General features: G+C 69.3%; 51 protein-coding genes and 1 pseudogene. 26 read left to right on the top strand and 26 right to left on the bottom strand.

The genetic code is table 11. The annotated features are described in order from the left end of the window. The 3 genes from AB0I51_RS33685 to glgB all read left to right on the top strand — a co-directional run. On the top strand, window positions 1-906 hold a 906-nt coding region (locus AB0I51_RS33685; RefSeq protein ID WP_362981781.1), incomplete at its 5' end, for an alpha-glucosidase C-terminal domain-containing protein. Between the two features lie 96 nt (window positions 907-1,002). Then, entirely contained in the window at window positions 1,003-2,376 is a 1,374-nt protein-coding gene (locus AB0I51_RS33690; RefSeq protein WP_362981782.1) for a phosphotransferase, read from the top strand. 26 nt (window positions 2,377-2,402) lie between these two features. Beyond that, a complete protein-coding gene (gene glgB / locus AB0I51_RS33695) occupies window positions 2,403-4,850 on the top strand; it encodes a 1,4-alpha-glucan branching enzyme (protein ID WP_362981784.1) in 2,448 nt (815 codons plus the stop codon). Here the strand turns inward: glgB and AB0I51_RS33700 are convergent. From AB0I51_RS33700 to AB0I51_RS33725, 6 genes are all read right to left on the bottom strand, one after another. Beyond that, window positions 4,847-7,084, bottom strand: coding sequence for a UvrD-helicase domain-containing protein (locus tag AB0I51_RS33700; RefSeq protein WP_362981948.1), 2,238 nt, complete (start codon window positions 7,082-7,084; stop codon window positions 4,847-4,849). The genes glgB and AB0I51_RS33700 overlap by 4 nt on opposite strands. A gap of 156 nt (window positions 7,085-7,240) precedes the next feature. Beyond that, window positions 7,241-7,555: a thioredoxin domain-containing protein gene (locus tag AB0I51_RS33705; RefSeq protein WP_362981950.1), complete on the bottom strand. Its 315-nt coding sequence runs from the start codon at window positions 7,553-7,555 to the stop codon at window positions 7,241-7,243. A gap of 14 nt (window positions 7,556-7,569) precedes the next feature. Next, a complete protein-coding gene (locus AB0I51_RS33710; RefSeq protein ID WP_362981786.1) occupies window positions 7,570-7,956 on the bottom strand; it encodes a MerR family transcriptional regulator in 387 nt (128 codons plus the stop codon). A 57-nt stretch (window positions 7,957-8,013) separates the two neighbouring features. Next, window positions 8,014-9,507 (bottom strand): ATP-binding protein, encoded by a 1,494-nt coding sequence (locus tag AB0I51_RS33715; RefSeq protein WP_362981788.1) that lies wholly within the window; start codon window positions 9,505-9,507, stop codon window positions 8,014-8,016. Window positions 9,508-9,640: 133 nt separating this feature from the next. Further along, window positions 9,641-10,405: a DUF2127 domain-containing protein gene (locus tag AB0I51_RS33720; RefSeq protein ID WP_362981790.1), complete on the bottom strand. Its 765-nt coding sequence runs from the start codon at window positions 10,403-10,405 to the stop codon at window positions 9,641-9,643. 229 nt (window positions 10,406-10,634) lie between these two features. After that, on the bottom strand, window positions 10,635-12,047 hold the full coding sequence (locus tag AB0I51_RS33725; RefSeq protein ID WP_362981792.1) for a cation:dicarboxylase symporter family transporter: 1,413 nt from the start codon (window positions 12,045-12,047) through the stop codon (window positions 10,635-10,637). Window positions 12,048-12,214: 167 nt separating this feature from the next. On the opposite strand from AB0I51_RS33725, the gene AB0I51_RS33730 reads away from it, so the two are divergent. Continuing rightward, on the top strand, window positions 12,215-13,915 hold the full coding sequence (locus tag AB0I51_RS33730; RefSeq protein WP_362981794.1) for a sensor histidine kinase: 1,701 nt from the start codon (window positions 12,215-12,217) through the stop codon (window positions 13,913-13,915). Then, window positions 13,912-14,595: a response regulator gene (locus tag AB0I51_RS33735; protein WP_362981796.1), complete on the top strand. Its 684-nt coding sequence runs from the start codon at window positions 13,912-13,914 to the stop codon at window positions 14,593-14,595. Before AB0I51_RS33730 ends, AB0I51_RS33735 begins: the two co-directional genes overlap by 4 nt. Here AB0I51_RS33735 and AB0I51_RS33740 read toward each other — a convergent pair. Then, window positions 14,585-15,139, bottom strand: a complete 555-nt coding sequence (locus AB0I51_RS33740; RefSeq protein ID WP_362981798.1) for a hypothetical protein — start codon at window positions 15,137-15,139, stop codon at window positions 14,585-14,587. The genes AB0I51_RS33735 and AB0I51_RS33740 overlap by 11 nt on opposite strands. A gap of 64 nt (window positions 15,140-15,203) precedes the next feature. On the opposite strand from AB0I51_RS33740, the gene AB0I51_RS33745 reads away from it, so the two are divergent. Then, window positions 15,204-16,067 (top strand): 5'-methylthioadenosine/S-adenosylhomocysteine nucleosidase, encoded by an 864-nt coding sequence (locus AB0I51_RS33745; protein WP_362981800.1) that lies wholly within the window; start codon window positions 15,204-15,206, stop codon window positions 16,065-16,067. A 521-nt stretch (window positions 16,068-16,588) separates the two neighbouring features. Further along, window positions 16,589-16,822, top strand: coding sequence for a hypothetical protein (locus tag AB0I51_RS33750; RefSeq protein ID WP_362981802.1), 234 nt, complete (start codon window positions 16,589-16,591; stop codon window positions 16,820-16,822). A 4-nt stretch (window positions 16,823-16,826) separates the two neighbouring features. Here the strand turns inward: AB0I51_RS33750 and AB0I51_RS33755 are convergent, their stop codons facing one another. Together AB0I51_RS33755 and AB0I51_RS33760 are read right to left on the bottom strand one after the other, a co-directional pair. Then, window positions 16,827-17,477, bottom strand: coding sequence for a response regulator transcription factor (locus AB0I51_RS33755; protein WP_362981804.1), 651 nt, complete (start codon window positions 17,475-17,477; stop codon window positions 16,827-16,829). Next, the gene (locus AB0I51_RS33760) at window positions 17,465-18,670 is read right to left on the bottom strand and encodes a histidine kinase (RefSeq protein WP_362981806.1); all 1,206 of its coding nucleotides are present in this window, start codon (window positions 18,668-18,670) and stop codon (window positions 17,465-17,467) included. The genes AB0I51_RS33755 and AB0I51_RS33760 overlap by 13 nt, the downstream gene beginning before the upstream one ends. A gap of 191 nt (window positions 18,671-18,861) precedes the next feature. Between AB0I51_RS33760 and AB0I51_RS33765 the strand changes: the two genes are divergently transcribed. The 5 genes from AB0I51_RS33765 to AB0I51_RS33785 all read left to right on the top strand — a co-directional run bounded on the left by AB0I51_RS33765 (window position 18,862) and on the right by AB0I51_RS33785 (window position 23,793). Beyond that, window positions 18,862-19,776, top strand: coding sequence for a hypothetical protein (locus AB0I51_RS33765; protein WP_362981808.1), 915 nt, complete (start codon window positions 18,862-18,864; stop codon window positions 19,774-19,776). A 356-nt stretch (window positions 19,777-20,132) separates the two neighbouring features. Then, the gene (locus AB0I51_RS33770; RefSeq protein WP_362981810.1) at window positions 20,133-20,528 is read left to right on the top strand and encodes a hypothetical protein; all 396 of its coding nucleotides are present in this window, start codon (window positions 20,133-20,135) and stop codon (window positions 20,526-20,528) included. Between the two features lie 83 nt (window positions 20,529-20,611). Then, complete coding sequence (locus AB0I51_RS33775; protein ID WP_362981812.1) at window positions 20,612-21,982, top strand: extracellular solute-binding protein; 1,371 nt, start codon at window positions 20,612-20,614, stop codon at window positions 21,980-21,982. Window positions 21,983-22,134: 152 nt separating this feature from the next. After that, complete coding sequence (locus tag AB0I51_RS33780) at window positions 22,135-22,950, top strand: sugar ABC transporter permease (RefSeq protein WP_362981952.1); 816 nt, start codon at window positions 22,135-22,137, stop codon at window positions 22,948-22,950. A 3-nt stretch (window positions 22,951-22,953) separates the two neighbouring features. Then, window positions 22,954-23,793 (top strand): carbohydrate ABC transporter permease, encoded by an 840-nt coding sequence (locus AB0I51_RS33785; RefSeq protein ID WP_362981814.1) that lies wholly within the window; start codon window positions 22,954-22,956, stop codon window positions 23,791-23,793. On the opposite strand, the gene AB0I51_RS33790 is transcribed toward AB0I51_RS33785, so the two are convergent. Continuing rightward, window positions 23,783-25,897, bottom strand: a complete 2,115-nt coding sequence (locus tag AB0I51_RS33790) for a tetratricopeptide repeat protein (protein WP_362981816.1) — start codon at window positions 25,895-25,897, stop codon at window positions 23,783-23,785. The two genes, AB0I51_RS33785 and AB0I51_RS33790, sit on opposite strands and share 11 nt — an antisense overlap. 107 nt (window positions 25,898-26,004) lie before the next feature. Between AB0I51_RS33790 and AB0I51_RS33795 the strand changes: the two genes are divergently transcribed. Further along, complete coding sequence (locus tag AB0I51_RS33795; RefSeq protein WP_362981818.1) at window positions 26,005-26,325, top strand: tetratricopeptide repeat protein; 321 nt, start codon at window positions 26,005-26,007, stop codon at window positions 26,323-26,325. 127 nt (window positions 26,326-26,452) lie between these two features. Here AB0I51_RS33795 and AB0I51_RS33800 read toward each other — a convergent pair whose 3' ends face one another. Then, a complete protein-coding gene (locus tag AB0I51_RS33800; protein WP_362981820.1) occupies window positions 26,453-27,106 on the bottom strand; it encodes a class I SAM-dependent methyltransferase in 654 nt (217 codons plus the stop codon). A 214-nt stretch (window positions 27,107-27,320) separates the two neighbouring features. On the opposite strand from AB0I51_RS33800, the pseudogene AB0I51_RS33805 reads away from it, so the two are divergent. Together AB0I51_RS33805 and AB0I51_RS33810 are read left to right on the top strand one after the other, a co-directional pair. Next, window positions 27,321-27,695 (top strand): annotated as a pseudogene (locus tag AB0I51_RS33805) (flavoprotein); the annotation flags it as partial. A 488-nt stretch (window positions 27,696-28,183) separates the two neighbouring features. Then, window positions 28,184-28,813 carry a helix-turn-helix transcriptional regulator gene (locus AB0I51_RS33810; RefSeq protein WP_362981954.1) on the top strand — a complete coding sequence of 210 codons (630 nt, stop codon included), beginning with the start codon at window positions 28,184-28,186 and terminating at the stop codon, window positions 28,811-28,813. A gap of 32 nt (window positions 28,814-28,845) precedes the next feature. Here AB0I51_RS33810 and AB0I51_RS33815 read toward each other — a convergent pair whose 3' ends face one another. Both AB0I51_RS33815 and AB0I51_RS33820 read right to left on the bottom strand, forming a co-directional pair. Beyond that, window positions 28,846-29,793 carry a phosphotransferase gene (locus tag AB0I51_RS33815; RefSeq protein WP_362981822.1) on the bottom strand — a complete coding sequence of 316 codons (948 nt, stop codon included), beginning with the start codon at window positions 29,791-29,793 and terminating at the stop codon, window positions 28,846-28,848. A gap of 54 nt (window positions 29,794-29,847) precedes the next feature. Continuing rightward, the gene (locus AB0I51_RS33820) at window positions 29,848-30,873 is read right to left on the bottom strand and encodes an ATP-dependent 6-phosphofructokinase (RefSeq protein WP_019073126.1); all 1,026 of its coding nucleotides are present in this window, start codon (window positions 30,871-30,873) and stop codon (window positions 29,848-29,850) included. 215 nt (window positions 30,874-31,088) lie between these two features. Here AB0I51_RS33820 and pta point away from each other — a divergent pair, with 215 nt between their 5' ends. The 3 genes from pta to pyk all read left to right on the top strand — a co-directional run bounded on the left by pta (window position 31,089) and on the right by pyk (window position 35,933). Next, on the top strand, window positions 31,089-33,221 hold the full coding sequence (pta, locus tag AB0I51_RS33825) for a phosphate acetyltransferase (RefSeq protein WP_362981824.1): 2,133 nt from the start codon (window positions 31,089-31,091) through the stop codon (window positions 33,219-33,221). Next, on the top strand, window positions 33,218-34,429 hold the full coding sequence (locus AB0I51_RS33830) for an acetate kinase (RefSeq protein WP_362981826.1): 1,212 nt from the start codon (window positions 33,218-33,220) through the stop codon (window positions 34,427-34,429). Before pta ends, AB0I51_RS33830 begins: the two co-directional genes overlap by 4 nt. Before the next feature lie 73 nt (window positions 34,430-34,502). Continuing rightward, window positions 34,503-35,933 carry a pyruvate kinase gene (pyk, locus tag AB0I51_RS33835; RefSeq protein WP_362981828.1) on the top strand — a complete coding sequence of 477 codons (1,431 nt, stop codon included), beginning with the start codon at window positions 34,503-34,505 and terminating at the stop codon, window positions 35,931-35,933. Between the two features lie 98 nt (window positions 35,934-36,031). On the opposite strand, the gene AB0I51_RS33840 is transcribed toward pyk, so the two are convergent. From AB0I51_RS33840 to AB0I51_RS33855, 4 genes are all read right to left on the bottom strand, one after another. Continuing rightward, window positions 36,032-37,348 (bottom strand): hypothetical protein, encoded by a 1,317-nt coding sequence (locus tag AB0I51_RS33840; RefSeq protein WP_362981830.1) that lies wholly within the window; start codon window positions 37,346-37,348, stop codon window positions 36,032-36,034. Continuing rightward, entirely contained in the window at window positions 37,338-37,952 is a 615-nt protein-coding gene (locus tag AB0I51_RS33845; protein WP_362981832.1) for a DUF6114 domain-containing protein, read from the bottom strand. The genes AB0I51_RS33840 and AB0I51_RS33845 overlap by 11 nt, the downstream gene beginning before the upstream one ends. 117 nt (window positions 37,953-38,069) lie before the next feature. Further along, a complete protein-coding gene (locus AB0I51_RS33850) occupies window positions 38,070-38,705 on the bottom strand; it encodes a DUF6230 family protein (RefSeq protein WP_362981834.1) in 636 nt (211 codons plus the stop codon). 647 nt (window positions 38,706-39,352) lie between these two features. Beyond that, the gene (locus AB0I51_RS33855; RefSeq protein ID WP_362981836.1) at window positions 39,353-40,330 is read right to left on the bottom strand and encodes a tetratricopeptide repeat protein; all 978 of its coding nucleotides are present in this window, start codon (window positions 40,328-40,330) and stop codon (window positions 39,353-39,355) included. A gap of 202 nt (window positions 40,331-40,532) precedes the next feature. Between AB0I51_RS33855 and AB0I51_RS33860 the strand changes: the two genes are divergently transcribed. After that, window positions 40,533-41,174 (top strand): TetR/AcrR family transcriptional regulator, encoded by a 642-nt coding sequence (locus tag AB0I51_RS33860; protein ID WP_362981838.1) that lies wholly within the window; start codon window positions 40,533-40,535, stop codon window positions 41,172-41,174. Here AB0I51_RS33860 and AB0I51_RS33865 read toward each other — a convergent pair. The 4 genes from AB0I51_RS33865 to AB0I51_RS33880 form a co-directional block, all read right to left on the bottom strand. Then, entirely contained in the window at window positions 41,171-42,871 is a 1,701-nt protein-coding gene (locus tag AB0I51_RS33865; protein ID WP_362981840.1) for a methylmalonyl-CoA mutase family protein, read from the bottom strand. The genes AB0I51_RS33860 and AB0I51_RS33865 overlap by 4 nt on opposite strands. Before the next feature lie 84 nt (window positions 42,872-42,955). Then, the gene (locus AB0I51_RS33870; RefSeq protein ID WP_317880791.1) at window positions 42,956-43,294 is read right to left on the bottom strand and encodes a DUF3817 domain-containing protein; all 339 of its coding nucleotides are present in this window, start codon (window positions 43,292-43,294) and stop codon (window positions 42,956-42,958) included. 43 nt (window positions 43,295-43,337) lie between these two features. Continuing rightward, window positions 43,338-43,847 carry a MarR family transcriptional regulator gene (locus AB0I51_RS33875; RefSeq protein WP_362981843.1) on the bottom strand — a complete coding sequence of 170 codons (510 nt, stop codon included), beginning with the start codon at window positions 43,845-43,847 and terminating at the stop codon, window positions 43,338-43,340. An 11-nt stretch (window positions 43,848-43,858) separates the two neighbouring features. Next, window positions 43,859-45,136: an MFS transporter gene (locus AB0I51_RS33880; RefSeq protein ID WP_362981845.1), complete on the bottom strand. Its 1,278-nt coding sequence runs from the start codon at window positions 45,134-45,136 to the stop codon at window positions 43,859-43,861. 82 nt (window positions 45,137-45,218) lie between these two features. Between AB0I51_RS33880 and AB0I51_RS33885 the strand changes: the two genes are divergently transcribed. Then, a complete protein-coding gene (locus tag AB0I51_RS33885) occupies window positions 45,219-46,202 on the top strand; it encodes a DUF5937 family protein (RefSeq protein WP_362981847.1) in 984 nt (327 codons plus the stop codon). A gap of 87 nt (window positions 46,203-46,289) precedes the next feature. After that, window positions 46,290-47,282 (top strand): glycoside hydrolase family 6 protein, encoded by a 993-nt coding sequence (locus AB0I51_RS33890; RefSeq protein ID WP_362981849.1) that lies wholly within the window; start codon window positions 46,290-46,292, stop codon window positions 47,280-47,282. Between the two features lie 29 nt (window positions 47,283-47,311). Here AB0I51_RS33890 and AB0I51_RS33895 read toward each other — a convergent pair whose 3' ends face one another. Further along, window positions 47,312-49,267, bottom strand: coding sequence for a kelch motif-containing protein (locus AB0I51_RS33895; RefSeq protein ID WP_362981851.1), 1,956 nt, complete (start codon window positions 49,265-49,267; stop codon window positions 47,312-47,314). 3 nt (window positions 49,268-49,270) lie between these two features. Next, window positions 49,271-51,055, bottom strand: coding sequence for a cellulose synthase catalytic subunit (locus AB0I51_RS33900; protein WP_362981853.1), 1,785 nt, complete (start codon window positions 51,053-51,055; stop codon window positions 49,271-49,273). A 221-nt stretch (window positions 51,056-51,276) separates the two neighbouring features. Between AB0I51_RS33900 and AB0I51_RS33905 the strand changes: the two genes are divergently transcribed. Continuing rightward, complete coding sequence (locus AB0I51_RS33905; RefSeq protein WP_362981855.1) at window positions 51,277-52,242, top strand: aminoglycoside phosphotransferase family protein; 966 nt, start codon at window positions 51,277-51,279, stop codon at window positions 52,240-52,242. Between the two features lie 8 nt (window positions 52,243-52,250). Here AB0I51_RS33905 and AB0I51_RS33910 read toward each other — a convergent pair whose 3' ends face one another. Then, entirely contained in the window at window positions 52,251-52,544 is a 294-nt protein-coding gene (locus tag AB0I51_RS33910) for an MTH1187 family thiamine-binding protein (protein ID WP_362981857.1), read from the bottom strand. Next, window positions 52,541-52,891 carry a DUF3817 domain-containing protein gene (locus AB0I51_RS33915; RefSeq protein WP_362981859.1) on the bottom strand — a complete coding sequence of 117 codons (351 nt, stop codon included), beginning with the start codon at window positions 52,889-52,891 and terminating at the stop codon, window positions 52,541-52,543. The genes AB0I51_RS33910 and AB0I51_RS33915 overlap by 4 nt, the downstream gene beginning before the upstream one ends. A gap of 372 nt (window positions 52,892-53,263) precedes the next feature. On the opposite strand from AB0I51_RS33915, the gene AB0I51_RS33920 reads away from it, so the two are divergent. The 4 genes from AB0I51_RS33920 to AB0I51_RS33935 all read left to right on the top strand — a co-directional run bounded on the left by AB0I51_RS33920 (window position 53,264) and on the right by AB0I51_RS33935 (window position 55,911). Then, entirely contained in the window at window positions 53,264-53,896 is a 633-nt protein-coding gene (locus tag AB0I51_RS33920; RefSeq protein WP_317880806.1) for an AIM24 family protein, read from the top strand. A 1-nt stretch (window position 53,897) separates the two neighbouring features. Then, complete coding sequence (locus tag AB0I51_RS33925; protein ID WP_019073147.1) at window positions 53,898-54,548, top strand: AIM24 family protein; 651 nt, start codon at window positions 53,898-53,900, stop codon at window positions 54,546-54,548. Then, complete coding sequence (locus AB0I51_RS33930) at window positions 54,545-55,342, top strand: AIM24 family protein (protein ID WP_362981862.1); 798 nt, start codon at window positions 54,545-54,547, stop codon at window positions 55,340-55,342. Before AB0I51_RS33925 ends, AB0I51_RS33930 begins: the two co-directional genes overlap by 4 nt. Window positions 55,343-55,434: 92 nt before the next feature. Continuing rightward, a complete protein-coding gene (locus tag AB0I51_RS33935; RefSeq protein WP_362981864.1) occupies window positions 55,435-55,911 on the top strand; it encodes a MarR family transcriptional regulator in 477 nt (158 codons plus the stop codon). A 67-nt stretch (window positions 55,912-55,978) separates the two neighbouring features. Here AB0I51_RS33935 and AB0I51_RS33940 read toward each other — a convergent pair whose 3' ends face one another. Beyond that, window positions 55,979-57,223 (bottom strand): MFS transporter, encoded by a 1,245-nt coding sequence (locus AB0I51_RS33940; RefSeq protein ID WP_362981866.1) that lies wholly within the window; start codon window positions 57,221-57,223, stop codon window positions 55,979-55,981. Window positions 57,224-57,281: the final 58 nt, after the last annotated feature.

A 57,281-nucleotide genomic window follows, 5' to 3' on the forward strand; every position in this document is an offset into this window, starting at 1 on the left:
GAGGACGTCGTCGACTACTTCGGCGACTTCCAGAACGGCGGCGACGAGTGCCACATGGCGTTCCACTTCCCCGTCATGCCACGGATCTTCATGGCGGTACGCCGGGAGTCCCGCTACCCGGTGTCGGAAATCCTCGCCAAGACCCCCGCGATTCCCTCCGGTTGCCAGTGGGGCATCTTCCTGCGCAACCACGACGAGCTGACCCTGGAGATGGTCACCGACGAGGAACGCGACTACATGTGGGCCGAGTACGCCAAGGACCCCCGCATGCGCGCCAACATCGGCATCAGGCGCAGGCTCGCCCCGCTCCTGGACAACGACCGCAACCAGATCGAGCTGTTCACCGCCCTGCTGCTCTCCCTCCCCGGCTCGCCGATCCTCTACTACGGCGACGAGATCGGCATGGGCGACAACATCTGGCTCGGCGACCGCGACGCCGTCCGCACCCCGATGCAGTGGACACCTGATCGCAACGCAGGTTTTTCGTCCTGTGACCCCGGCCGGCTGTCGCTGCCGACCATCATGGACCCCGTCTACGGCTACCAGGTCACCAACGTCGAGGCGTCGATGTCGTCGCCCTCCTCGCTGCTGCACTGGACGCGCCGAATGATCGAGATCCGCAAGCAGAACCTGGCGTTCGGCCTCGGCTCGTACCGGGAACTGCCGTCGTCGAATCCCGCGGTGATCGCCTTCCTGCGCGAGTACGAGGACGACCTCGTCCTGTGCGTGAACAACTTCTCCCGGTTCGCGCAGCCGACGGAACTCGACCTGCGGGCGTTCAATGGAAGGCATCCGGTCGAACTGTTCGGCGGGGTGCGCTTTCCGGCCGTAGGAGAGCTGCCGTACCTGCTGACCTTGGCAGGACACGGCTTCTACTGGTTCCGGCTCCGCAAGGAAGCCGCCTAGCCACCCCTGGGGCGGGGTGGATCCGGTTTCCCCCGCCCCGCCCGGGGCACGCAACAGTGACACCCCGACCACCCCCGGGGAAAGGAACGTGACGCTATGGCGGAAACTGTCACACTTTCCGGCCGGACCAGTCCCGGTCCCGGCCTCCTCTCGTCCCTCGACCCCCTCCTGCGGGAGTGGCTGCCGAGGCAGCGGTGGTTCGCGGGCAAAGGCCGTCCCGTCACCGGATTCTCGCTGGTGGCCGCCACCGAACTCCTCCCCGCGGACGGCACCCTCGGCCTCTACCACCTGCTGGTCCGCGCCCATCAGGCCCCCGCTCCGGGCGACTGCTACCAGCTCCTCATAGGGGTGCGCGAGGCGCTGCCGCCCCGGCTCGCGCCCGCGCTGATCGGACATGTGGAGGAGGGCCCGCTCGCCGGACGCACGGTGTACGAGGCCCTGTACGACCCCCGGCCCGCCGAGGTGCTCCTGGAGGCGTTGCGCACCCAGGCCCACATCGGCGGGCTGCGCTTCGAACGGGACCCGGGCCAGGAGATCGCGACCGGTCTTGCCCCCCGCCTGATGACCGCCGAGCAGTCCAACTCGTCCGTCGTCTACGGCGATACGTTCATCCTGAAACTGCTGCGCCGGATCGTCCCCGGCACCAACCCCGACCTGGAACTCCCGCTGGCCCTCGCCCTGGAGGGCTGCTCCCGGGTGCCGGCGCCGACGGCGTGGCTGCGGGCCGAGTTCGCCGAGGAGCCGTACGTCCTCGGGGTGCTCCAGCCGTTCGTGCGGGGCGCGACCGACGGCTGGGAGCTGGCGCTGCGCGAGCTGCGGAAGGGCGAGGACTTCGGCGCGGAGGCGCGGGCGCTGGGGCGGGCCACGGCCGAGGTGCATGTGGCACTGGCCCGGGCACTGCCGACCACGACCCTGGGCCGCGTACAGCTGGACCAGCTGGTCACGGGCATGACCGAGCGGCTCGACACGGCGGCACAGGCGGTGCCCGCGCTCCGGCCGTACGCGCCCGGACTGCGTACGGCGTTCTCGGCGCTGGCCGACCTCGCGGCCGAGGGCCACACCTGGACCGCCCAGCGCATCCACGGCGACCTGCACCTCGGCCAGTGCCTGCGCTCGCCGTCCGGGGAGTGGTCACTGATCGACTTCGAGGGCGAGCCGTCCCGGCCGCTGGCGGAACGCCGGCTGCCCCAGCCGCCGGTGCGGGACATCGCGGGGATGCTGCGGTCCTTCGACTACGCGGCCCACTCCGCCGACCCGCCGGCCCCGGGCTGGGCGAACAGGTGCCGGGCCGCCTACTGCTCCGGGTACACGGAGATCAGCGGCGCGGATCCGCGCACCGACCCCGTCCTGCTGCGCGCGTACGAGACGGACAAGGCGGTCTACGAGGTCGTCTACGAGGCCCGGCACCGCCCCGACTGGCTCCCGGTCCCGCTCTCCGCCGTACGCCGCCTCGCCAACCCCACCACCTGACCCACCCCGCCCAGGAGGCCCCGCCCGTGACCCCGCGCCCCCCGTCCAACGGTCCGGACCCGAAGAAGGCCGCCGCGAAGAAGGCGACGGCCAAGAAGGGGGCCGGGAAGAAGAGCTCAGCGAAGAAGAGCTCGACGAAGAAGAACTCGCTGAAGAAGGCCTCCATGAAGAAGGGTTCGGCCCAGAAGACGAGCGCCGCCGACAAGAAGGCCACGCGCGTGACGGTGACGGCCGACACCGGCACCGGCACCGGCACGACCACACCCACCCCCGCACCCGCACCCGCACCCGCACCGGAGATCGCCATATCCCCTGCCCTCGATGCCATGGACCGCGACCGCCTCCTCCACGGCACCCACCACGCCCCCCACTCCGTACTCGGCGCCCACCCGGTCCCCGGCGGCGTCGCGTTCCGGGTGTTCCGGCCGTTCGCACTCGGAGTGACCGTCATGACGGGCGCGTCGACGACCGAACTGCACGACGACGGGGACGGCTTCTTCTCCGGGCTGCTCCCGCTCCCGGACGTACCGGAGTACCGGCTGCTCGTGGCCTACGACGGCACCGTGCAGGACACCGAGGACGCGTACCGTTTCCTGCCCGCGCTCGGTGACCTGGACCTGCACCTGATCGGCGAGGGCCGGCACGAGCAGCTGTGGCGGGCGCTCGGCGCGGAGCCGATGACGCACCAAGGGGTCACCGGCACCCGCTTCACGGTGTGGGCGCCGAACGCCCAGGGCGTACGGGTGGCCGGCACCTTCAACTTCTGGGACGGCACGGGCGCCCCGATGCGCTCGCTCGGCGGCACCGGCGTCTGGGAACTGTTCATGCCGGGCATCGGCGAGGGCGAGCTGTACAAGTTCGAGATCACCAGGCCCGACGGTTCCAAGACGCTGCGCGCCGACCCGATGGCCCGCCGCACCGAGGTGCCGCCCGCCACGTCGTCGATCGTGACCGCCTCGCACCACGAGTGGGGCGACGAGGAGTGGCTCGCGGGGCGCACCGAAGTCCCCGCCCACGAGGCGCCGTTCTCCGTGTACGAGATCCACCTCGCGTCCTGGCGCCCGGGCCTGACGTACCGCCAGCTCGCCGAACAACTCCCCTCCTACGTCAAGGACTTGGGGTTCACCCACGTCGAGCTGATGCCGGTCGCCGAGCATCCCTTCGGCGGTTCCTGGGGCTACCAGGTCACCGGCTTCTACGCCCCGACCGCCCGTCTCGGCACCCCTGACGACTTCAAGTTCCTGGTCGACGCCCTGCACCAGGCGGGTATCGGCGTCCTGATGGACTGGGTGCCGGCCCACTTCCCGCGCGACGACTGGGCGTTGGCCGAGTTCGACGGACGGCCCCTGTACGAGCACGAGGATCCGCTGCGGGCCGCGCACCCCGACTGGGGCACCCTGGAGTTCGACTTCGGCCGCCGCGAGGTGCGCAACTTCCTGGTGGCGAACGCCGTCTACTGGTGCCAGGAGTTCCACATCGACGGCCTGCGCGTGGACGCGGTCGCCTCGATGCTCTACCTCGACTACTCGCGCGAGCCGGGCCAGTGGACCCCGAACGAGCACGGCGGCCGGGAGAACCTGGACGCGGTCGCCTTCCTCCAGGAGATGAACGCGACCGTGTACCGCCGGGTGCCGGGTGTCGTGACGATCGCCGAGGAGTCCACCGCCTGGGACGGGGTCACCCGCGCCACCGACACCGGGGGCCTCGGCTTCGGGTTCAAGTGGAACATGGGCTGGATGCACGACTCGCTCGACTACATGACGCACGACCCGGTCCACCGCCGGCACCACCACGGCGAGATGACCTTCTCCATGGTGTACGCGTACAGCGAGAACTACGTCCTTCCGATCTCCCACGACGAAGTCGTCCACGGCAAGCGCTCGTTGGTGTCGAAGATGCCCGGCGACTGGTGGCAGCAGCGCGCCAACCTCCGCGCCTACCTCGCCTTCATGTGGGCCCATCCCGGCAAGCAACTCCTCTTCATGGGCCAGGAGTTCGCCCAGGGCGCCGAGTGGTCCGAGACCCACGGCCCCGACTGGTGGCTCCTCGACCCGGCCTACGGCGCCGAAGCCGACCACCGGGGCGTCCGCGACCTGGTCCGCGACCTCAACACGGTCTACCGCCACACCCCCGCCCTCTGGCAGCTCGACACCACCCCCGCCGGCTTCCAGTGGATAACCGGCGACGCCGCCGAGGACAACGTCTTCGCCTTCCTGCGCCACGACACCGACGGCTCCCCCCTCCTCGCCGTCAGCAACTTCTCCCCCGTGGTCCGCCACGACTACCGCCTGGGCGTCCCGGACGACACCCCCGCCTGGCACGAAACCGTCAACACCGACACCGCCGTCTACGGCGGCAGCGACGTCACCAACCCGGACCCCGTCAAGCCGGAACCGACCCCCTGGCACGGCCGCCCGGCGAGCATCCGACTGACACTGCCACCACTGGCGACGATCTGGCTGCGGCCGGCCTAGGACAACTCCCGTACATCGGCGAGCGCGCGGGGCAGCGCCCCCGTGTGCAGCACCCCCAGCCGCTGAGTGGCCCGGGTCAACGCCACGTACAGGTCACTCGTGCCGTACCGCCCCGGCTCGACGACAAGTACGGAGTCGAACTCCAGGCCCTTGGCCTGCCGTGGGGTGAGGAGTACGACGCTCTGTGTCAGGTCCGGCTCCGCGCCCGCCGTCACTCCGTCGAGTCGCGCGGCCAGCCGCCGGTGCAGGTCGCGCGGGGCGATGACGGCCAACCGGCCCTCCGCGGGGGTGAGTTCACCGACGGCCTTGGCCACCGCACCCGGCAGATCGTCGGTGGCGCGCACCCATGGCCGTACACCCGTGGACCGCACCGAACTCGGCGGTTCGAAGCCGGGGTTCTCGGCGCGGACGACGGCCGCCGCGAGGTCCATGATCTCGGCGGGGGTGCGGTAGTTGACGCCGAGGCGGGTGTGGGTGAAGCGGTCCTCGACGTAGGGGGCGAGGATCTCCGACCAGGAGCCGACGCCCGCCGCCTCCGCCGTCTGGGCCGGGTCGCCGACCAGGGTCATGGAGCGGGTCGGGCTGCGCCGCATGAGCAACCGCCAGGCCATCGGGGAGAGTTCCTGCGCCTCGTCGACGATAATGTGCCCGAACGCCCAGGTGCGGTCGGCCGCCGCGCGCTCGGCGGCGCTGCGGTGGTCCTCCTCCTCGTGCCGCTCGGCGAAGCGTTCGGCGTCGATGATGTCGTGCGCGGACAGCACCTCGGAGCCCTCGGGGTCGCCCTCCTCCTTGTCCTCGAACTCGAAGGTCCGGGAGGCGAAGGACACGTCCAACACACCCTGTGCGAACGACACTTGGGACTCGCGTTCACGTTCGGCGCGCGCCCGTGCCACCCGGTCGTCGCGGCCGAGGAGTTCGGCGGCCTCGTCGAGCAGCGGTACGTCCGCCACGGTCCACGCCCGGGTCACCGGGCGGCGGATGGCGTCCGCGTCGTCGTCGGAGACATAGCCGACGGGGTCGGCGAGGAAGTCCGCGACGAGGTACTGCGGGGTCAGCCGCGGCCACAACTGGTCGATGGCGGCCCAGACTTCGGGGTTCTCGGCGAGTTCGTCGCGGATCTGGGTGATGTCGCTCGGGTCGAGCAGGTTGCTGCCGTCGAAGGGGTCGGTGCCGATGCGTTCGGCGACCATCTCGGTGAGCGTGTTGAGGATGTGCCCCTCGAAGTGCTCCCGGGCCGCGTTGTGCGGGAGCCGCGCCTCGCGGGTGCGGTCGCGGGCCACCCGGACCAGGCCGTCGTCGAGCATGAGGATCTCGCGGTCGTGCTCGATCGCGATCACCGGATCGGGCAGGGCCTGCCAGTCGCGTACGACCCTGGCGAGGACGTCCGCCATGTCGGCACGGCCCTTCACCGCTGCCGCCGCCCGGCTGTCGGCGGCCGTGGCACTCACGCCGGGGAACAACTCGCCGACGGTCGCCAGCAGTACGCCGGTCTCGCCGAGGGAGGGCAGCACCTCGCCGATGTAGCCGAGGAAGGCGGGGTTCGGGCCGACGATGAGGACGGCGCGCTTGGCGAGCAACTCCCGGTGCTCGTAGAGGAGATACGCGGCCCGGTGCAGCGCGACGGCGGTCTTGCCGGTGCCGGGTCCGCCCTCGACGACGAGCACCCCGCGATGCGGCGCCCGGATGATCTCGTCCTGTTCGGCCTGGATGGTCTGCACGATGTCGCTCATCCGCCCGGTGCGCGCGGAGTTGAGCGCGGCCAGCAGCACCGCGTCGCCGCTCGGGTCCTCGTGGCCGGTGCGGGTGGCGTCCCCGAGGTCGAGGATCTCGTCGTGCAGGGCGGTGACGCGGCGGCCGTCGGTGGTGAGGTGCCGGCGGCGGCGCAGGCCCATCGGGGTGTGCCCGGTGGCGAGGTAGAAGGGGCGGGCGACGTCGGCGCGCCAGTCGATCAGGATCGGGGTGAGGTCGGCGTCGTCGGCGCGGATACCGATACGGCCGATGTGGTGCCGGACCCCGGAGGTCAGGTCGATCCGGCCGAAGCAGAGCGAGCCGTCCACGGCGTTCAGCGCGGCGAGCAGCCCCGAGCGCTCGGCGACCAGGATGTCCCGCTCCAGCCGGGCCTGCATGGGCGTGTTGCCCTGCCCGAGCGCGTCCGTGACGGAGTCCTCGGTGGCGCCGCGCAGCGCGTCCACGCGTGCGTACAGACCGTCGATGAATTCCTGCTCGCCGTGAATTTCATCGCTGTTTGACAATTCCACTCCCGGACCTATATACTGTGCTCACTGAGCCTCTTTGCGACCTAATTCCCGTGAAGTCGCGAACCATTGAATATACGCAAAAGAATCCCCCGAGCGCAATTGCTCAGGGGATTTTTTCGTGCCCGGGGGGGCTCAGATCACGTCGGCCAGTTCCTCCAGCAGTCGCCGCTTGGGCCGGGCTCCCACCATGGCCTTCACCGGCTCACCGCCCCGGAAGACCATGAACGTGGGCATCGAGAGAACCTTGTACGCGTTCGTGGTCTCCGGATTCTGGTCCACGTTCAGCTGCACCACCTTCAACCGCTCGCCCTCCTCCGCGGCGAGGGCGCGCAGCACCGGCCCCATCTGCCGGCACGGAGGACACCAGTCCGCGGTGAACTCCACCAGCACCGGCAACTCGGCCCCGATCACCTCCGCAGCGAAACTCTCATCCGTCACGTCGATCACGTGTGTCACGTCGATCACGGTTCACGCCCTCCCAGTTCGCACAACGGTGGTGGCTCCTCGACCGACGCCAGCCGCACCCCGATCTCCGCCCGCACGGCCTGCAACTCCCCGATCAGGGAATCCAGTTCGGCCAGCTTGCGCCGGTAGACCGCGAGCGACGCCGGGCACGAGTCGCCCTCCGGGTGCCCGGCCCGCAGACACTCCACGAAGGGCCGCGTCTCCTCCAGGTCGAACCCGAAGTCCTGCAGCGTCCTGATCTGCCGCAGCAGCTTCAGATCGGCCTCGTCGTACGTCCGGTACCCGTTGCCGCCACGCCGCGCGGGCAACAGCCCCCGCGACTCGTAGTACCTGAGAGTCCGCGTCGTGGTCCCGGCCCGTGCGGCCAGCTCGCCGATTCGCATGCCTACGACCGTAATCCTTGACGTCGGCGTCAGGGCAACAGGGAAACCGCGGCGACCTCAGTAGCCGTCCGCGTCCTCGTCGCCGTCCTCCGGCCCCCGCACCCCCAGTAGCCGCCGTGTCAACTGGTCGCGGTCGGAGAGAAGTTCGTCGAGGGCGGTACGCAGGTCGGACGGTTCCGTGCGCGGGGACTCGCGTTCGGCCGCGATCAGTACGGACCGTCGTACGAGTTCCTTCGTGAAGGACGCCGTCGTGCCCTCCGTGCGGGACACCATCTCGTCCGCGACTTCCTTGCCCAGGTCGAGCCCGGCGCCGTAGAGGGCGAGGAGCCGGGCGCGGCCCTCGGCGTCCGGGAGGGGAATCTCCACGGCCAGGTCGACGCGGCCGGGGCGCTGGATCAGGGCCGGTTCGAGGAGGTCGGCGCGGTTGGTGGTGAGGAGGAAGGCCACGTCGGCGTCGTCACCGAGGCCGTCCATCTCGTTCAACACCTGGAAGAGCAGGGGCTGTTCGCCGCCACCGTGGTCCCGTGCCTCGGCGATCAGGTCACAGTCCTCCAGGACGACCAGCGCGGGCTGGAGCATCCGGGCCAGGGCGCAGGCCGGGCCGATGGCGTCGATGCCGGTCCCGGAGAGGACGACGACCGTGAACTGCGGGAGGTGGGAGAGGAGATAGCGGATCGTGTGGGTCTTGCCGGTGCCGGGCGGGCCGTAGAGGAGAAGGCCGCGGCGCAGGTGCTGGCCGGCGGCGCGGAGCTGCTCGCGGCGGCGGGCGACGCCGACGACCTGGCGCTCGACGCGCTCCAACAGCCCCTCGGGGAGCACGATGTCCTCGCGGGTCAGTCCGGGACGCCGGTGGAAGCGGAACGGACCCAGGCCGTGGCCGAACTGGGAGCCCTCGAAGGAGAGCACCTGCCCCTGAAAGATGTTGTGCTCGCGCACCAGCCGGTCGATCTCGGCGAGCAGCCGGTCCGCGAACTCCTTTTCCTGGGCGAGGACTTCGATCTCGACCTTGTTCCGCCCGTACTCGTCGGCCGGGCCGCGCAGCAGCACCGCGAACCGGTCTTCGCCGTCCGCACCGAGGTAGAACCCGCAGGAGACACAGGCGAGTTCCTCGTCCGGCGAGATCGGCAGGTGCGCGTAGTCGACGGCGCCGATCGTGAACCGGTCGTAGCGGTCGGCCGCTTCGAGGATGTCGCCGAGGGTCAGCTCGCCGTGGTGCTGCGCACCGCGCATGCCGACCAGCTCGTACGACCGCCCGTCCCCGGCGAACCAGCGCTCCAGGGCGAGATGAACGTTCGGCAGGTCGTACGGCGGATAGGCGGCCTTGACCACGGGCCGGTCGGCGGGTGCGGTGCCGAGGTGGTCGCGCAGGCGTTTGGAGAGGTTGCGGTCGGCCTCGTACTCCTTGCGTTTGGGGCGGGCCACCGCGGTGAGGAACTCGTAGAAGAGTTCGTTGATCTGCTCCAGCGAGAGCGACGAGGGCTCCCGCTCCGCGCCGTGCCTTCGTTCGTGTTCTTCGGAGCTGATGATCTCCAGTCCGCCCGATTCCCCCATGCCTGCCTCCGCTTGGTCCGATGGGTCCGACCGGTCACGTCGGGTGTCCCAGCGTGCGGGTGAACGGGACGGCGGGTCAAAGCATTTGGGGTGAATGCCCCCGAAGGGATGGTTAACGGGCCGCGGGCCGGGGTCACACCATCACGCCCGCCGAGGTCTCCACCTCCAGCAGGGACGCGCTCTCGCGTTCCTCGTCGAAGGCCTTGCGTCCGCCGCGCAGCCCGAACAGCCGCTTGGCGAGGGCGATGTAGAGGACGGCGAGGATGTTGAGGACGAGGGTGGCGATCTTCAACCAGCTGATGTGCTCGGTGAGTTCGTAGATCTCCAGCGGCAGGAACGCGGCGGTCGCGACCACCGTCAGATACTCCGCCCAGCGCTTGGCGTACCAGAGCCCGCCGGCCTCGACGAGTTCGATCAGCGCGTACGCCAGCAGCAGTACGGCGACCAGGACCAGCGTGGAGTGCTTGTAGCCGAAGGTCTTCTGGATGGAGCCGACGACCGGCGAGTGGTCGAGGTCGTAGTGGAAGTGCTTGAAGACCGGGCGCAAGACGTCCAGGTACTCGTCGAAGAGCTTGCGCACCGAGTCCTGGCTGTTGCTGAATTTCCACACCGCGGCGGCGACCAGCACGATGAACACCCCGCGCACGGCCCGCTCGATCGCCAGGAACCGCAGGATGAACAGATCCCGCAGCACCTTCCCGCGCGGCACCAGCGGAGCGTGGTCGGCGGGCCCGGAGCCGTGCGGTTCGCCGAGTACGAAGTCACCGCAGCGCAGGCAGCGCCACGCCGTACCGAACTTGGTCTCGACGCGCAGCCGCTCCCGCAGCGCCGTCTCGTCGGGCGCGTACGTCACATGCCCGTGCCGCGCGCAGTGCCGCCGATCCCAGTCGATCTTCATGCCCATGTCCCCCGTGACTCCCGCCGAACGAGAACGTGCCGTGCCGCGCCGGAGGTTTCCGGCACGGCACGGCACGGTAGTGCATCCGCTTGAACCTCGGCCCCGGAGGGCGGGTGACGCGGGGTGGACCGGGCGGCTGAGCGACGGGGGGACACCCAGCCGCCCGGAGTCCGTGGGGCGTCCGGACCTTGTTCAGGTAAGTCCGGGCGCCCCGCTCGGGGGGGGCGGGTCAGGCCTTCGCGAGTTCCTTCTCGCCGCCCTGCTCGGGCACTGCGTCGAGGTGCTCGTTGCTGTCCTCGTCGAGCAACGTCTTCTCGTCGAAGGGCAGTTCACCCGCGAGGACCCGGTTCACCCGCTCCTTGTCGACCTCGCCGGTCCAGGTGCCGATGAGCAGCGTGGCGACGGCGTTGCCGGCGAAGTTGGTGACGGCGCGGGCCTCGCTCATGAAGCGGTCGATGCCGATGATCAGGCCGACACCGTCGACCAGGGCCGGCTTGTGCGACTGCAGACCACTGGCCAGTACGGCGATGCCGGAGCCGGAGACACCGGCCGCGCCCTTGGAGGCGACCATCATGAAGAGCAGCAGGCCGATCTGCTGGCCGATGTTCATCGGCTGGTCCATGGCGTCGGCGATGAACAGCGAGGCCATGGTCAGGTAGATCATCGTGCCGTCGAGGTTGAAGGAGTAGCCGGTCGGCACGGTGATGCCGACGACCGGGCGGCTGACACCCAGGTGCTCCATCTTCGCGATGAGCCGCGGCAGCGCGGACTCGGACGAGGAGGTGGAGACGATCAGCAGGAACTCCCGGCCGAGGTACTTCAGCAGCTGGAACAGGTTGACCTTGGCGACCAGCTTGGTCAGCGTGCCGAGCACGACCACGATGAACAGGAAGCAGGTGACGTAGAAGCCGAGCATGATCGTGCCGAGCGCCTTGAGGGCGTCCATGCCGGTCTCGCCGATCACCGCGGCCATCGCGCCGAACGCGCCGACGGGCGCGGCCCACATGATCATGCCGAGGATGCGGAAGACCAGCTTCTGGATGTACTCGACCCCGCGCAGGACCGGCTCGCCGGTCCGGCCCATGGCCTGCAGCGCGAAGCCCGCGAGGAGCGCGATCAGCAGGGTCTGCAGGACCTGGCCCTCGGTGAAGGCCGACACGAAGGTGGTCGGGATGACCCCGAGCAGGAAGTCGACCGGACCTTCGGCGGCGGCCTGGGCCTGCGTGTGTCCGACGCCCTTGACGGCCTCGGTCAGGTGCATGCCGCTGCCCGGGTGGATGATGTTGCCGACGACCAGGCCGATGGCCAGCGCCACGAACGACATCGCGATGAAGTAGCCGAGCGCGAGTCCGCCGACCTTGCCGACCTGTGCGGCCTTCCGTACGGAGCCGACGCCGAGCACGATCGTGCAGAAGATGATCGGGGAGATCATCATCTTGATCAGCGCGACGAAGCCGGTACCGATCGGCTTCAGTTCCTTGGCGAAGTCGGGCGCGATGAACCCGACGGCGATGCCGAGGGCCACCGCGACAATCACCGCGATGTAGAGGTAGTGGGTACGGTCCCGCTTCGCGGGGGGTGCGGCAGGTGCGGGAGCGGTGCTGGCCACGGCTGCCCTCCTTGACGACGTCGTCGGCATCATCCGGCGTGCGGCTCACGACCGGCGGAATCCCGTTGTGCGGCTCACATCCGGGAAGAACCGGGAGATGGGGGCTCCCAGGGGGTTGCGGTGACTATCTCCCGGCTTGTGAGGCCGGTCACCCTTCCGTTCATTTAGTTCACGCCATGTCTGGGAGGCACACTGACGACATGCGCTTCCCGCACGTCCCCCGCCCCCGCAGCCTCGCCGGTCAGCTCTTCGGCATGCAGGCGGTGCTGATAGCGGTCGTCGTCGCCGGGTACGCGCTGTTCACCTACGTCAGCGACCGCAGCCAGGCCGAGGACGCGGCCGGCCGCCAGGCCACCGCCGTGGCCCGCTCGGTCGCGGACTCCCCGTCGGTGGTGGCGGCGATCGGTACGTCCGATCCCTCCGCGCACCTGGAGACGTACTCCCTGCGCGTCCAGCGGGACACCCAGGTCGACTTCGTCACGATCATGAACCCGAAGGGCATCCGCTGGACCCACCCGGACACGAAACAGATCGGCAAGAAGTTCCTCGGCCATATCGAGCCCGCCCTCAGGGGCGCGTCCTTCACCGAGACCTACACCGGTACGCTCGGCGCGTCCGTCCGCGCGGTCACCCCCATCTACGACACCGGGCACACCCGGATCATCGGCCTGGTCAGCGCCGGCATCCGGGTCGAGGCGATCACCCAGCGGGTGCAGGACCAGGTGACGGCCCTGATCGGCGTCGCGGCCGGCGCCCTGGCACTGGGTGCCGTAGGAACGTATGTCATCAACGCCCGCCTCCGCCGCCACACCCACAACATGAACGCGACCGAGCTGAGCCATATGCACGACTACCACCAGGCCGCGCTGCACGCGGTACGGGAAGGGCTGCTGATGCTCGACGGCCAGTACCGGGTGGCACTCATGAACGACGGCGGACGCGAACTCCTCGGAGTCACCGGGGACGTGGTCGGCCGCTCGGTCGCGGACCTGGGCCTGCCCGCACCGCTGACAGGGGCACTGCTGTCGTCGGAGGAACGGGTGGACGAGGTACACCTGACGGCATCACGGGTGCTGGTGGTGAACACCTCGCCGGTGTCGGGCGGCGAACGCCGGGGAACGGTGGTGACCTTGCGGGACGTCACCGAACTCCAGTCCCTGATGGGCGAGTTGGACTCGGAGCGCGGCTTCACGCAGGCGCTGCGCTCACAGGCGCACGAGGCGGCGAACCGCCTGCACACGGTGGTTTCGTTGATCGAACTCGGCCGGGCTGAGGAGGCGGTGGACTTCGCGACGGCGGAACTGGAGCTGGCCCAGACCCTGACCGACCAGGTGGTCGCGGCGGTCAACGAGCCTGTACTGGCTGCCCTGTTGCTGGGCAAGACAGCCCAGTCGAACGAGCGGGGCGTCGAGTTGGTGGTGTCCGAGGACAGCGGATTGGACGACGGCCTGCTGCCGGATTCGCTCTCCGCGAGGGACTTGGTGACAATCCTCGGCAACCTGATCGACAACGCGGTGGACGCGGCCCAGGGAAGCCTGCGGGCACGGGTCACGGTGACTGCGCGCACGGAGGCGGACGCGACGGGCTCGGGCTCGGGCTCCGAGCTGGTGCTGCGGGTGGCGGACACGGGGACGGGGGTGGACCCGGCCCACTCGGAGGCGGTCTTCCAGCGCGGCTTCTCGACGAAGCCGGCGGGACCGGGCGGACGGGGGCTTGGGCTGGCGTTGGTCCGGCAGGCGGTGAACCGGCACGGGGGGACGTTGACGGTGGCCGAGGCGGAGGGAGGCGGGGCGGCGTTCGAGGTGCGGTTGCCGTTGTGGAGGACGACGGGCGAGGGCGAGGGCGAGACCGGTGTCCGGGCATCGTCCCAGGGTTCTGTTTCCGAAGGTGGTACCTCATGACTACGGCCGACCCGATCCGCGTCCTCGTCGTCGAGGACGACCCCGTCGCCGCCGACGCGCACGTCATGTACGTAGGCCGGGTTCCGGGCTTCGTGGCGGTGGGCAAGGCGCACACGGGGGCGGAGGCGAGACGGGCGCTGGAACGTACGCAGGTGGATCTGCTGCTGCTGGATCTGCATCTGCCGGATGCGCACGGCCTGCAACTGGCTCGGTCGCTGCGGGCCGCCGGCTACCACGCGGACGTGATCGCGGTGACGTCGGCGCGGGATCTGGCGGTGGTGAGGGAAGGGGTGTCGCTGGGGGTCGTCCAGTACGTCCTGAAGCCGTTCACGTTCGCCACGCTGCGGGATCGTCTGGTCCGCTACGCCGAGTTCCACGCGGCGGCGGGCGAGGCGAGCGGCCAGGACGAGGTCGACCGGGCGTTGGCTGCGTTGCGCGCCCCTTCGCCTGCGGCGCTGCCGAAGGGGTTGAGCGCGCCGACGCTGGAGAAGGTGACCGTCGCTCTGCGGGACTGCGGGGAGGGGCTCACTGCGGCGGGGATTGCCGAGGCCGTGGGGATCTCGCGGATCACGGCTCGGCGGTACCTGGAGCATCTGGTGGAGGCGGGGAGGGCGGCGCGGAGTCCGCAGTACGGGACTGTGGGGCGACCCGAGTTGCAGTATCGGTGGGTCAAGGGGTAGGCGGGCGGGGCGAGTTGAGCGGTCGTGCGTAGCTCAGAACCTGGTGGCCGAGGCCGACGACGATGAGAGCCTCGACGACGGAGAGGGCGAGCAGGCCGGGTGTCGTCTGGCCTGCGGCCCAGTAGACGACGAGCCCGGCGAACGGGACGACGCAGAACGCCAGCAGGTCGACGGAGGACTGGATGACCTTGCGGGAGCGCCGGCGGGTGTCGGAACGGTGGGTGGTCTCCCACGCGAACACCTTCTCGGCGTGCGCGAGTTGGGCCAGCCGGGGCCCCAGGTCGTCCCGTACGTACGTCCCGATCGCGGAGATCTTCTCGTCGTTCACGAGGTAGGTCCAGCCGAGCACGACACACACCGGGGGCAGCGCGAGCAGCATCTCGGACTGCTTGGCCTGGGCCGCGGCGGCGATGACTGCGGCGACGATGGTGAGGGTGACGTAGAGGAGGTTGTCGCGGAAGCCGATGCGGGTCTTCTGCTCGTCCTTGACTGTCTGGTACTCGGCGAGGAGCAGTTGGGCCACGGTGACGTCTCGGTCCGGCACTCCTGTCCCCCTGTCTGGGTGCCAACACGGCATATGTGCAGGCCACTTGGAATACCTTAGGGGAGTGACGCAACCGATTGTCGCGGTGCTGACCGCGTTGCCGCTGGAGTACACGGCCGTGCGGGAGCATCTGACGGGCGCGCAGAAACAGGAACACCCCCGGTACGGGACTCTGGCCACGGTCGGCCGCCTGTCGGACACCCCCTGGCGCGTTGCCCTGCTGGAGCTGGGCGAGGGCAATCTGACGGCGGCCACGCTCACCGAGCGGATCATGTCGTGGCTGGAACCCGAGGCCGTGTTCTTCGTCGGGGTCGCCGGCGGTCTCAAACCCGACATCGGGCTGGGCGACGTCGTGGTGGCCACGAAGCTGTACGGCATCCACGGCGGCAAGGAGACGGACAAGGAGTTCCTGGTACGCCCCGAGGCGTGGCGGGCCTCGCACCGGCTGGAGCAGGCGGCGCGCGAGGCGTTGCGAGGGGATCCGCACGTCCACCTGAAGCCGATCGCCGCCGGGGACGTCGTACTGGCCTCCGCCCGGTCCGCACTGGCGGAACATCTGCGGACGCACTACGGCGACGCCGCCGCCATCGAGATGGAGGGGGCCGGAATCGCGAGTGCAGTGCATCTGGCGGGCGGGGACGCGCTGGTGATCCGGGGGATCAGCGACAAGGCCGACGCCAGGAAGTCCCGCGCCGATGCCGGCGGTTCACAGCCACGGGCCGCCGCGAACGCTGCCGCCGCGGCGATGGCGGTGTTGCGGGAACTGAGGCCGTTCCGGGCGCGGTCGGGGACTTCGGACCATGGGTCCGACGACTCCGAGGAGAGGCCCTTTCGCGGATCGACGTACGCGGGCGACCACCTCGACTTCCGGGGAAGCACCTTCAACGGGCCGTTCGTCGCGAAACGGGTGGAGCGGGGAGACCGGTAGCGGTCACTCACGACACGGTTCGACGCGTGGACCGGTGCCGGTCGCCACTGCCGCGTTGCCCGCGGCACCGGCCGGATTCACCGGGCGGGACGAGGACTTGGCGCGACTGTTCCCCGTACTGGACCCGGCCGCGGAGTCCGACCTGCCCGTGGTGATCTGTGCGGTCTCCGGGTTGGGGGGGCATCGGGAAGACGTCGTTGGCACTGTGTGCCGCGCATCGGGCGGTGCGGGACGGGTGGTTTCGCGGCGAAACGTTGTTCGTCGGCTTCGGTGCGGGGCCGGGTCCTCCGCAGACGGCGGCGGAGCAGCACGGGCTGTATCGGCGGCTGTTCCACCGACGCCGAACTCGACCGCCGGGCCCACCGCGAAGAGGAGAACGCCGCACGACAGGGGTGGCGCCTGCGGGGAGCATGGGAGGCCGCCGCCGCTCACCGGGAGCAGCTGCGCGACCGAGGCTGGGACCGGGACCGGCTGGCGGTCGTAGGCGCCGACATCGCCGAGTGGAGAACCCGAAGGACGCCGTGGACAAGAATCTGGAGACGACCCGTCAGAAGCGCCTGCGTCTGGTCACGGCCGCGATCGGCTGGGGCCGCAGTGACAGCGAGATCGCCACCCGCGCCAGGGTGCCCCGTCGGGCCGCGTACGAACTCCGCGACACCGTGGCCGCAGCCCGTCGTCGAACGACGGCTCGTCGGGCGCATCGAGCTGCGCGGACAGTCGCGCTCGCGTCGTCGGCCATCGGCACTCTCCCGTAGCCGGTCAGTTCGGGGGCACCCCGAGGAATCGCAGCACGGCGAGGACGCGTCGGTGGTCGGCGTCGGCGGCGGGCAGGCCGAGTTTGGCGAAGATGTTGTTGATGTGCTTGGCGACCGCGCTGTCACTGACCACCAGTGCCTCGGCGATCCCCGCGTTGGAGCGTCCCTCGGCCATCAGCGCCAGCACCTCTCGTTCACGGGGCGTCAGCCGCTCCAACGGGTCGCTGTGGCGGCGCAGCAGCAACTGGGCGACGACCTCGGGATCCAGCGCCGTGCCGCCGTCCGCGACCCGCCGTACCGCGGCGATGAACTCCTCCACGTCGGCGACACGTTGCTTGAGCAGGTAGCCGACTCCGTTGGTGTGGGCGGTCAGCAGATCGGCCGCGTACCGCTCCTCCACGTACTGCGAGAGCAGAACCACCGCCGTCTGGGGCCACTGACGGCGGATCACCAGCGCGGCGCGCACTCCCTCGTCGGTGAAGGCCGGTGGCATGCGGACATCGACCAGGGCAAGTTCGGGCCGGTGTTGCTCGACCGCGGTCAACAGGGCTTCCGCGTCACCCACGTCGGCTGCGATCAGGAAGCCGGCCATCTCGAGCACCTTGACGAGCCCGACGCGCAGCAGCACCGAGTCTTCTGCGATCACAGCTCGCACGGCAGCTCCGCGGTGAGGGTGGTCGGGCCCCCAGGGGGGCTGCTGACGCGGAACGTTCCGTCGACGGAGCCGACGCGTTTGGCCAGTCCGTTCAGCCCACTGCCGGCTGAGGCGTCGGCGCCACCGCTCCCGTCGTCGGTGACGTTCACGCGCAGCACCTTCCCGATCCGTTCGACGGTCACCTCCGCGCGGGTGGCGCGGGCGTGCTTGGTGACGTTGGTCAGCGCCTCGGAGACCACGAAATAGGCGACCGACTCCACGACGGGCGCCGCTCGATCTCCGATGTCGACGCGCAGGCGTACCGGCAACGGTACCCGGGCGGCCAGGCCGGACAGCGCAGCGTCCAGCCCTCGGTCTTCGAGGACCGCGGGGTGCAACCCCCGGACCAGGTCGTTGAGTTCGGCGATGGCCTCCTTCGCCTCGCGGTGTGCCTCGTCGATGGCGGTGCGGGCATCGTCCGGCAGGTCGGTGAGGGTTGCCCTGGCCAGTCCCAGATTGACCGCGAGGGAGACCAGGCGCTGCTGGGTGCCGTCGTGCAGGTCGCGTTCGATGCGGCGGCGCTCGCTGTCGACGGCTTCGATCAGGTCGGTGCGGCTCTCGGCCAGGTGCTCGACACGCTGCCGAAGCCGCTCGTTCCGGCTCGGCCCCAGCAGCGCCGGCGCGAGCCGGGCCTCGGTCCGGGCCGCCGCCCCGGCCAGCCAGGGTGCGCCGCACAGCAGCACGACGCCGCCGACGGTGTAGAAGAACGCCTGCGGGCGTTCCTCCCCCGGCAGCGCCCAGGCCCACCCGCAGGACGTGGCGCCCGCCACCGCCACGGCCCACGCCGCGAGCACCAGCAGTTCCAGCGCCGCCAGCAACGGCCCGAGCAGGAGGTGGTATCCGACCTGTCGCCAGGTCTGGGCCGAGGACAGCCACCGCTGGGCACGCCGGGGCCACCGTCGTTCCGGCGTCGCCGTCAGCCGGGGGACGTCCACACCGAGTAACGCTCGATAACGGTGCCGTTGAACAACGGTGAGCGCCGGAACGCCGACGAGGAACAGCGTGAACGGTATCGGGACCACGGCCCACGCGTTCGCCTTCACGACGATGGTCACGCCCCAGACCCACTGCGCCGTCAGGGCAAGGTGCAGTGGAATCCCGGCTGCCACGAAGCCGGTGTCCCGTCGCGCTCGAAGTAATGCGCGTCGCAGCATCCGGAAACTCCTCATGACGCGACGGTAGAACGCCTGGTGACGCACATGCCATGCACCGTGCATCCGGATCGATGGTGAAGCCAGTACCACCCCCAAGTCGGACCTTCGCGTTACCGACGCGCGCACCCGCCGCCCGGAAAGCTTGTCCATGTAAGGCACGCAAGCCCGCATCCGGGAGGAGACGCAGCCCCATGGCCCTCGTCGATTCGGCAGCTCGCGGTGCTGCGGACGCGCTGCCCGCCGCCATCGCGGACGTGCTCTTCTTGCCGCGCACCTCTGTGCTGCGAGAGCAAGGCACCATCGGCAGGAGGCGGTGGCCCGTCGTGGCGTTGATCGGGTGCGGCCTCGTGCTGCTGCCCTGGCTGCTGGTGCTGGCGGCCACGCTGCCCACCGCGCCCAGGGTCCCGCACTGGTCGGCCGCGTGGCTGGGGCTGGATGCGCTGGAGGCCCTGGGCCTCATCTCCACCGGAGCACTGCTGCTGCGCCGGGATCCTCGGCACCCGATCACCGCGGCGGCAACCGCCGCGCTGCTGATCGTCGACGCCTGGTTCGACATCGTCACCTCTGCCCGCGGAGCCGAACTCGCCGCAGCGATCGCGATGGCCGCCGTCGCGGAGCTACCGGTGGCGGCCTTGTGCGTCGTGCTGGCCACCGCTTCCTGCCGCCCCGGCCACGATCGTCCGCCCCACCATCGCCGACCCGATGTCACTGCGGGTGCTGCCGCCACGCCCCCGCCCACACCTCTGGAGGAGACCACGATGACCGAGCAACCCCCGGCACCGGCAAAACGCCCCCAGCCCACCGAGCACAGGGAAGGCGGGGGCGAGGACGCCATCGTGGACCTGTTCGTCGAACGGTTCGGGGACCGGATCGACGACCGCGTCGCCGCGTCGTTCGACGAGTTGTGCGCCGAGCGGCTGGCGGAGCCCGGCCCTCTTCAGCGAGCTGTGGTCCGCGACCGAAGGGCGGAGCTCAGGGTCCTGTTGCTCTCACTGATCCTCGGCACCGTCGCAACAACCTTCGCTCCCGGCGGGACCACCGCACTGCTCATCTCCTGGGCCGGACTGGTGGTCCTCAACCTCGCCAACCTCTTCCGCCCACGCTGACACCCGACTCGGTCCGTCCCGGGAGGCTCACACCAACCGACGCTCCGTCGCCGCCCCCGCTGTGTCTTCGGCGGTCCTGCAAGAGGGCCGCGGGCCTCCGGGCCCGGCATGACCGCCAGCTCTGCGAGGCACGGACGTCTGGTGGCGACTCCACGGCCTCGTTCGAGAGTCCGGGCTGAGCATGGCACGGGAAGACATGGCGCTGCAGGAGGAAGACGAGGCCGTACGAGAACGGCTTCTGGAGTTCCACCTGCGACGGGTGACCGAGGCCGACAGACGCTTGCGGTGGGTACCGGTACCGGGGAAGCCGGAACCCAAGCGGTTCGCGAGTCGAACAGAGGCGCCGGCCTGGCTGGATGGGGAGCGACCGGGTCTGGCGTCAGCCGCGAGGTGGGCCCGGGAAGAACGCCGACCGCGCCAAAGAGGCCGTCAAGGCCCACACTCGCGCAATTGATCTGCGCCAGGCTTACTGCGAGGCCAAGGCATTGGATCACGTCGGAAGCGTCCTGCTGGAAGCGGCCGATGCGGAAGAGGCGATTGAGGCATACGGCATCGCCGCGGAGAGTCGCCGGGGCTCAGGGGACTGGTGCGAAGCGAGGCAGACTCCCACTCACCTGGCCCGCGCTCACACAATTGCCGGCCATGCCGCCGAAGCCCACAGCACCTACCTCCAGGCTTCCGAAGCCTTCACCCGAGCCAACGCTCCCACCGAAGCCGCCGACGCCCAATCCCGCGCAGACTCATTGACCTGACTAGACCACTCCACTTACCTTCACCGGGCAGCCATTCCCCCAGGCCCAGGTCACAACGATGTGAGCCGTAGGAGGTCGTGCCCGTGCGCCCCACCGCCGTCACCCTCGCAGCCATCTCAGCCCTAGCCCTCGCCGCAACAACCCTCACGGCCTGCAGCAGCGGATCCGGCAGCAGCCCGGACACCGTCAAGATCTCCTTCAAACAGTCGACGGACAACTCCATCAAGGTGATGGACACTTACCTCGCCGACATGAAGAAGCAGTTCGAGAAGCAGTACCCCGGCAAGAAGGTCGAGCTCGTCCCGATCAAGGCCCCGGACTCGGAGTACTACACCAAGCTCCAGCAGATGCTCCGCTCCCCGAAGACGGCCCCGGACCTGGTCTACGAGGACACGTTCCTCATCAACAGCGACATCACGTCCGGCTACCTCAAGCCCCTCGACTCCTACCTCTCCAAGTGGCCGGACTGGAACCAGTTCGTCGACACGGCGAAGTCGGCCGCCAAGGCCGAGGACGGGAAGACGTACGGCGTCCCGGACGGGACGGACACCCGCGGGCTCTGGTTCGACAAGGGAATCTTCAAGAAGGCGGGCCTGTCCGCGAATTGGCAGCCGAAGACCTGGGCCGACGTCCTCGCCGCGGCCCGTACGATCAAGCAGAAGGTCCCGAACGTCACCCCCCTCAACGTCTACACGGGCAAACCGGCCGGCGAAGCGGCCACCATGCAGGGCTTCGAGATGCTGCTCTACGGCACCAACGACGGCACCACGGACCCCCTTTACGACAAGTCGTCGAAGAAGTGGATCGCGGGAAGCCAAGGTTTCAAGGACGCCCTCTCCTTCGTCCACACGGTCTACAAGGAGAAGCTCGGCCCGGACGTCTCCGACGCGCTCGACCCCAACATCCAGACCTACGTGGCCGGTGAACTCCTCCCCAAGGGCAAACTCGGCATCGCCCTCGACGGATCGTGGCTGCCGCAGGCGTGGTTGAAGGGCAGCGGTCATGAATGGCCGGACTGGTCACAGGAGTTGGGCCTCGCGTACATGCCCACGCAGACCGGCCAGGCCCCCGGCAAGGTGAGCATGTCCGGCGGCTGGACCTGGGCGATCCCCTCCAAGGCCGGCAACCCCGACCTCGCCTTCGACTTCATCAAGACGATGCAGACGAAGGCGAACGCGGAGAAGTGGTACATCGCCAACTCCGGTATCTCCGTTCGGAAGGACGTCGCCGCAGACCCCGCCTACGCCAACGCCCAGCCCGGCATCAAGTTCTTCACGGACCTGGTGGCGAGCACGCACTACCGCCCCGCCTACCCGGCGTACCCGAAGGTCTCCACCGCGATCCAGGAGGCGATGGAGGGAGTGACGACGGGCGACATGTCGGTTGACAAGGCAGCGAGTTCGTACGACGACGAGCTCAAGTCGGCCACAGACAACCAGGTCACCCAGAAGTGACCACCGCACCCCGGCAAGCGGCGGGCCCGGACGCGACGAAGTCCGCCCCGGGCCCGGCTCCCCGACAGCCCGCGCACCAGCGACAACACCCCCGCAGCGACCACCCCGCCCTCCGCCGAGTCCTCACCCAACTCCTCCCCCTCTCCCCCGCCCTGACCCTCCTGCTCCTCTTCCTGGCCGTCCCGATCGGCTACTGCGCCTACATCGCCTTCACCGACCTCCAACTCACCGGCCAGGCCCACTCGTCCTTCGTGGGCTTCGCGAATTTCCGTACGGCCTTCAAGGACTCGGAATTCCTCAACGCGGTCTGGCTGACACTGGTGTTCACGGTGTTGTCGTCCCTGATCGGCCAGAACACCCTCGGCCTGGCGCTCGCGACCCTCATGCAACGCGCCTCAAAGCCGGTCCGCACCCTCACCGGCGCGATCGTGATCACGGCCTGGGTCCTCCCGGAGGTCGTGGCCGGCTTCCTCCTCTACGCCTTCTTCCGCCGCGAAGGCACCCTGAACGCCATCCTGGACTGGCTCCATCTCCCGTCCCAGAACTGGCTGTTCACGCTCCCGATCCTGGCGGTGTCGTTCGCGAACGTATGGCGGGGAACGGCCTTCTCGATGCTGGTCTACTCAGCGGCCCTCAACGAGATCCCCAAGGAGATCACGGAGGCGGCGGAGGTCGACGGCGCGGGCGGCTGGCGCCGTATGTGGCACATCACGCTCCCGATGATCCGCCGCTCGATCGGCACGAACCTCATGCTCAACACCCTCCAGACCCTCTCCGTCTTCGGACTGATCTGGGTGATGACGAGAGGCGGCCCGGGAAACAAGAGCCAGACCCTCCCCCTCTACATGTACGAACAGGCCTTCCAGAACAGCATGATCGGCTACGCCACGGCGGTCGCCCTGCTCCTGCTCCTGGTCGGCTCCCTCTTCTCGGTGATCTACATGCGCCTGCTGCGGACGGAGGTCTGACCCATGGCACTCACCCTTTCCTCCCGCCGCACGACCCGACGCCTGGCGGCGGACGCGGGGCTGCTGGTGGTCGCGGCGACGTTCGTGCTCCCGTTGCTCTGGGTGGTCCTGTCGTCCCTCGACGCCCACGCGAACCTCAAGGTGAAGGCCCCCGACGGCCTGACCCTGGACAACTTCCACGCGATCCTGAACTCGGACATCACCTTCACACCCCTCCTCAACAGCCTGATCCTGTGCGGATGCGGAACGCTGCTGACGGTGGTGTGCTCGGCGCTGGCGGCGTATCCGCTTTCCCGCTTCCGGTCGAGGCTCAATCGCCCGTTCCTACTGACGATCCTCTTCGCGACGAGCCTTCCGATCACCGCGATCATGGTGCCGGTGTACGCGTTGTTCGTGCAGGTGAACCTCATCGACACCATGCAGGGCACGATCTTCTTCTTCGCCGCCTCCCAACTCCCCTTCGCCATCTGGCTGATGAAGAACTTCATGGACGGCGTACCGAAGGAGCTGGAGGAGGCGGCGTGGACGGACGGCGCGTCGTCATTCCAGTCCCTCGTGCGGATCGTTCTTCCGCTGATGGGACCGGGCGTCGCGGTGGTGACCGTCTTCTCGTTCGTGATGATGTGGGGGAACTTCTTCGTCCCGTTCATGCTGCTGCTCACACCGGATCAGATGCCGGCGAGCGTGAGCATCAATGAGTTCTTCGGGAATCGGGGGATGGTGGCGTATGGGCAGTTGGCCGCGTTCTCGGTTGTTTATTCGACGCCGGTGATTTTGTTGTATGTGCTGGTGGCGCGGCGGTTGGGTGGGGGGTTTGCTTTGGGTGGGGCTGTTAAGGGGTGATCTCTTCGGCCCAGGTACGGGCTTGGGCGGCTTCGGCAGGAGCGTTGGCTCGGGTGTAGGCGTCAGTCGACTGGAGGTAGCAGGTGCGGGCCTCAGCAGGGCGGGCGGCATGCTGGTAGGCGAGAGCCAGGTTGCAAAGAGTGCGGCCCACTCGGTACCAGTCCTCGAACTCCCGGAAGCCCTCCAGGGCCTTCTCGTACGCCTCAACCGCCTCCTCCACCAGACCCGTGGCTCGTAAGGCGGCGCCGAGGTTGTTCCAGGCAGTGGCCTCGCCATGGCGGTCTCCAACGGTCTGGAACAGGTCTCGGGCACGGGTGTGCGCGTCGACAGCCTCCCCCGCCCGGCCCGCCTCCCCCAGAGCGAAGCCGAGGTTGTTCCACGCCATGGCCTCGCTCTGGCGGTTCCTCTCGGTCTGGAACAGGTCACGGGCCCGAGTGTGGGCCTCGATCGCCTCCTCCGCCCGGCCCGCCTCTCCCAGGGCGCTTCCGAGGTTGTTCCACACGATGGCCTCGCGGTGCTGATCCCCGGCGGCCTGGCACAGGTCGCGGGCGCGAGTATGGGCGTCGACAGCCTCCTCCGCCCGGCCCGCCTCCCGCAGGGCGAGGCCGAGGCTATTCCACGCGCTGGCCTCGTCCACCTTATTACCGGCGCGGTGGGCGGCTTCCCGCGCGACACCGCACACCGTGATCAAGTCGTCGAAAGAGCGCCGCCAGTCCAGATACTCCGCCAGACACTGCGACAGCCGCACCGCCGTGTCCGCGAACCGATCCTCCCGCGCCCACTGCACCGCCGCCACCAGCCCCGCCCGCTCGGAGTCCAGCCACGCCAACGCCTCCGCCCGATCCCCGAACCGCTCCGGCTCCGGTCTCCCCGGCAGCCACCGCAGCCAGGCGTCCGCCGTCCTCGCCCACCGCAGATAGAACTCCAGCACCCGCTCCCGCGCTTCCTCCCCCTCCTCCCACAACCTCACATTCCCCTCAACCACACTCACCCCGAACACCCGCACCAAGTCATGCAACCGCCACCGCCCACGCCCACTCCCCCGCTCAACAAGATGAGCCCGAGACAACGCATCGAGCACCCGCACCGGCGCAGCATCCGCCCCGTCCAGCACGACAACGACCTCGTCCGTCACCTCGGGCCCCGGAGCCAGGGCCAACAGCCGTAGCAACCGCGCCTGTTCAGCCGGCAGACGCCCATACGACAAGTCAAAGGCGGCCCGCACACTGCGCTCACCGTCGTCGAGGTGCAGGAGCCGGTCACCGGACTCGGCAAGTTCCGCCACCAGTTCGGCCACGGTCTTGTCCCTGTCGAAGACGAGCAAAGCCGAAGCGATCTGAAGGGCAAGGGGCAAATGCCCACAGAGCAAGGCGAGTTCGGCAGCCGCCTCCCCCTCATCCACCACCCGCGCATCCCCCGGAGCGGCGATCCGCAACGCCCGGTCCAGAAGGTCGTACGCCTCTCCCCGACTCAACTCCCCCAACGCCAGCAGCCGCGCCCCCAGTTGAGGCAACTTGCTCCGCGAAGTGGCAAGCAGCCGATGCCGCCCACCCCCGGGATGCAACGGACGCACCTGCTCAGCCGAGGACGCGTTGTCGGCCAGGACCAGCACCGCCCCCAACTCCCGCTCCCGCGCGGCGAGTACCGATCGATACAACGCAGCCCGCGCATCCGCCCCGTTAGGAATGTGTTCCGGCGGCGTCCCCAGCCCCCTCAGCAGAGTCTCCAGCGCCTGTTCCGCCGTAACGCGATCATCGTCGTACCCATGCAAATTGACGAAGAGCACACCACCCGGGAACCACCCCTTGCCGCGGGCCGCGTGCGCCGCCTCCACCGCAAGCGCGGTTTTCCCAATCCCCCCGAGCCCAGACACCGCAGCAACCAGCACGGCACCCGGCGCTTCGCCGCTCCCACCCGGGTCGAACGCGCCGAGCAGCTCCCCGAGTTGGTCACTACGACCGGTGAACCCGGCCACCTTAGGAGGCAAGGCATCGAGTGCGGTGGGCGCCAGCCCGTGCTGGTGGTACTCCGCCTTCGCGGTGAAGGGGCCGTTGAACTTCCCGCCCCGGAAATCCTGATGATCCCCGCCGTACTGCTCACCCATCGTGCCGTCCCCGTGCCGCCGCCCCCGAATCGCGTGCCAATACGGTACGCCCACGGCCCCCGCCCAACACCCGCTCTGGCCAGGCGACTTGGCAGTACCGTGAAGAGGTGCCCGACACACCGCCCACGGTCGCCGTCCTGACCGCGCAGCCGCTCGAATACACGGCAGAACGTGGCAGCGCCCTGCGGAAGAAGGGCCGGATGGCGGAGGCGGTCGAGGCGTACGCGAAGGCGCTGGAGGTCTACCAGGAGTTCGAAGACTGGTACTGGACGGGCAAGGTCCTCTACAACCTCGCCCTGCTCCACGGGGACGCCGGCCGCTCTCCCGAGGCCCACACCTGCTTCCTCCAGTCAGCCGACGCCTTTACCCGAGCCAACGCCCCCACCGAAGCGGCCCAAGCCCGCGCCCGGGCCGCAGAACAGCAATAACCACCACTCTCCCGCATCCACCCACACCCCAACACCTGCAACGCCGCCTGCCACGGCACATGCCAGCCCGCCGCCAATCGGCAAGGGGAGTACCACGCACGCCCGTCCGGTTAGTCGTGAACTGGCGCTAAACCTCGCCACGCACGATCAACGTCCCAATACGGCCAAGCTCAGGCGCATCAAGAACGGCCGCCACAGCCGCCGCGAACCCGGCCCGAGTCAGCAACCGTTCCCAAACAGCAGGCCGATAGCTGTACCGGTACGTGAACATCGCCTTGCCCGCGAAGCCCCCCTTGTACATGCCCTGCGGTCCGTACGCGCCAGGAATGGCCGGCGGCTGCGAAAACACAAAGACACCACCCGGGTTGAGTCGTGCCCGTACGAGCGGGAAGAGCCGACTCGGGTCGGTGAACCAGGCCGCGCCGAAGATCGAGTAGACCGCGTCGTAGCTGTCCTCGCACGAGCCGAGATACTCCAAGACCTCCCCACAAGCGAACTGGGCGCCGGTACCGCCCCACCGTTCGCTCACCTTCTTGACCATGACCGGCGAGAGGTCGACGCCCTGCGCACTGACGCCCCGCCCTGCAAGGTGCGCGAGTGCACGACCGGTCCCGCACCCGATCTCCAGCACACTGCGTGGATCGCCGAGCAGTTCGGGACCGGGGCCATGACCGGCGTACTGCGTCCAGCAGAACGTGGGCTCGGCATCGTCCTTGAACGCGGCCTCGGCGTAGGCGTCCCACAGTTCGGTCCCGGCCGGGATGTCGTGGGGTACGGGCACGGCGTCGTTCCTCTGCGTCATGTCGGAAGGCTGGGGCCCCCGCCCTCCCGGGGAGCGGAAGAGCGGGGGCCGACTGTAGCGGGTGGTCAGTGGCTGTCGGGGACCTTGTCGTCGCACGGCGAGCAGTCCGTGCCGTCGATGGCCCACAACTCCTCGTCCACGGGCCGGCCTTGACTTTTCAGGAAGTTGCCGGTGCGCAGACACAGGCCGTCGAGGCCACCCCGTGCGCAGCGAATACAAGATGCCGGGCGAGCCTGACGTGTGGCCGAAGGCGGACGTGATCGCGGTCGCGCCGGCGACCTTCAACACGATCAACTCGTGGGCACTCGGGCTGACCCACGACTTCGTGGTCGGCGTCGTCGCCGAAGGTATCGGCAAGGGCATCCCCATCGTCGCCATGCCCTGCGTCAACTCGGCGTACGTGCAGCACCGGCAGTTCGAGCGCAGCGTCGCCGAGCTGCGTGCCATGGGCGTACAACTCCTCTACGGCGAGGGCGGCTTCGTGCCGAACCAGCCCGGGCAGGGCAAGCCGAGGGAATTCCCCTGGACGCTGGTGCTCGACGCCGCCGTGGACGCGGTGCGCACCTGAACCACTGACCGGCGGTCAGCGGCCGTCGGGCCGACAAGCCCGCCCCACACCCACCGTCGATATCCCGCCACCCCCACTTCCCCCCACACCCGATCATCACCCCCACCACAAACGCACTCCTCTTCGACCCCCGCCCACACACTCGGGACCGCCGCACCACCCCCCACTCCCTCGGCCAATGCCCCCCGCTCCGGCAAATGGCAAGGTAGAGCGGCATATTCACCACCCCCAGGTCACCATCCGACTCCCCCAGCCATCACTCACCGTCACCATCCACCGCCGGCCCAGCCGCATTCGATCTCCCCCACCCGATCGAATCCGTACATTCATACAATCCGTAATCCTGGCCGAACAGACCGTAGTCACCGCACCCAGGCGCCCCTAACTTGTGCCCCGTGCGCCGACCCTCAGCTCAACCCAGCCAGTCCACGCCGCCCACACCGCCGTTCAACGCCCCCGCCGCGCGCAGGCTCAGGACCGCTCTGAACATGGGTCCCGAACACGTCGCGTACGGAATGCGTGCCTCGTTCGGGCTGCCCTATGTCACTCCGGACCTGGTCATCGCCTGGGAGCGTGGGCTCACCGCTCCGTCGAGTCCCGAACTCACCGCGCTCGCGGGTGTGTTGTGGTGTTCCGCGAGTGAACTCATCGGCAGGCCACGCACGCTGCGTGAGCACCGGCTCGCCCGTGGCCTCGCGCCGGAGGACATCGCGCGTGCCGTCGGGCTCGAACTCCTCGTGTATTTGCGGATGGAGGAGAACGACGAGTGGCGCGGCACCGAGCGCCAGTCCGCCGCGCTCGCCGATGTGCTCGACCTCTCGCTGCCCGACTTCATCAGCGTCACCGGACGCAACGCCAAGCTCGCGGAGTTGCTGCGCAGCGCGGTGACCACCCGCTGGCAGGCCTACGTACGGCCGATCGGCAAAATGGTGCCCCTGGACCGGCACCTCCTGGAGGACTCCCTCAAGGAACTCCACCAGGACTACCAGGGGCAGATGCTCGCCACCCTCAGCTGGGCCGGCGGCAACTCCCCCGGCGACGCGAGCGAGGCCGGCCGCGACTTCCTCGACCAGATCATCGACCGCTTCTGGGCCATGGTCGAGAGGAGTACGTACTAGCCCTCCGTCCCACTACCTAGCCCTCCGTCCCACTACGCGTTCGCCCGCCGCAACCGCTCGGCCGCCTGTACGCGGACCGCGTCGAGGCACACCGGAGGGTCTCCGTGGAGAGCCTCCCAGCGGGCGTTGTGCAGCGCCGGCCACAGACTGGCCGCCCAGGCGATCTCCAACTCCTGCGCGGTGAACCGGCGTCCGCGAAGTTCCTGATAGGCCGTCAGGAACGCGGCGGAACTGTCGATCGGGGCCAGCGTGGGCGGCGACATGGTGGAGAACGTTCCGCACGCCGTGCCCACCAGTGCCGCCTCCGGCTGCCACGCCAGGCTGTCCCAGTCGTGCACGGCCCCCACCTCGCCGCCGCGCCAACGGAGGTTCTGCGCCTCGAAGTCGGCATGCCCCAGCACACACGGCAGGCCGGCCCCCAGCAGGCGGGTGCGGGCTCGCCGGGCGGTCTCGACTACGTACGCCGGTACGGCGCTCTGGTCCCGTTCGTCGAGGACGCCGATCGCCGGCCACAGCCCCGGATCCGTGTGGTCCCAGCGTGCCCAGCGCGGGTTCGGCAGCGGCGGCTCGACGGTCACCTGGGTCAGTTCGGCCATCAGCCGGGCGAAGACCGCCGCGTACCGCACGGCGACCTCCGGCGAGTCGCCGGGCAGCACCTCGCCGCCGGGCCGGAACTCCTCGGCGTGCACACCGAGCGCGCCGACCGCGGACACGGGCGTGATCGGCCGGGGGCACGGAAACCCTCGTTCCGCCAGCTGGGCCTGTGCGGCGACGCACGCGGCGGTCCGGCCGTCGTCCTCCCGTGATTTCACCACGACGTCCCGGCCGTCGGCCAGACGCAGCCCGAACACCGCCGAGATCGACTGCTGTTGGAACAGCACGCGCTGCGGCCCGCTCCCCAAGTGCTTCTCGCACCAGCCGCCCAGCCACTCCGGCAGGTCGGCCAGGTCGTCGAAGTCGTCCAGGTCGTCCGACGTCATGACGACGACTCTGCCATGGCCATGAGTGAACTCACGCGATCACTGCACCAGCGGCTAGAAGACCGACTCCGCCTCGTCCATCCGGTCCTTCGGCACCGTCTTCAGCTCGGTGACCGCCTCCGCCAGCGGCACCATCACCACGTCCGTGCCGCGCAGCGCCGTCATCCGGCCGAACTCTCCCCGGTGCGCCGCCTCCACCGCGTGCCAGCCGAAGCGCGTCGCGAGCACCCGGTCGTACGCGGTCGGTACGCCGCCGCGCTGGATGTGGCCGAGGATGACCGGCTTGGCCTCCTTGCCGAGGCGGCGCTCCAGCTCGTACGCCAGTGCCGTGCCGATGCCCTGGAAGCGCTCGTGGCCGAACGCGTCGATCTCGCCCTTGCCGTAGTCCATGGAGCCCTCGGCGGGGTGGGCGCCCTCGGCGACGCAGACGACGGCGAACCGCTTGCCGCGGGCGAAGCGTTCCTCGACCATCTTGACCAGGTCGGCGGGGTCGAAGGGACGCTCGGGCAGACAGATGCCGTGGGCACCCGCCGCCATCCCGGACTCCAGCGCGATCCAGCCCGCGTGCCGGCCCATGACCTCGACGACCATCACTCGCTGGTGGGATTCCGCGGTCGTCTTGAGGCGGTCCATCGCCTCCGTCGCCACCCCCACCGCCGTGTCGAAGCCGAAGGTCCGGTCCGTCGACGAGATGTCGTTGTCGATCGTCTTGGGGACCCCGACCACCGGCAATCCGGCGTCCGACAGCATGCGCGCCGCCGTCAGGGTGCCCTCGCCACCGATCGGGATCAGGGCGTCGATCCCGAAGTCCCGCGCGATGTCCAGCGCGTTCTCGCAGGCCTCGCGCAGCCGGTCGCGCTCCAGCCGTGAGGAGCCCAGGATCGTGCCGCCGCGGGCGAGGATGCCGCTGACCGCGTCGAGGTCGAGGGTGCGGTAGTGGCCTTCGAGCAGTCCGGCGTAGCCGTCCTCGAAGCCGATGACCTCGTCGCCGTAGTTGTCGACCGCTCGGTGCACGACCGATCGGATCACGGCGTTCAGGCCGGGGCAGTCGCCGCCTGCGGTGAGAACTCCGATGCGCATCGTGCTGTGTCTCCTGCTCGCTGTTGAGACCGGTGAGCCGGACCCGATTGTTTCATGTCCCTCAGGGCGGCGTCGCTCCCGTCGGACCGGCGGGCGCCGTAACCACCCCCAGAGGTATTGTCAAGAGGGTTCTGCTCACCCCTGTAGGCGATTTTTGTGACCGCCGGAACGGGCAGCCAGAGACCGCCAGAATCCGCCGGAAGGGGAGACCACGCGTGACCCGCAGCGTGTACGTGACCGGGATCGACCGCGGCGACGGCCGTCAGGTCGTCGAGCTGGGGGTCATGGAGCTCCTGACCCGACAGGTCGACCGGGTGGGGGTGTTCCGTCCCCTCGTCCACGACGATCCCGATCGGCTGTTCGAACTGCTGCGCACCCGCTATCGGCTCTCGCAGGACCCGTCGACCGTCTACGGCATGGACTACCACGAGGCGTCCGCCCTCCAGGCCGAGCAGGGGACGGATGAGCTCATCTCGACGCTCGTCGAGCGGTTCCATCTCGTCGCCCGTGACTACGACGTCGTCCTCGTCCTCGGCACCGACTTCGCGGACACCCAGTTCCCGGACGAGCTGGCCCTCAACGCCCGTCTCGCCAACGAGTTCGGCGCGTCCGTGATCCCCGTGGTCGGCGGGCGCAAGCAGACCGCCGAGTCCGTGCTCGCGGAGACGCGCAACGCGTACCGGGCCTACGACGGCCTCGGCTGCGACGTCCTCGCCATGGTCACCAACCGGGTCGCCCGCGAGGACCGGGAGGAGATCGCCCAGCGCCTTTCCGCCCGGCTGCCGGTGCCCTGTTACGTCGTACCGGACGAGCCCGCGCTCTCCGCGCCGACCGTCGCGCAGATCACCCACGCGCTCGGCGGCCGGGTCCTCCTCGGGGACGACTCGGGGCTCGCGCGGGACGCGCTGGACTTCGTGTTCGGCGGGGCGATGCTGCCCACCTTCCTGAACGCGCTGACGCCCGGCTGTCTCGTCGTCACCCCGGGCGACCGCGCCGACCTCGTCGTCGGAGCACTGGCCGCGCACAGTGCCGGCACCCCGCCGATAGCCGGCGTACTGCTCACCCTGAACGAGGTGCCGAGCGACGGGATCCTCACCCTCGCCGCCCGCCTCGCCCCGGGCACCCCGGTGGTGTCGGTGCCCGGGAACTCCTTTCCCACCGCCGGTGAACTCTTCACCCTGGAAGGGAAGTTGAACGCGGCCACCCCGCGCAAGGCGGAGACCGCGCTCGGCCTCTTCGAGCGGTACGTCGACACCGGCGACCTGCTCAGGCGGGTCTCCGCGCCGAGCAGCGACCGCCTCACCCCGATGATGTTCGAGCACACGCTCCTGGAGCGGGCCCGCTCCGACAAGCGGCGGATCGTCCTCCCCGAGGGCACGGAACCCCGCGTCCTGCACGCCGCCGAGGTGCTGCTGCGCCGGGGTGTCTGCGAGCTGACCCTGCTCGGTCCCGAGGACCAGATCCGCAAGCGGGCCGCCGACCTCGGCATCGACCTCAGCGCCGCCCAGCTGATCGACCCGCAGACCTCCGAACTCCGCGACCGCTTCGCCGAGAAGTACGCCCAACTCCGCGCCCACAAGGGCGTGACCGTCGAGCTGGCCTACGACGTCGTCGCCGACGTGAACTACTTCGGCACCCTGATGGTGCAGGCGGGCCTCGCCGACGGCATGGTCTCGGGCGCCGTGCACTCCACGGCCGCCACCATCCGGCCCGCCTTCGAGATCATCAAGACCAAGCCGGACGCCGGCATCGTCTCGTCCGTCTTCTTCATGTGCCTCGCCGACAAGGTGCTGGTGTACGGCGACTGCGCGGTCAACCCGGACCCGAACGCCGAGCAGTTGGCCGACATCGCCGTCCAATCGGCCGCCACCGCCGAGCAGTTCGGGGTCGCGGCGCGGATCGCGATGCTGTCGTACTCGACCGGTACGTCCGGCTCGGGCGCCGACGTCGACAAGGTGCGCGAGGCCACCGAGCTGGTCCGGCTGCGGCGGGCCGATCTGCGGATCGAGGGGCCCATCCAGTACGACGCCGCCGTCGAGCCGAGTGTCGCCGCCACCAAGATGCCGGAGTCCGAAGTCGCGGGCCGGGCAAGCGTGTTGATCTTCCCCGACCTCAACACCGGCAACAACACCTACAAGGCCGTGCAGCGTTCGGCCGGCGCGATCGCCGTCGGGCCGGTGCTCCAGGGGCTGCGCAAGCCGGTCAACGACCTGTCCCGGGGCGCCCTCGTTTCGGACATCGTGAACACCGTCGCCATCACGGCGATCCAGTCGCAGAACCCCAAGAACCAGTCTCAGAGCCCTGAGACCCAGGCCCAGCACCCGACCGAGAAGGCGTCCCAGCAGTGACCGCGACCCGTGTCCTCGTCCTCAACTCCGGCTCCTCCTCGGTGAAATACCAACTGCTCGACATGCGCGGCGGCGAGCGGCTGGCCCTGGGGCTCGTCGAGCGCATCGGCGAGGAGACCTCCCGGCTCAAGCACACCTGCGTCACGACCGGCGCCGTACGGGAGTCGATCGCGCCGATCGCCGATCACGAGGCCGCCCTGAAGGCCGTGGCCGAAGAACTGACCAAGGACGGACTCGGTCTGGATTCACCGGAGTTGGCGGCCATCGGGCATCGGGTCGTGCACGGCGGGATCACCTTCACCGCGCCCACGATCATCGACGACACCGTGCTCGCGGAGATCGAGCGGCTGATACCGGTGGCTCCGCTGCACAATCCGGCGAACCTGGTCGGGATCCGGACCGCGATGACGCTGCGGCCCGATCTGCCGCAGGTGGCCGTGTTCGACACCGCGTTCCACACGACGATGCCGGAGTCGGCCGCGCGCTACGCGATCGACGTGGCGACCGCCGACGCGTACCGGATCCGGCGGTACGGGTTCCACGGGACCTCGCACGCGTATGTGTCGCGGGCGACGGCGAAGCTGCTGGGGAAGGCGCCCGAGGACGTCAACGTGATCGTGCTGCATCTCGGGAACGGGGCGTCCGCGTCGGCGGTCGAAAAGGGCCGATGCGTGGAGACCTCCATGGGGCTGACCCCGCTGGAGGGGCTGGTGATGGGGACCCGGTCGGGAGACCTGGATCCGGCCGTCATCTTCCATTTGATGCGTGTTGGCGGAATGTCCACCGATGAGATCGACACTCTTCTCAACAAGAAGAGCGGTCTGATCGGGTTGTGCGGGGACAACGACATGCGGGAGATCCGGCGCCGGATCGACGAGGGTGACGAGCGGGCGGAACTGGCCTTCGACATCTACATTCACCGTTTGAAGAAGTACATCGGTGCCTACTACGCGGTACTCGGCCGGGTGGACGCGGTCGCCTTCACGGCGGGAGTCGGGGAGAACGACAGCGAGGTACGGGAAGCCACCGTCGCGGGCCTGGAGCTGCTGGGGCTAGAGGTCGACGGCGCGCTGAACGCCGTGCGGAGTGACGAGCCGCGGCTGATCTCGCCCGCGTCCGGGCGGGTGGCGGTCGCGGTGGTGCCGACGGACGAGGAATTGGAGATCGCCACACAGACCTATGCACTGGTGGGAAATTCCAACGCCTGAGCGCATGCCCGCCCATTTGTATCTTCCGCCAGACGGAATATTCCGTAGCGAAACAAACCGATAGGATCGCCCCATGCGCCGTTCGAAAATCGTCTGTACTCTCGGCCCCGCGGTCGACTCCCACGAGCAGTTGGTGTCGCTGATCGAGGCCGGCATGAATGTGGCCCGCTTCAATTTCAGCCACGGTACCCACGCCGAGCACCAGGGCCGGTACGACCGCGTCCGTGCCGCGGCCAAGGAGACCGGCCGTGCCGTCGGCGTCCTCGCCGACCTGCAGGGCCCGAAGATCCGCCTGGAGACCTTCACCGAGGGTCCCGTCGAGCTGGTACGCGGTGACGAGTTCACCATCACCACCGAGGACGTCCCGGGCGACAAGACCATCTGCGGTACGACGTACAAGGGCCTGCCCGGTGACGTCTCCCGCGGCGACCAGGTCCTCATCAACGACGGCAACGTCGAGCTGAAGGTCCTGAGCGTCGAGGGCCCCCGGGTGAAGACGATCGTCATCGAGGGCGGCGTCATCTCCGACCACAAGGGCATCAACCTGCCCGGCGCGGCCGTGAACGTGCCCGCGCTCTCCGAGAAGGACGTCGAGGACCTGCGCTTCGCGCTGCGGATGGGCTGCGACATGGTCGCCCTGTCCTTCGTGCGCGACGCCAGTGACGTGTACGACGTCCACAAGGTGATGGACGAGGAGGGCCGCCGGGTCCCCGTCATCGCCAAGGTGGAGAAGCCGCAGGCGGTCGCCAACATGGAGGCCGTGGTCGCGGCGTTCGACGCGGTGATGGTGGCCCGTGGCGACCTCGCCGTCGAGTACCCGCTGGAGAAGGTCCCGATGGTGCAGAAGCGCCTGGTGGAGCTGTGCCGGCGGAACGCCAAGCCGGTGATCGTGGCGACCCAGATGATGGAGTCGATGATCACCAACTCCCGCCCCACGCGCGCCGAGGCCTCCGATGTGGCCAACGCGATCCTGGACGGCGCGGACGCGGTCATGCTGTCCGCCGAGTCCTCGGTGGGCGCCTATCCGATCGAGACCGTGCAGACGATGTCGAAGATCGTCCAGGCGGCCGAGGAGGAGCTGCTCAGCAAGGGCCTACAGCCGCTCGTGCCGGGCAAGAAGCCGCGTACGCAGGGTGGTTCGATCGCGCGTGCCGCGTGCGAGATCGCCGACTTCCTCGGCGGCCGGGCCCTGGTGGCGTTCACGCAGTCCGGTGACACCGCCCGACGGCTGTCCCGCTACCGCGCCTCGCAGCCGATCGTCGCCTTCACCACCGACGAGGGCACCCGCAACCAGCTGACGCTCAGCTGGGGCGTGGAGTCGCATGTGGTGCCGTTCGTCAACAGCACGGACGAGATGGTCGACATGGTCGACGGCGAGATCGCCAAGATCAACCGCTTCAACCCGGGCGAGACCGTCATCATCACCGCCGGCTCACCTCCCGGTGTGGCCGGCACCACGAACATGCTCCGCGTCCACCACCTCGGCGGCGGCAAGGGCAACTGACGTACCGCTGAAGGCTCTTGTACGGCGCTGAGGGCGCCCCCTGGGAAAGGGGGCGCCCTCAGTTCGTGCGCGGCTCCCGAACGGGCTCTGGTGGTCGCTCAGTCGATGTAGTTGTGCAGTCCCGGGACGGTCAGCGTGCCGCCGAACTGACCGGCCTGGACCACCTTCACGTTGGTGAAGTAGATCAGCGGGATGTTCAGCGGGGGCGGGTTGTCCGGGTCGAACGTGATCGGGATCAGACCGAACAGGTTGCCCGAGATGGACTCCGTGTACATCACCGTGTCGCCGTCGCGGATCGTGGACGTCGAGCCCTTGGCCGCCTGCACGTGGTAGGTCTTGCCGGACTGCTTGTCGTCCACCGTCTGGTGCAGGTCGCCGATGTCGGTCCCGCCCGAGATGACGTACTTCAGGACCTTCTTCACCTTGCCGCTGGCGGTCTTCACCTCGACGACGCCCTGGTAGTCGGCGCCCTTGAGCAGCAGCGAGCTGGCGTTCAGGTACCAGGGGTCGTCGGGCACCAGGATCTTGTTGTCGACGCCGCTGGTGTCGTCCGTGGCGACCGGGCAGTCCGAGGTGTCGGCACTCGCGCTCGCGGACGGGCTCGGGGTGGCCGTCGCGGTGGCCGTGTCCTCCGCCGCCTTGGTGGCCGCGTCGGCCGCCTTGGTCGCCGTGTCGGTGGTGTCCTTCACGGTGTCGTCGACCGTGTCGGTGACCTTCTTGGTGGTGTCCTTGACGGTGTCGGACGCGCTGGAGGAGCTGTCGCCGGAACTCGTCGAGGCGGACGCGGACGCGGTCGGCGTCGGCGTGGCGCTAGCCGTGGAGTCCGAACTCGACGAACCGCCGGTGAGGATGCCGGTGATGGCGTCGCCGATGGTGTCCAGCAGGTTGCCGCTGCTCGCGGACGCGGAGGGCGTCGCGGTGGCGGTGCTGCTCGAAGAACCGCTCGTGTCCGCCGACTTGCTCGCCGTGGCGGACGGCGTGGGCGTGGCCGTGTCGTCGGAACCTGAATCCGACGATGAGGTCTTGCCCGTGTCCTTCGTGGCGGAGTCCGTCGCCGTGGCCGAGGGTGTCGCGCTGTCCTTGGAGGAGTCCGAGGACTCGCTCGCGGACGCGGACGGCGTGGCCGAAGCGCTCGACGTCGACTCGGCGAGGGCCGAGACGCAGTCCTTGTACTCGTCGGCCGTCAGGCTCTTCGACGACGGCGAGGTCGTCGAGCCGTTGTCGGCGAGTGCCAGGGACGACGTGAAGCCCATCCCCATGATGACGGCGGTCGGCATCGCCACCGTGGCTATCGCCTTGCCGGCGGGCATGTGGAGCCTGGTGAACAGCGGCTTCTTGGGCGCCGCGTGCCGCGGCCCGGTTCTCACACGGGACGCGTCCACGTCAGTCCCGTGGGTCACCTCGTCAGCCGGCACTGTGCCTCCCGTTCGCCCCGTTGCTCACCGGGCTCGTTCCTGACAGATCCTTGGGCTCGTCCGCGTCGTCGGCGGACTCGTGCGGCGCTGACTCCTGAGGCGCGGCTTCGTAGTACGACGCGGACTCGTGAGGCGCGGCCTCGTACGGCGCGGCTGCGGGCGCGCCGCCCTCTCCCTGCGTGTCCTCGGGCACCGCCTGCGGCTCCGGCGGTGGGCCCGGCGCCCACGACACGGCCATCGCTCCGCCGACCATGGCGAGGAGGAAGCCGATGAGGAAGCCGCCGAGGTTGGACACGGGGATGGACACCAGCGCCAGCAGAATGGCCGCGACACCCGCGAAGGTGCGCACGTGCTTCTGGAACCAGAGGCTGAAGCCCAGGACGACGAGCAGCACACCGATGATCAGCGACCCGGCGCCCGCGGTGGTGGCCATCGCCAGCGTCAGATGCCCGATCTGGAGATGCGCGTACGGGAAGTAGGCGATCGGGAGTCCGCCGAACATGACGAACAGACCGGCCCAGAACGGCCTCGTGCCACGCCAGGCGCGGAACTGCAGCCTCCGGCGGGTGAACTGACCGGGTGCGGCAGGAGTCTCGGCGCTCATCGAAAACAGCTCCCTGGTACGGCGTTGCTGTGGTGGAGAGTTGCACCTCGTGTGAAGGTGCGGTTGGAAGATGGACGGGCGGGGGCGCCACCGGCTCCCCCGCCCGCCGTCACGTGCCTAGTAGCACTCGTGGGTGCCCGTCGACACCGACATCTTCAGCCCGCTGAGCTTGAAGGTTCCGGCAGTGGTGGCCCACGCCGTCTGCTGCACGTGGGTCAGCGTGGCCGACTCGGCCTGCTGCGCGAATCCGTACGGGTTGGCAGCTTCGCTGCCGCCCTTCATGCCCGGACCCTTGGTCGCGCTTCCGGCGGCCACACCGATGTCGATGTTGTGGAACACCGCGTCGGCGTTGAGGTCCTGGACGTCGATGTACAGGTTCTCGGCCTGGACCGGCGTACCGTCGCCGCCCGCCTTCAGCATGAGGCTGACCGATCCGAAGATCGGGATGTTGGGCGTGACCACCGACTGGCACATGTTGGTGATCGAGGCGGACTTGAACGCCGAGACGGCGACGGGGTGAGCCGTCTTGCTGCCGTCCAGGTTGTAGCCCGAGTCCAGGGCTCCGTACTGCGTGAAGCCCGTGCCGTCGAGCTGGTCGGCCGTCACCTTGAACGACTGGCCGGAAACTGCGAACGACGCGGCAAGAGCGCCCTGCGCGAGGGCGACACCTATACACGCCGTAGCGGCGACGCTGGGCACCATGACCACAGCGAAGCGCTTCCATCTCGTCCCGCCACGCACCTGGGACTCCATATTTCCTCCTTCTCGGACGTACATCTCCTGGCCCTGACTGCCCCCAGATGGCGGCTCAGCCGGGCAGGGATGGGAGAAGTGCTACGTCCTCGGGAAGGGGAGCGCCTGTACCCGGAGGCGCGAACCCGCGCACCGATCACCGGCGATCACCCCCGAGCGACAACCACTGGTCGCGCCTGACGCACATCACGCACAACCTTGCTGGACAGGCTCCGCCGTACGGCGAAGACCCCCCTGCCCAAGAGCCGACTCCATTGTTTCCGGCTCTACTCGGTGGGGACCCAGGAGACCCCGTCGACCCGACCGGCTGTCGGGGTACGGAAACGGACCGAGCGTCGCCGATCGTGGTGCATTCTCGCCGCCCGCACAAGGGGCTTCGTTACTGGGTAGTAACGACCGGATAACCGAACAACGACCCGCCGGTATCGACCGGCGACGCTGGGTGTCATCGTGGGCCAGGACAAAACCGTGGATCTTCGGACGGAATCCGACAGAACAACGGCTCCGGCTTACTCCAAGTAACAGCGACCGCGATTACCAAGATTTGGTAAAGCGCGGCCGCAGTGACACTCCGTCGGCAAATCTTTCACACCGGCAACACCGTTCCCGAGGTTTACCGACTGGTCAGAACCGGCCTCGGACGCCGCTCAGAACAGCGCCCGCGCCAGTGCCCGCCGGGCCGCCGTCACCCTCGGGTCGTCGGCTCCGACAACCTCGAACAGCTCCAGCAGCCGCACCCGTACGGTGTCCCGGTCGTCACCCACCGTGCGCCGCACGGTGTCGATCAACCGCCCGAACGCGTCCTCGACATGACCGCCCACCAGATCCAGGTCGGCGGCGGCGATCTGCGCCGGCACGTCACCCGGCTTCGCGGCGGCCTCCGTACGCACCTGCTGCGGGTCGAGCACCGAGACCCGCTGCAGCAGCTCGGCCTGCGCGAGCCCGAGCTTGGCCTCCGAGTTGGCCGGGTCGTCGCTCAGCACGTTCTTGTAGGCCTGCACGGCCCCGCCGAAGTCCCCGGCGTCCAGGGCCTGTACGGCGGCTTCCAGCAGGCCGTCGTAGGGACCGGCCGGCATCTCGGCCGCGGCCTCGGGCCGCTCCCCCGGTACGGCGTCCGGGTCGACGTCCAGCCCGGTGAGACCGAAGCGCTGCTCGGCGACCTGGATCAGCTGGTCGAGGGTCTGGCGGATCTGCGGTTCGGCGGCGGCCCCCTGGAAGAGCGGCAGCGCCTGCCCGGCGACCACCGCGAAGACGGCCGGGATGCCCTGCACCCCGAACTGCTGCATCAGCATCTGATTGGCGTCGACGTCGATCCTGGCGAGGACGAAGCGCCCGTTGTAGTCGAGGGCGAGCCGCTCCAGGATCGGGCTCAGCTGCTTGCACGGCTCGCACCACTCGGCCCAGAAGTCGATGACGACCGGGACCTCGGTGGACCGCTGCAGGACCTCGCTCTCGAAGCCCGCCTCATCTACGTCGATGACAAGATCGGCCGGCGAGACGGCTCCGCCACCGCCCTGCCTGGCGGATTCGGCGCGCGCCTGCTCCGCCTTGGCCTTGGCCTCCTGGGCCGCCTTCACCGCGGCGAGGTCGACGACTCCGCTCATGGACATGTTCCGTGGCTGCATGCGTCTATCCTCCCCCGTCCGCGCGTGTGAATGAAAAGCGTTGTGAAAGCCGGTCCGGTAAGTGCTGTTCGGCGTCGGATCCCCACCCCACGCCCGTGGTTTCGCTACGAGTCGTAGCGTAATGGTGCCGGGTGCCTCGCGGAAAGGGATACCCGGTGATCTCCCTCACTGCACCACAGGAACCGCCGGTTATGGTCGAGGGATGCAGAGCCGCACTCCCGTCCCACGCGCCGCGGGCCGCCCCCGCAGCACCACCGCGGACACCGCGATCCTCGCGGCCACCCGGGAGGCACTGGTCGAACTCGGCTGGTCCAAGCTCACGCTGGGAGACGTGGCGACCCGCGCCGGGGTTGCGAAAACGACCCTCTACCGCCGCTGGGCAGGCAAGAACGAACTCGTCGTCGACGCGGTCGCCGAACTCTTCGACGAGCTGGAACTCCCCGACCGGGGCACCCTGGCCGCCGACATCGAGGGCGTCGTCCTCCAGTTCGCGGCGATCCTGGCCCGCCCGGAGGCCAAGAGCGGACTGATGGCGGTGGTCGCCGAGTCCGTCCGCGACGACGCCCTGCGCGAACGCATCCGCGAGTCGATCGTCGACCGGCAGAAGTGCCTGGTCGTGGAGGGCAGGGCCCGCGCCCAGGCGCGCGGCGAACTGCCCCCCGAATCGGACCCCTCGGAGGCCGCGCGCACCGCCGACCTGATCTTCGACGTGGTCGCCGGTGCGGTCGTCCACCGCACCCTGGTCAGCGCGGAACCCGCCGACGAGGACTGGGTCCGCAGCTTCACCCAGGTCCTGCTGCTCGGCCTGACCTCGCTCAGCGGGACGCGGACACCTCCGCCCTAGAAGCCGGCGGGCTCCGTGTAGACGCCCCACTCCTCCCGCAGCACCCCGCAGATCTCACCCAGCGTCGCCTCGGCCCGCGCCGCGTCCAGCATCGGCCCGATCATGTTCGACCCGTCCCGCGCGGCAGCCAGCATCGCGTCCAGGGCCGCCGCTACGGCCGCCTCGTCCCGCGCGCCCTTCCGCGCCCCCAACTCCCGGACCTGGTCCCGCTCCACCTCGTGACTGACCCGCAGGATCTCCAGGTCCCCGGTGACCGAACCGTGGTGCACATTGACGCCCACGACCCGCTTGTCGCCCTTCTCCACGGACCGCTGGTACTGGAAGGCGGCCTCGGCGATCTCACCGGTGAACCAGCCGTCCTCGATCCCGCGCAGGATCCCGGAGGTGATCGGCCCGATCGGGTGCTGTCCGTCCGGGTGGGCCCGCAGCCCGCGCTCCCTGATCTGCTCGAAGATCTTCTCGGCGTCCGCCTCGATCCGGTCGGTGAGCTGCTCGACGTACCACGAACCGCCCAGCGGATCCGCCACGTTGGCGACCCCGGTCTCCTCCATCAGCACCTGCTGCGTGCGCAGCGCGATCTCCGCGGCCTGCTCGCTCGGCAGCGCGAGGGTCTCGTCCAGGGCGTTGGTGTGCAGCGAGTTGGTCCCGCCGAGCACCGCGGCAAGGGCCTCGACTGCCGTACGGACGACGTTGTTGTACGGCTGCTGCGCCGTCAGTGAGACGCCGGCGGTCTGGGTGTGGAAGCGCAGCCACTGCGCCTTCTCGGACCGCGCGCCGTAGACGTCCCGCATCCAGCGGGCCCAAATGCGGCGCGCGGCGCGGAACTTGGCGATCTCCTCGAAGAAGTCGACGTGCGCGTCGAAGAAGAAGGACAGACCGGGTGCGAACACGTCCACGTCGAGGCCCCGGGACAGCCCGAGTTCGACGTACCCGAAGCCGTCGGCCAGCGTGTACGCCAGCTCCTGTGCGGCCGTGGAGCCGGCCTCGCGGATGTGGTAGCCGGAGACGGACAGCGGCTTGTAGGCGGGGATGCCGGTCGCGCAGTACTCCATGAGGTCGCCGATGAGGCGCAGATGCGGCTCGGGCTGGAAGAGCCACTCCTTCTGGGCGATGTACTCCTTGAAGATGTCCGTCTGGAGCGTGCCGTTGAGGACGGCCGGGTCGATGCCCTGCCGTTCGGCGGCGACCAGGTACATGCAGAAGACGGGAACGGCGGGCCCGCTGATGGTCATGGAGGTCGTCACGTCACCGAGTGGGATGCCCTTGAAGAGGACCTCCATGTCGGCGGCGGAATCGATGGCGACCCCGCAGTGGCCGACCTCGCCGAGGGAGCGCGGGTCGTCGGAGTCGCGGCCCATGAGGGTCGGCATGTCGAAGGCGACGGAGAGTCCGCCGCCGCCGTTGGCGAGGATCTTCTTGTACCGCTCGTTGGTCTGCTCGGCGTTGCCGAACCCGGCGAACTGCCGGATCGTCCAGGTCCGCCCCCGGTAGCCCGTGGCGTGCAGCCCGCGCGTGTAGGGGTACTCGCCGGGCCATCCGATCCGCTCGAAGCCGTCGTACCTGTCCCCGGGGCGTGGCCCGTACACCGGCTCGACGGGGTCCCCGGAGAGCGTGGTGAAGTCGGCCTCACGCTTGCGTGCGGCGTCGAACCGGGCCTGCCAGCGTCGGCGGCCCTCTGCGATGGCGTCAGCGTCCATACCCTCGAATTTACTAGGACGTCCTAGTAAATGTCGATGGGCGACCGCCGCACGCGACCCGTACGGCGGTGAAAGCGTTGAGGCCTACGCCTTCGCGGCGACCGGAGTCGGCTCGACGATCTTCGACTCCAGCTCGTGGCTGATCTTCCGCTCCACGAAGAACGCGGCCGTCGGGATCGTCCCCGCGAGCAGCACCCAGAGCTGCTTGCCGACCGGCCACTTCGCCTTGGAGCCCAGGTCGAACGCGAAGAGCAGGTAGACGACGTACAGCCAGCCGTGCGCGATGGCGACGACCTCGGTGAAGCTGCCGGCGCCGTCGATCTTGAGGAGGTACTTGGCGATCATGCTGAAGCACAGCAGGACCAGCAGGACACCCGTGACGTACGCCATGACGCGGTAGCGGGTCAGCACGCTCTTTTTCATGAGGACGAGCGTAACGACCGGTTCCGGGCGATCTTTCCCCGGGTCAGTCCTCTTCGAAGTCCGCCGCCGCGACCCTGAGCGGGCGCAGCATCGCGAAGATCTCCGCGCACTCCTCCGCGTCGTAGGCGCTGAGCCCGAAGTCCATCTCCATCAGGTCGCGGGTGGCCGCGTCGCAGACCTCGCGGCCCTTGTCGGTGATGGAGGCGAGGGTGCCGCGGCCGTCGTTGGGGTTGGGGCGTTTGTCGACGAGCCCGGATCTGACCAGCCGGTCCACGGTGTTGGTGACGGACGTGGGGTGCACCATGAGCCGCTCACCGATCTTCGACATCGGCAGCTCACCCGCCTTGGAGAAGGTGAGCAGCACCAGCGCCTCGTACCGCGCGAAGGTCAGTCCGTACGGTTTGACGACCGCGTCGACCTCGGCGAGCAGGATCTGCTGTGCCCGCATGATCGAGGTGATGGCGGCCATCGACGGTACGTTTCCCCAGCGCTGCTTCCAGTGTTCGTCGGCACGGGCGATGGGGTCGAAAGGGAGACTGAGCGGCTTCGGCACGTCACCAGACCTTACCGGCCGGTCACATCGTGGTCAGCCCTGTCTCGTCTTTCGGTCCCCCGGCGGTCGTCCGGCGGTCCTGCGGCGGTCCTGCGGGCTTCCGCGGCGAGCAGTGCGCAGCACACCGTGCCGAGCGCCCCGGCGCCCACGACCGCCCCGCGCACCCCGGCGAACTCGGCGGCGACACCGGCCAGGGCCATGCCCACGCCCTGGATCGTCATCAGCCCGGCGGTGAGCAGGGTCATGGCCCGGCCGCGCAGTTCCTGCGGCACGTCCCGGACGAACCACTGGTCGAGGCCGAGCGTGTAGGCGGACCCGGCGCCCGCGACCGCCAGCAGCACCAGGGAGAGGGCGAGGCCCGGCCGGCAGGCGTAGGCGAGGTAGGGCAGGAGGGTGCAGCAGACCAGCGGGAGGGCGATCCGTTCCCGGGTGGCGGGGCGCAACCGGGAACCGGCGTACAGCTCGCCGGCGATCGTGCCGACGGGCAGGGCGCACATCAGCAGCCCGAGCCCGGTCGAACCGGCACCGAGTTCGGCCGCATAGGGCGCGGACAGGGCCTCCGGGGCGACGGAGAACATCGCCGGCAGCCAGAACAGCAGGAGCAGCGCCCGTACCCGGCGGTTCGCGAGGACCCGTCCGGCGCCCTTGAGGGAGTCGGCCGGCAGGGCGCCCCCGCCGCTCGCCCGGGCGGGGCGGTGCCGGGTGCCGAGGCGCAGCAGGGTCGCGGAGGCGAGGAAGGTGCCCACGGTGATCAGCAGGGCGTGGCGGGGAGACACGACGGTGAGCAGCAGGCCACCGAGCCCGTATCCGACGAGCAGCGCACTCTGCGAGACGATTCGCAGCAGCGAGCGGCCGAGCACGAAGAGGTCGCCGTCGCCGAGGATGTCGGCGAGCGTCGCCATCCTGGTGCCCGCGAACACCGGTGAGACGACGGCGAGCGCGCAGCGGAGCAGCAGCAGTACGGCGATGCCGGTGCCCGGCGTGACCATCGCGGCGACGCAGCCCGCGCACACCAGGTCGCAGACCACGAGCACGCGTCGGGCCGGGTAGCGGTCGGCGATCCCGGCGAGGAGCGTCCCGCCGATGAGATACGGCAGGAAGCCCACCGCGAACGCGAGCGCGCTCATCAGGGGCGAGCCGGTCAGGTCGTAGACGAGGACGGAGAGCGCGATCTCGGTGACGATCACACCGAGCAGGGACAGCGCGTGCGCGGCGAAGACGACGCGGAACTCGGGGACGGCGAGGACGCGGCGGTAGCCGGTGGGCGGCGTGGGCGGGGCTTGCAGCATGGGCAGCAGCGTGGTCAGAGGCGGCCGACGGCCATAGAGTTTCGGCCAGAGCCGAATCTCCAGGTTCATCGGGGGGCGAGACATGCCGTCGCGGCTGTATTTCGGGGAGGACGACTTCCTCCGGTGCCGGTTCGCCGTGTCGCCGCTCTGGGAGACGCAGGAGGTCGTACGCACGCTGAAACGGCCGGAACGGCACGGGTATCACGCGGACTGGCTGCGGCGGACCCGTGCGGCGGCGGCCGGTCTCGATCTCGGGCCGCTGTGGCTGCTGATGCCGCAGACCGGGCACTGCCCCGACTGGCTGTGCCCGCCGCCGATCGGTTCGGCGGCCACCTTCGAGGAGGAGATCGCCGCCGTGCGCGCGGCCGATCCGGCCGAGGCCCGGGAGGACACGGCCAGGTCTCTGGCATTCACCCCGGGCGCGCGGGAGTCCGTGCGCGGCCGGGCCTGGCTGCGTGAACCCGCCCGCATGATCGAGGAGTTGGCGGATGCGATGGAGGCCGTCTGGCACACCCTGGTCGCGCCGGACTGGCCCCGGCTGCGCGCCCTGCTGGAGGCGGACATCGCCTTCCACTCGCGCCGGCTCGCCGAGGTCGGGCTGGGCGTGCTGCTCCCGGAGATCAGCCGGCACTTCGCATGGGACGCGGGGACGCTGACCGTTGAGTTCCGAGGCGAGCACGAGCGCGATCTCGGCGGCCAGGGCCTGGTCCTGCTGCCGAGTGTCTTCATCTGGCCGAACGTGGTGAGCACCTTCGAGCACCCCTGGCAGCCGACCCTGGCCTACCCGGCCCGCGGCATCGGCGACCTGTGGACCGAGCCCGCCGACCACACTCCGGACGCGCTGCTACGACTGCTGGGGCGCGGCCGGGCCGCCGTGCTGACCGCGCTCGACGAACCCGCCTCCACGACCGCCCTCGCCCACCGCCTTCGTCTCGCCCCCTCGTCCGTGTCCGCGCATCTGACGGTGCTGCGCGACGCGGGCCTGCTCACGGCGCGGCGCTACGGCCATCAGGTGCTGTACGAGCGGACGCCGCTGGGGGTCGCGCTGGCCTCGGGCGGGGGCTGACCGGCGCGCCAGGGCCCGGCACGGTGACAGATCGTCCACAATTGCCGACGAATCGTCACTTAATGTCCCCTGGCGCAAGGGAGCGGCATGTCCCGGCTGATCCGCACGTTCGCGGTGCTCTCGGTGTTCGGGCTCGCGGCGGGCTGCTCGTCCGCCCCCGACGTCGACGAGGCCTCCGTCGCCGGTGCCCGGTCCAAGGACCCGGCGCACGCCACGTCCTTCTGGGTCGACCCGGCGAGCCCGGCGGCCGAGCAGATCCAGATGTGGGAGCGACAGGGCCGCAAGCACGACGCCACACTGCTGAAACGGATCGCCGACCAGCCGACCGCGCTGTGGCCGGCCGGCGAGCTCGACCCCGGCCCGGTGATCAGGGCGGCGACGGCGTCCGCGCGTCAGGAGGGTCGTACGCCCGTCTTCGTGGCGTACGACATTCCGCACCGGGACTGCGGTCAGCACTCGGCGGGCGGTGCGGCGGACGCGGACGCCTACCGGGAGTGGATCGGCAAGTTCGCGGAGGCGCTGGGGAGTTCGAAGGCGCTGGTCGTGCTGGAGCCGGACGCCGTCGCGCACATGGTGGACGGGTGCACCCCGGGCGAGTACCAGGGCGAGCGGGAGCAGTTGCTGAGCGAGGCGGTGGTCCGGCTGAAGCAGCAGTCCGGTACGACGGTGTATCTCGACGCGGGCAACCCGGCCTGGATCCGGGATCCCTGGAAACTGGTGGAGCCACTGAAGCGGGCGGGTGTCGAGGAGGCCGACGGGTTCTCGCTCAACGTCTCCAACTTCCAGACGGACACGGTGACGAAGAAGTACGGCGTCCAGCTGTCGAAGGACCTCGGCGGCAAGCACTTCGTCGTCGACACCAGCCGCAACGGCAACGGGCCGCTGCCCGGCGCCTGGTGCAACCCGCCGGGCCGGGGGCTGGGCACCCGGCCGACCACCGACACCGGCGAACCCGCCCTGGACGCCTACTTGTGGATCAAACGGCCCGGCGCCTCGGACGGCACCTGCGAGGGCGGTCCCGACGCCGGGCAGTGGTGGCCGGAGTACGCCTTGGAGCTGGCGCGCAACTCCAAGGCGTAGAGCAGTAGTTCAGTTTGTCCGGGTCAACTTCAGTTCACCTGGATCCACTTGGCCTCCGACGGCGTGCCCAGGGCGTCCGTCACGAACAGCATGTACCAGCCTGGCGGCACCAGTGCCCGGTCGTTCGGTACGTCCACGGTCACCGACTTGCCGTCCTTGACCAGGCCCAGCTCGATGGAACGCTGCTCGACGTCCGTCGTGTGCGTGACCGAACTCGGCCGCATCAGGCGGGCCTTGACGACACGGTCGGGGTGGTCGGTGCGGAAGGTCGCCCGGTGATGCCGGTCGAGGGTTTCCGGGCCGTCCTGCAGTACGGGCCTGTTGGCGCCGTTCTTGTGCAGCGCGGGCGGGGTGAAGATCTCCATGCGCTGCTCGAAGTGGCCGAGTTTGGTGTTGGCCTGGTCGTCGAAGAGCGGGTCGGAGCCGAAGGTGACGACCCGGCCGTCGGGCAACAGCAGCGCCTCGGAGTGGTAGTTGCGGCCCACCATGGGCGCGGCGGCCTCGCGGAAGGCGTTGCCCTTCGGGTCGTAGAACTGCGCCTTGAAGATGTTGCTGGCGCTGCGGCCCCGGTAGTCCGAGGAGCCGTTGGTGGTGAAGACCGAGTCGTCCGGCATGATCACGCTGTTCAGGTACCGGGTGCCCTGGGGGAGGTTGGGGCCGTCCTTGAAGACGGGGCTGTCCTGCTTGAGGTCGACGACCGCGGTGCGCGGGGTGGACTTCTTGGACTCGCCGACGCCTCCGCCGCCGAGGATCATCACCTTCTGGTCCTGTGCGGGCGGCAGGAGCAGGGAGGACGAGGTCTCGGTCTCGTCGGGGTCGCGCAGGCCGGCCACCGTGGTGAACTTGTTGGTCCTCAGGTCCCAGATCCCCGGCTCACGGCCCTTGTTGGCGGGTCCGTAGCCGGCGTTGGAGGCCGGGTAGAAGAGTTTGCCGCCCTTGGTGAGGAAGAGGGCCGGGTAGGTGGGGAAGTAGCGCTTGGGGCCCGGGGTCCACTTCTTGGTCTTCGGGTCGTAGATCTCGTTGTCGCCCTGGTCGATGACGCCGACGTCGTCGAGCCCGGAGACGGCGAGGACGCGGCCGTCGTCGAGGCCGACGAGGGTCGGGTACCAGCGGGCCTTGTCCATCGGGTCGACGGCGATGTACCGCTCGGCCTTCGGGTCGAACTCGTAGGCGGCGCGGATGCCTTGGTAGTCCTGCTTGTCGAGGGTGATCTTCTCGGAGAGACCGTACGTGTTGTTCGCGTCGATGCCCTTGAGGCCGACGACGTCGTACTGGGCCTGCTTCTCGGTGACCGACATCGGACCCGCCTCGGCGGCCTCGACGAAGACGCGGACCTCGCTCGCGGTGACCTTGGTCTGCCAGGGCTGCATCACACCGCGGGCGTTGTACGTGACCTTGAACTCGCGCTTGGCCTTGGGGACGGTGACGTCGAACCTGCTGACGTAGTCGACGCCCGCCGGTGAGCGGAAGACGGTGCCCTTCTTGAGGAACACCGGCTTGTTGGGGTTCTCGTTCTTCACGCGCATACCGCCGCCGGCCCGTTTGACCTCGCCGTCGAGGAGTTCGTAGCGGGCGGTGCCGCCGGCCACCAGCAGGTTGCCGCTGGGGAGTTGGCTGTGGCCGCCGCAGAAGAAGTCCACCGGGGTGGGGATCTTCTTGAAGGTGTTCGCCTTCGGATCCCACAGGACGGTGTCGAAGGACCCGGCGTTGAACTTCTTCTGCTCGTTGCCCGAACCGGCCACGATCAGCACCTTGCCGGTGTGCAGCAGCGAGGCGTGGATGGCGTTGGTGCGGTACTCCTTCGGGATGTCGATCTGGTCCCAGGAGCCGTACTTGGCCATGTAGTCGGGCCTGGTGATCTTGTACTCGTGGTACTGCTCGCCGGCGAATTCGAGGGCGGCCGGAGCGTTGAGACCGGCCAGGACCGCGATGCCGCCGATGCCGAGGACGGTCTTCCTGGTTTTCTGGGACGGCTGATACGCCATGGTCTAGTTGCCCCCTGTCGTGGTGCCGGAGACGGACGGGCCGGCCCCGGTGGTGGCGAGAGCGGGTTCGACGGTTTCGAGGGTGCGCGCGGCGCCGAGCAGCGAGTTCCGTTCCCGGCGCTCCCTGACCAGCGAGCCGACCCAAACGCCAAGCGGCGCAAGGGAGATGACCATCGCGAGGACGGCCCAGGTGCGCATGGCCGCGTGGGTGTGGTCCAGGACGACGGAGGCGGCCAGCGAGGTCGCCAGGAGGATCGCCCAGAAGAGGTGGATGCGAAAGGTCATCACCCGGTCCGGACTGGCGTCGCCGCCCTTGGGGGTGACGACGAACCGGCTGGGCCGGCGGATCAGCGCCTCACCGAAGGACTTCAGATAGATCGGCGCGGAGAGCGCCGACATCGCCATGCCGGCGAGACCGCCCGAGCCCTCCGGCTCGTGCGGGGAGACGTTGTGCCGCCGGTTCCAGAGGTACAGCCCGATCTGGAGAGCGGCCGCGTCGCTGTAGAGCATCAGCCACACGGAAGCGGCGACCTGGGTGCCGGAGGCGCCGAACCACAGGAACAGGAAGCAACTCAGGATGCCCAGCAGCCAGTTGACGGCCGTCATCGGGTAGTAGACGAGCATCATCGTGTACGAGAACAGCCGCCCCGGAGGCATCGTGAACGGCGCCTTCCAGTACTGCTTGATCAGCGTCTCGTAGGTGCCGCGCGACCACCGCATCTGCTGGGTGAAGAAGTCGGTCCAGGAGGCCGGCCCCTCCCCCACCGCGAGCACGTCCGGGGTGTAGACGGACCGCCAGTGCGTGCGGGTCAACGGGTTGCGGTGCCGGTGGAGTTCGAAGCCGGTGGCCATGTCCTCGGTGATGGAGTCGTAGAGTCCGCCGATCTGTTTGACGGCGGCGATCCGTACGACGTTGTTGGTGCCGACGAACATGGGGGCGCGGTAGCGGTTGCCGGCGCGCTGGATCAACGCGTGGAAGAGGAACTGCTGCGACTCGGCGGCCTTGGTGACGGGGTTGTGGTAGTTCCCGTACACCTGCGGTCCCACGACGAAGGCCACGTCCGGGTCGCGGAAGTAACCCATCATCCGCTCAAGGAAGTCGGGGAGCGGAACGTGGTCGGTGTCGACGGAGGCGAAGAACTCGTAGTCGCCGCCGTGCATCGCGATCCAGGCGTTGTAATTCCCGTGCTTCGTACGGGCCTTGTGGACACCCTTGGGCCGGTTCCACTCCGGGACTCCGTGCCGGGTGAAGTGCCGTACGCCCAACTCGGCGCAAAGGGCCTTGGCTTGCTCGTCGTCTCCTTCATCGAGAAGCCACACGTCGACGGGTCCGGTATGGGTCACCCTGACCGCGCCTTCGAGGGTGGCGCGGACCATGGACAGAGGTTCCTTGCCCGGGACGTACGTCGTGAGGAAGGCGACGCGGGTGCCGGGGGCGGGGACGACGGGGACCGGGTCGCGGGCGACCAGGGTGGCATGGGCGACGGAGGCGACGTTGACGACCATGAACAGCTCGATGAGGCCGATGGCTATCAGCATCGTGATGTCGAGCCCGACCATCCATTCCTGGCCTCCCTCGCGCTCCACCCAGTGGGTGGGCCAGACAAGGTAGACGAGCAGGGCGGCGGTGAGCACCGGGGCGAGGCTCATCAGGAGGACAGCGCGTATTCGGTGGGGCTCGCGCGAGAGGAGCGAGGTGTACTGCACCTGGTACGACGCACCGGACGGCTCACTGAGCGGTCCGGCCAGCCGGCTGTAGGTGTCGTAGTCGTAGCCCTCCGGCCGCACAGCGCCCTCCAATGATTGAGGAGTGATCGACGCCCGGGGGACCGCCGGAGCCGTTGGGCTCCGAAGATCGACCAGGCCGATACCCACACACAAGTGGAGAATTGAGGGCGTGTCGAACTGGGCGCGTCCAGGTGGGTGGGGGGGTGACCCCGGCGGCGGAACGGGCGGAGAGACGGCTCCGGGACAATGCCGCGACGATCAGCACTCCGAAAGGCACCCGCATGCACGACACCGCCGATCTCATCGCCGAGACCTACACGCTCGGCGCCGGACCGTGGACGATGACACCGGTGACGCGCGGCGCGCTGGGGCAGATCTGGAAACTGTCCGGCGCCGGCACCTCATGGGCCGTCAAGGAACTCCTCTTCGGCTGCGACGAGGACCAGGTCCGCCGCGAGGCCGCGTTACGGCAGGCCGCCGAGCGGCTGGGCATAGCGTCGCCGCGGCTCATGCCCGACCGGCAGGAGGCGTACGTCGCCCGCCTCGGCTCCGGCTCCCCCGTCAAGCTGTACGACTGGATCGACGGCACCGCCGCCGACGCCTCCGACCCGGACGTCCTGGACTGGTTCGGCCGGACCATGGCCCTGCTGCACCGGGCGGGAGCGGGCGAGACCGAGCCCCCGAGCGGCTGGTACGAGCGGTGCCCGCGGGACGCGGAGTGGAAGGAGCTGCACGCGGAGGTGGAGCGGGCCGGGCTGCCGTGGGCGGACGCGCTGGGCCGGTTCATCGCGACCTCGGCCGTGGAGCTGGCGCACTGGGTGACGCCGTCCGGCCCCGACGGCCTGGTGACGTCCCACCTCGATCTGCAGCCGCAGAACGTGCTGGTCGGCCCGGACGGTCCCGTCCTTCTCGACTGGGACAACGCCGGATCGGCCTGCGCGGAGCGGGAGTTGGCCCGGGCGCTGTTCGTGTGGTCGGGCGGCAACGAGGGGGACGTCGAGGCCGGTGCACGGGTGGCGCGGGCCTATCGCGATGCCGGCGGGGGTGCCGTCGTACAGGGGCCGGGGTCGTTCTCGATGCTCTTCGCGACCGAGCTCAACTATGTGCGGGTGCAGGCGGAGTGCGCTGTCGACCCGACGGTGACCGCCGCGCAGCGGGAGTTCGCGAGCGGCCAGGTGGTCGCCGCGCTGGGCCGGGTGCCGGACCTGGCGGCCGTCTCGCGGTTGTGCGCGGCGCTGGACCGATGAGGCTGCGGCTACTGCGCCAGGTGCCGTTCGACCGTCTCCACCTTGGAGGTGAGGCCGTCCGTCACTCCGGGGCGGATGTCCGCCTTGAGAACTACGGAGACGCGCGGGGCGCGGGCCTCCACGGCGGCGACCGCGCGCTTGACGACGTCCATGACCTCGTCCCAGTCACCTTCGATGGAGGTGAACATCGCGTCGGTCCGGTTGGGCAGACCCGACTCGCGGACCACGCGGACGGCGTCGGCGACGTACTCGCCGACGTCCTCGCCGACACCCAGGGGCGTCACGGAAAAGGCGACGATCATGCCTTCACGGCTCCCTGCTGCTCCTGGCGGGCGCGGGAGGCGATGAGCGCGTCCTCGGACTCGCGCCGGAGCTTGCGCTCGGCGAAGAAGCCGCCGGTGGGCAGCACGGAGAGGACGAAGTAGAGGGCCGCCGTCTTCGCGCCCCACTTGGTGCGGTTCCAGGCGTCGGCCCAGAAGAGGACGTAGAGGATGAAGAGGACGCCGTGGACCATGCCCATCACGGGCACCGCGTTGAAGTCCGTGGTCCGCTTCAGCACCGAGCAGACGAGCAGCAGGAGGAAGGACACGGCCTCGGGGGCCGACACCAGGCGGAGGCGGCGGATTGCGGTGGCGGTCTTGATGTCCACAGGTCACCTTCGGTGAGGGAGACGTCCACAGCTTGTGAACGCGAGCACAAACGTTCAACCATTGTGGCAAACGGCGGAGCCGACGAAGACTGGGGGGTGGTGAAGTCGACGGCGGTCGGTAGCGCCCTGAAGGGGCGCGGGGCCGTATTCGTCAGCGGCTCCGCTGCGGGGCGCGACCGGCCAGGACGGCGCGGCAGCCCTCGCCACCCTGCGGCTGAGCCTCGGGAGGTCCACAGTCGGCCTGGGTGCGGGCACCGCCGTCATCCGGCTGACCGCGCCCCGCGACACGCCCCAGGGGGCAGGTCAGGGTCGTTCTCCACCCACAGGCCCTGTCCGCGGGCCTGCCCGTGCGGTTACCTTCGCACCGTGGCGATGTTTCGACTCCAGGGCAGCAAGGTGCTCGCCGTCGACATGACCGGGGACGCCGTGAAGGCGAAGAACGGCTCGATGGTCGCGTACGACGGGCAGATGGCCTTCAAGAAGATGAGCGGCGGCGGTGAGGGCATCCGGGGGATGGTCACCCGGCGGCTCACCGGTGAGCAGATGACGGTGATGGAGGTGAGGGGGCAGGGCACCTGCTGGTTCGCGGACCGGGCCTCCGAGATCAACCTCGTGAATCTCCAGGGCGACAAGCTGTACGTCGAGTCGAGCAACCTGCTCGCGACGGACGCGGGACTGAGAACGGGCACGACGTTCACGGGCCTGCGCGGCGCCTCGCAGGGCAACGGACTGTTCACGACGACCGTCGAGGGGCACGGCCAGGCGGCGATCATGTCGGACGGCCCGGCGGTGGTGCTGCGGGTGAGCCGGCAGTACCCGCTGACCGTCGACCCCGGCGCCTACATCGCGCACCAGGGGAACCTGCACCAGTCCTTCCAGTCCGGTGTGACCTTCCGCACCTTCTTCGGGGAGGGTGGCGGCGAGGCCTTCCAGATCCGCTTCGAGGGGGACGGGCTCGTCTACGTCCAGCCCAGCGAGCGGAACACGATCGCGGGGGACGTGTGACATGACGTTCACGGAGATCAACTCGAAGATGATCCAGGCCACCGTCATGCCGGGCCAGCGGCTGTACAGCCAGCGCGGCGCGATGCTCGCCTACAAGGGCGACGTCTCCTTCACCCCGAACATCCAGGGCGGCCAGGGCGGCGTCATGTCGATGCTCGGCCGCCGCGTCGCCAATGAGGCGACCCCTCTGATGACCGTCGAGGGCAGCGGCACCGTGATGTTCGGGCACGGCGGCCACCACATCCAGATCATCGAGCTCACCGGGGACACCCTCTACGTGGAGGCCGACCGCCTCCTCGCCTTCGAGGGCACCCTCCAGCAGGGCACGATGTTCATGGGCTCGCAGGGCGGCGTCATGGGCATGGTCCGCGGCCAGGTCACCGGCCAGGGGCTGTTCACGACCACCCTCCAGGGGCGGGGCGCGGTCGCCGTGATGGCCCACGGCGGGGTCTTCGAGGTGCCGATCACCCCCGGCAGACCCGTCCATGTCGACCCGCAGGCCTACGTCGCCCACCACGGCGACGTACGCAACAAGCTGTCCACGGCGCTCGGTTGGCGCGACATGGTGGGCCGGGGCTCCGGCGAGGCGTTCCAGCTGGAGCTGAGCGGCAGCGGCGCGGTGTACGTCCAGGCGTCGGAGGAGAAACTGTGAGCCAGTACGCGGGGTCCGGCCCCACGGTCTTCGACCCGATGACCCTGCCGGTCGACGACAACGTGAACAAGTACACCTTCTGCGTGGAACTCAAAGGGAGCCAGTGGTTCCTGCAGAAGGGGAAGATGATCGCCTACTACGGCTCGATGGAGTTCAACGGCATCGGGCACGGGCGACTCGACCGACTTGTCCGTACGTCCTTCCATTCGCCTCTGCACGCGAGCGACTGGGTCGTGGCGGACGGCTCGGGCAAGATGCTGCTCGCCGACCGGGCCTTCGACGTCAACGCGTACGACCTCGAAGACGCCAACATGACCATTCGCTCGGGCAACCTGCTCGCTTTTCAGCCAAGTCTCGCTCTCAAGCAGTCGATTGTTCCCGGCTTTCTGACACTCATCGGAACAGGCAAGATCGTGGCCGCCTCCAGCGGGCCGGTGGTGTTCATGGAACCCCCGATCCGGGTCGACCCGCAGGCGCTCGTCGGCTGGGCCGACTGCCCCTCCCCGTGCCACCACTACGACCACGCCTACATGACCGGCCTGATGGGCGGCCTACGTGCGATGACGGGCATCGGCGGGGCCTCCGGGGAAGAGCACCAGTTCGAGTTCGTCGGGGCGGGCACGGTGCTGCTCCAGTCCTCGGAGAACCTCATGCCCGAGCAGGCCACAGGGGTTGTGCCGCACGAGCCCGGGGTACCGGGTGGGGGCGGGGTTCCCACAGGCCCCTCACAGCAGGCGGGCGCACCGCGCCTTCCCGGACAGCTGGGGGATCTCCAGCGTCGCTTCGGGCTGTGAGCGGTAGTCTGCGGAGTGTGACGTCGAACGTGTGCGCGCCGTCACGCCACCCTCACTAGTTCGCCTTTCAACATTTTAGGTAGACTTCATTCATGGAGACCGAGACGGCCACGCGCTGGCTGACCGATGAGGAGCAGTGCGCCTGGCGCACCCACCTGGAGGTCAACAGGCTGCTGACGTACCAGCTCGAAAAGGACCTGCAGCCGTTCGGCCTGACGATGAACGACTACGAGATCCTGGTGAACCTCTCCGAGGCCGAGGACAAACGGCTGCGGATGAGCGACCTCGCCGCCGCCACGCTCCAGTCCAAGAGCCGCCTCTCGCACCAGATCACCCGCATGGAGAACGCGGACCTGGTACGCCGGGAGAACTGCGAGTCGGACCGCCGGGGACTGTACGCGGTACTCACCGAACACGGCCTGGAGACGATGAAGAAGGTCGCGCCCCATCATGTGGCGTCTGTGCGGCGGCACTTCATCGACCTCGTGACTCCCGAGGGCCTGTCGGAACTCGACAAAACGCTTAAGCCGATCGCAGAGCACTTGCGGGGCCAACGGGGGCGTCCTTAACACCAGTTGACCGAACGCGGGCGGGGATTGAACCCCGCCCGCGTTTTTTTGGGGGGTGCGGGCTGTATCAATATGCGGCTCCGCCGCGTGGGCGCGACCAGCCACGACGGCGCGGTGGACGAACCATCGAGCCGGCCCCCGCAACAACCGCCACCACCCCGGCGATCACGAAGCACACCCCCAACGGCACCCGCCCGATGAGCAGCCCCGTCACCACCGAGCCACCCGAACTCCCGGCGTTCACCGCCGTGTTGACCCACGCCCCGGCCTGTGTCCGCGCCTCCGGCGCGGCCACCTCGTCGGCCAGCAGATACGCGGTCGTCAGCGCCGGTGAGACGAAGAAGCCCGCGCACGCCACCGCCACGGTGAGTGACCACACCCCCGCCGCGAACCCAGCCGCAGCCAGCGCCAGCCCGAGCCCCAGCGCCGAGCACGCCAGCCGTACCCGCGCGGCCGTACGCCAGTTCAACGCGCCGTTCAGCAGGCCGCCGACCGCGCTGCCCGCCGACACGGCCGCCAGCACCCAGGGGACGACGCCGTCGCCGTACCCCCGCTGTTCGGCGAACGCCAGCACCAACAGGTAGACGGCACTCAGCGCGAGCCCCGTCCCGGCCGCCACGACGACCGGGCCGAGCAGTCCGCGGATCCCGGAAATCCTCGATCCCCGTCCGGCGCCTGCCGGAACGCGTACGCCGGCCAGCGCCGGTGACGTGACGAAGGCGAACGTCCCCGCGCCGATCAACGCCGCGCTGAGCAGGATCGCGGCGGCCGGCGGGGCGAAGGCCAGCACCGCGCCGACCACCAACGGGCCGACGACGTAAAGGAGTTCCTCCGCGACACCGTCGAGGCTGTACGCGCGCTGCAACAGTCCTCTGTCACCGACGAGTTCGGCCCACACGGAGCGCATGGTGGGGCCAAGTGGGGGCGCGCACACGCCCGTCAGCGCAGCCACCGTGCCGAGCACCACCTCCGGTGTTCCGGGGCGCCAGGTCACCGCCGCGAGGACGCACAGGAGGGTGCCGTAGAGCAGTGCCATGGGGAGCAGGGCGCGGCGCGGGCCGTGACGGTCGACCAGGGCCGCGCGGAGGGGCATCAGGAGGACGGCCGTGGCCCCGAAGACAGCCATGACCGTGCCTGCCGCGGCGTACGAGCCGGTGGCGTTGACGACCGCGAGCAGCACGGCCGGGGAGACCGTGCCGTAGGAGAACCGGCCGACGAGGGCGGCGGTGAACGTGCGGCGCGCGTAGGGGACTTGAAGCACAGCGGCATACGAAGGGCACGCCGGAGTCGGCGTGGCAGAAGGCGCGGACATGCGAAATGTTCCTCAACTGGAGGCAGGAAAAAGGGACGCCTGTGCGCCGCGCGACGGC

This window comes from Streptomyces sp. NPDC050549 (assembly GCF_040655035.1).
Lineage (GTDB): Bacteria > Actinomycetota > Actinomycetes > Streptomycetales > Streptomycetaceae > Streptomyces.

Bases quoted from the DNA above. Each gene is read 5' to 3' on its own strand.
- AB0I51_RS33690 (WP_362981782.1), top strand. From the start codon at position 1,003: ATGGCGGAAACTGTCACACTTTCCGGCCGGACCAGTCCCGGTCCCGGC.
- AB0I51_RS33710 (WP_362981786.1), bottom strand. From the start codon at position 7,956: ATGCGAATCGGCGAGCTGGCCGCACGGGCCGGGACCACGACGCGGACT.
- AB0I51_RS33715 (WP_362981788.1), bottom strand. From the start codon at position 9,507: ATGGGGGAATCGGGCGGACTGGAGATCATCAGCTCCGAAGAACACGAA.
- AB0I51_RS33720 (WP_362981790.1), bottom strand. From the start codon at position 10,405: ATGAAGATCGACTGGGATCGGCGGCACTGCGCGCGGCACGGGCATGTG.
- AB0I51_RS33725 (WP_362981792.1), bottom strand. From the start codon at position 12,047: ATGATGCCGACGACGTCGTCAAGGAGGGCAGCCGTGGCCAGCACCGCT.
- AB0I51_RS33730 (WP_362981794.1), top strand. From the start codon at position 12,215: ATGCGCTTCCCGCACGTCCCCCGCCCCCGCAGCCTCGCCGGTCAGCTC.
- AB0I51_RS33735 (WP_362981796.1), top strand. From the start codon at position 13,912: ATGACTACGGCCGACCCGATCCGCGTCCTCGTCGTCGAGGACGACCCC.
- AB0I51_RS33760 (WP_362981806.1), bottom strand. From the start codon at position 18,670: ATGCTGCGACGCGCATTACTTCGAGCGCGACGGGACACCGGCTTCGTG.
- AB0I51_RS33765 (WP_362981808.1), top strand. From the start codon at position 18,862: ATGGCCCTCGTCGATTCGGCAGCTCGCGGTGCTGCGGACGCGCTGCCC.
- AB0I51_RS33770 (WP_362981810.1), top strand. From the start codon at position 20,133: ATGGGGAGCGACCGGGTCTGGCGTCAGCCGCGAGGTGGGCCCGGGAAG.
- AB0I51_RS33785 (WP_362981814.1), top strand. From the start codon at position 22,954: ATGGCACTCACCCTTTCCTCCCGCCGCACGACCCGACGCCTGGCGGCG.
- AB0I51_RS33790 (WP_362981816.1), bottom strand. From the start codon at position 25,897: ATGGGTGAGCAGTACGGCGGGGATCATCAGGATTTCCGGGGCGGGAAG.
- AB0I51_RS33810 (WP_362981954.1), top strand. From the start codon at position 28,184: ATGGGTCCCGAACACGTCGCGTACGGAATGCGTGCCTCGTTCGGGCTG.
- AB0I51_RS33815 (WP_362981822.1), bottom strand. From the start codon at position 29,793: ATGACGTCGGACGACCTGGACGACTTCGACGACCTGGCCGACCTGCCG.
- AB0I51_RS33820 (WP_019073126.1), bottom strand. From the start codon at position 30,873: ATGCGCATCGGAGTTCTCACCGCAGGCGGCGACTGCCCCGGCCTGAAC.
- pyk (WP_362981828.1), top strand. From the start codon at position 34,503: ATGCGCCGTTCGAAAATCGTCTGTACTCTCGGCCCCGCGGTCGACTCC.
- AB0I51_RS33845 (WP_362981832.1), bottom strand. From the start codon at position 37,952: ATGAGCGCCGAGACTCCTGCCGCACCCGGTCAGTTCACCCGCCGGAGG.
- AB0I51_RS33850 (WP_362981834.1), bottom strand. From the start codon at position 38,705: ATGGAGTCCCAGGTGCGTGGCGGGACGAGATGGAAGCGCTTCGCTGTG.
- AB0I51_RS33855 (WP_362981836.1), bottom strand. From the start codon at position 40,330: ATGCAGCCACGGAACATGTCCATGAGCGGAGTCGTCGACCTCGCCGCG.
- AB0I51_RS33860 (WP_362981838.1), top strand. From the start codon at position 40,533: ATGCAGAGCCGCACTCCCGTCCCACGCGCCGCGGGCCGCCCCCGCAGC.
- AB0I51_RS33865 (WP_362981840.1), bottom strand. From the start codon at position 42,871: ATGGACGCTGACGCCATCGCAGAGGGCCGCCGACGCTGGCAGGCCCGG.
- AB0I51_RS33870 (WP_317880791.1), bottom strand. From the start codon at position 43,294: ATGAAAAAGAGCGTGCTGACCCGCTACCGCGTCATGGCGTACGTCACG.
- AB0I51_RS33880 (WP_362981845.1), bottom strand. From the start codon at position 45,136: ATGCTGCAAGCCCCGCCCACGCCGCCCACCGGCTACCGCCGCGTCCTC.
- AB0I51_RS33885 (WP_362981847.1), top strand. From the start codon at position 45,219: ATGCCGTCGCGGCTGTATTTCGGGGAGGACGACTTCCTCCGGTGCCGG.
- AB0I51_RS33890 (WP_362981849.1), top strand. From the start codon at position 46,290: ATGTCCCGGCTGATCCGCACGTTCGCGGTGCTCTCGGTGTTCGGGCTC.
- AB0I51_RS33895 (WP_362981851.1), bottom strand. From the start codon at position 49,267: ATGGCGTATCAGCCGTCCCAGAAAACCAGGAAGACCGTCCTCGGCATC.
- AB0I51_RS33905 (WP_362981855.1), top strand. From the start codon at position 51,277: ATGCACGACACCGCCGATCTCATCGCCGAGACCTACACGCTCGGCGCC.
- AB0I51_RS33910 (WP_362981857.1), bottom strand. From the start codon at position 52,544: ATGATCGTCGCCTTTTCCGTGACGCCCCTGGGTGTCGGCGAGGACGTC.
- AB0I51_RS33920 (WP_317880806.1), top strand. From the start codon at position 53,264: ATGTTTCGACTCCAGGGCAGCAAGGTGCTCGCCGTCGACATGACCGGG.
- AB0I51_RS33925 (WP_019073147.1), top strand. From the start codon at position 53,898: ATGACGTTCACGGAGATCAACTCGAAGATGATCCAGGCCACCGTCATG.
- AB0I51_RS33935 (WP_362981864.1), top strand. From the start codon at position 55,435: ATGGAGACCGAGACGGCCACGCGCTGGCTGACCGATGAGGAGCAGTGC.
- AB0I51_RS33940 (WP_362981866.1), bottom strand. From the start codon at position 57,223: ATGTCCGCGCCTTCTGCCACGCCGACTCCGGCGTGCCCTTCGTATGCC.